This window comes from Elusimicrobiota bacterium, assembly GCA_041658405.1.
Lineage (GTDB): Bacteria > Elusimicrobiota > UBA5214 > JBBAAG01 > JBBAAG01 > JBBAAG01.
The window spans coordinates 1-57,671 of record JBBAAG010000001.1; the positions used below are offsets into that span (position 1 = coordinate 1).

Genomic DNA, 57,671 nt, shown 5'->3' on the forward strand with positions numbered 1-57,671 from the left:
TGGATAAAATCGCCGCAAGAACTCTTGAATTTTATTGTAGTCCTTATTACTGCGCTCGGGATTGATGTTATACTGAATTTTATACGTTATAAACAGATAACCTGCGCAGTATCCGCAGGGGTTACCACCGCAATTCTGCAGGTATTAACCCCTGGGGTGCCGCTGGGATGGCGAATCACCGGGATTACCGCGGCGCTTGTGTTAGGTAAGCACGTGTGGGGTGGTACCGGTAAAAATGCGGTAAACCCTGCACTTGCGGGTTTGGCAATAATAAGTTTTTTTTATAAGCTTAACTTCCCGATGTTTAACTGGTCCTACTGGATCTTAGCTGCAAGCGTGTTATCATTACCGTTTATATTATCACGCCCATACGCTGCGGTTGGGTTGATAAGCGGGATGTCCGCATTTTTGGTGTTTAGCAATAATTTCAGTGTTAACACTTTGATTTCATACGGTATTTTGTTTTTTGGATGCCTTGTGATAACCGACCCCGTGACTGTAACACACAAAAAAACTGTGGGATTACTCACAGGTTTCACAGCTGGAATCGTGCCCTTATTGCTAAGCAACTCATTATTTGTATTTTCAGTTTCTATACTAACCTTCAACGCGTTATCCCGTATACTCGATGATTGTATCCCTGAGAGAAAACCAGGGCGGGGATACAAAAAGTTGAGGATAAAAAGTTTACTGCCATACAATATCAATACAACAAAATTTGCGGACTTAACAAAACCGGATACGCAAAACTACCGTGAGGAAAGTCTCGATAACCTACAGATATGTGATATTCTGCAGCGCATAAAAGAAAATTATGTCTATGGCTGCGGCGGTGCTGCTTTTTCTGTAAGCCAAAAAATTGGTGCGGTTATACATTCAAACGTAAAAACAAAATTTTTTGTTATTAACGCTGCGGAATGCGATCCCGGGTTAGTGCATGACAAATGGTTATTGCATAAGTACTCTGTGGAAATTAATAAAGGCATACAAGCAGTACTCAAATGTGTTCCTTTTACTGAAACAGTTTTAGCGGTAAAAGATAATAGTGACCTTAACTTCCCTGCAGGGGTAAGAATTACGAAGTTGCCGGAGTACTTCCCTGTTGGCGCAGAAAAAAATGTTATCCGCTGCGTCTTTAATACACAACTTAATACTACCGACATTCCTGCGGAGAAAGGGTTTTTGGTTTTGAACTTGCAAACAGTATTCGCGGTTTATGAGGCCGTATACCTCAACAAAACAGCGGGGACTAAGTTTATAACAATCCTTAACCTTAAAACACAGGAAAGTTATGCAGCTAAGGTAACCCTCGGGGAGAAAATCAGGAATATTGTAAACAACCTTTATCCTGGGACAGTAATTTCTTTCACCGGCGGCGGTGCAATGCAGGCACGGCTTGTTGAGGATGGGGATGTTATAGAAAAAACAACGAATTTTATCTCTATCGCATCAATGCCGAGGTATAAAGAATCGCCGTTGTGTTCCCGGTGCAATTCTTGTACACAACACTGTCCCGCAGGGTTGGAAGTACGCAGGATCGCGGAACTTGTTGATAACGGTAAACCTGTATTAACCGCTAAATATAACCCGGAAAACTGTATCTCCTGCGGGATCTGTAGTTACATTTGCCCTGCGGGGAGAAACCTTGAGTTACGCATAAAAAAAGTGTTATCTTAACCCGCGGGTATAATTAAACTCGCTCCCGCCGCTGCCGCTTACCCGCGCGTTTCTTTTGTATACATCAAGTAACTGATGCAAGTATTCTTTAGAAGGAACGGTGTATGAAAGGTCTATTCCATAGTTACTAATACCCAATAACTTAAAACTATCACGTAAATGAAACAGCGATACCGGCACCTGCGGAAGAAGTATTACTGTATCTCCCTCGGTTACAGTACGGAACTTGTCACGGTTAAGTTTATCAGTTACCTTTATGTTTTCAATACCGCCATACTTCATACGTGTCCGCGCAATCACCGGGTATCCGTAAAGATAAACAACTAAATTTCCAGGGGTAACATATTTAGTTAATGCTTGAATATTAGCGTACTCATCCTCCCAGGAAGTTGTATACGCGCTGATACCGGCTGAGTTTAACCACTGCGCAGTGACAGGATTCAGGCAGTACATAAACGGACCGGAAGTCAGGTTTAATTCCGTTATACCCTTAAAAAACCCTAGATGCCCGGGATTGTTTACCACCCATGAACGCATACCCGCGGAGATTAAATCGTGAACAATTATTTGGTACTCACGTATACTGCGCTCGGGTATGTAGGGGGGAAGTTCAAATACAATTTTTTGTATAAACTGCTCGTTTAAGCTTAATACATAATTTTTTAGGGTGTACATATTCTCCTGAGTAAGACTAAGGTTCAGGCGTTCACACACAATATTTTCTGCAATGATAATATCACACCACTCCGGGGAGGATACTTTTAACCATAACCGCAACGTTTTCCCGCCGGGATAAACAACCGCGCTTCTTTGTTTCTGGTAAGTAGCTACGATTTTCCCGACAATCCTCCGTGCGGCAAGTGTCTTCATATTTCTGTCGTCATCCGTTACATTACACGCCGCTGCGTATGTTTTATGCATAACTTTCAGCTGGTGTTCAATACCTTTAGCGTCCCACCCGGCATCACCGACTTTGTAGATCCTCGCTCCCACAGGGTATCTGGTGTTATCAGATAATACTATCTCATATGTCCCGCCTGGCTCAGGGGTTAGTGTTTTTGGTTTGATATTACTGGTAACATCCTCACCCGGGATATTTATGCGTAACCTATCGTTTTTAACAATACTATTCCCGGCAACAGCGGTTATCTTTACTGTCCCCGTACCGGATGCCGTTACGGTACCCACAAACTTGCCTAAGGTCGAAGGGGTTAACGGATCAATCACCGGCACGGCAGGTGTTACAAAATTATATACTGTTTTCTCCCGGGACCAATCCTCTGATAGTAATTTCAACGCCTCAGCTATAATGGTACTGTCAGAAGCATCCCCCGCATCGATTATCATACGGTAGGCTTTTACTACGCGGTAAACGTACTCACTGCTGCGCATACGCCCTTCGATCTTCAATGCCTTAACCCCTGCGTCTTTTAATGCCAAGACGTGTTCCGCTAACTGTAAATCATGCGGTGAGAAATAGTATCCTTCTTCACGGGAGGATGGGTTTAACCATCTTCTGCGGCAGGGTTGCGTACACCGCCCGCGGTTGCCGCTATGCCCGCCGATAATACTTGAAAACATGCATTGTCCTGACATACTAAAACATAACGCGCCATGGCAGAAGATTTCAAGTTCAATCCCCGGTGTCCTTAATCGTTTGAGGTCAGTTAATGCGAGTTCACGGGCAAGGATTACGCGTTTAAATCCTTGTCCCGCGAGGAATTCAACCCCGTACTTATTATGTACCGCCATCTGCGTACTTGCATGTAATGGTATTCCCGGGAAATAGTCCTTCACAATTTTTATTAACCCGTAATCCTGGATGATAAGGCCGTCAGGGCGGTACTCCGCAAGGATAGCAAGGGTTTTTAGTGCAGCAGGGAGTTCCAGTGTTTTGATTAACGTATTAAACGCGAGGTATACTTTACGGTTAAGGCTATGCGCATGGTGGATCATCACAGCAACGTCATCCGCTGAAAACCTCTGAGCGTACTGCCGTGCGTTAAACTTACCAACGCCAATGTATACGGCATCCGCACCGGCGTTTAATGCCGCAATAAACGCTTCCTTACTCCCTGCCGGAGCAAGGAGTTCCAGTACTGCCTGATTATTGACTTTTGTATTCATTTTGAAGTATAGTGTATTACCATTCACTATTATGGCGGGGTAGCTCAGTTGGTCAGAGCAGCAGAATCATAATCTGCATGTCGTGGGTTCGACTCCCTCCCCCGCTATTTTTGTATTTTTTCCCCTAACTTATAGGCAGTTTCGGGCCGCCCATATTTTTTGTAATTTCAAATGTCACGACTTTCTCTACCTGATTCTTAGTTTTTTTTAGTGCCTGTGTAATTGCAGCCTCTAGCTTACCAGCGTCTTTCAGGAGGTCGATATTTTCTATTTTTACGGATAATACATCCAGCTTGCCGTTCATCTCGACCCGCACACCAGAGTCGCTTACGGTGACAATTTTAGAACCAAGCTCTTTCTGCGCTTTCTCTAACTGCGACTTCATTGCCGCAATGTCTTTCATTTGTTTCATAAAATCCATAATATGTATCCTTTCCTATTTACGCCGTACCTTTGGGCTTATCCTTAGTGTACCGCTTCATAATCTCGCGTTCTTCTTTTGTTAAACTACCCGCGCCATGACGTATTATCTTATCAAGTATTGCGTTAATTTGTTGTTCCGAACTTTTATTACTTCTAAACGGATACGCGACCTTCCTGCGGGGTATCACGCGGTCAAGGGTGGTAACCACAGAATAGTATGCACGGGTAATAATAGTTTTTATGGTATTCCATACCGGCACATCGAATACGCGTCCCTCAAACGGGCGGGCATAAACACGGTACCCCGGCCATTGCCCTGTGGATAGTTTGAGGTAGAGGTAACCGGTTAATAAACCGCCGAGGTGCGCGTAATACGCGATACCGTCAGTATTAGGTTTGATACTCGAAAAAAAAGTTAGTGCCCCGATGATCCACACAAAATATTTTGCTTTCACCGGGAAAAAGAAGTAGAAGTATATTAAATTATCCGGGAATAAAAACGCGTATGCCGCGAGGAGGCCGTACACCGCGCCGGATGCGCCGATACTGGGTATCACGGATAATGGCGATGTTATTATGGTAAGCACACCGGCACCAGTTGCGCATAAAAGGTAGTACCCCAGAAATTTGCGGGTGCCCCAATACTGTTCAACTGCTGTGCCGAACATCCATAACGTAAAAAGGTTTATGAGTATATGAAAAATATTTGCGTGTAAAAACGCGTAGGATAATACCTGCCAAACCCATAGTTTGGTTATCACTAACCGCGGGATCAAGCCAAAAAGGGTTATTACAGTATCACCGGCTAATTGTTGAACAACAAATACTGCTATGTTTGCTATGGTTAACCCAAGCACCGCACCGGTTAAACGCGGGAAGTGAATTGATGAGGTGTTGTAGTGTCTCATTCAGCGTTATCACCGTGCACTGGCATCCTCAACCTCTTTTTTTCGCCGTGCCGGCGTTTGGATTCAATAATCCTTTTTTTTACTGCCCCTGGTTTCCGCGTTTTTTTGCGGATACGCGGTACATGCTTAGCTGCGGCAATACGGGAGTTCAAACGTTCCAGTGCTACTACGCGGTTATCCGCTTGTTTCCGTGATTCCGTTGCGATCGCTGTTATCCCCGTTGCAGTATCGACTACCCTTACGGCTGTACGTTTTTTGTTTTTCCGCTGCCCTCCGGGCCCTGAACTTTTGTAGAATTCTACTTTAATTTTATCAGCCATACCTTTATTTCTCTTCTGACTTTTCCTTTTCCCCGTCACCGCTGCGGTACTTTTTTGCGATTTCAATATATTCGTCCAGTTTTTTGTCTACATGCCAGTTGACACTACTTTTTTCGTACCCGCCAGAAGGTAATGCCTTACCTGCGGGAAGGGTTGTGAGTATCGCAATACCTTCATCTATTGTGTTTATTGGATAAATATGAAACTTCCCTTTTGTTACGGATTCAACGATGTCATGGCGTAGCATTAAATGTTTTATATTTGCTTCCGGGATGATAACGCCTTGTGTACCGGTAAGGCCACGGGCGGAACATACATCAAAAAATCCTTCAATCTTCTGGTTCACCCCGCCAATTGCCTGGACTTCACCGTTTTGGTTGACCGAACCCGTAACCGCGATCTCCTGGCGTAACGGGAGTTCGCTTATTGCTGAAAGTAATGCGTATATTTCAGTAGATGACGCGCTATCACCATCAACACCGGAGTATGATTGTTCAAAACATAAGGTTGCATTAATCGCCATAGGTTTTGTTTTTGCATATTTTGCACGCAGGTATCCTGTAAGTATTAGCACGCCTTTATCGTGTATACGCCCGCTGAGGTCGGCTTCACGTTCAATATTCACCACCCCGCCTGTACCAAGGAAAACCCGGGCGGTTATACGTGCAGGCTTGCCGAACATATACTCGCCCATATCGTATACTGCCAAACCGTTAACCTGGCCAACCTTATACCCTGAGGTGTCGATCATTAAAGTGTTTTCAATAATCATTTCTTGCACTTTTTCTTCCGGCAGGCGGTTACGTTCATTGCGTTCCGTTACAGCTTTACGTACATGTGCGGGAGTAACTTTAGTTGTACCATCCTTTTTTGCCCAGTAGTTAGATTCCCTGAGGAGGTCCGCAATGTCGTTGAACCGTGTAGATATTTTTGTATTCTTACCCGCAAGCCTAACCCCGTGCTCAATAACTTCAGAGACTGCGTCATTATCAAACCCCAACATCTTCTCATGTTTCCTGAACTGGTCAATAAACCGCTGGTACCGCAGAAGGTTATGCGAGTCAATGTTCATCTCGGAATCAAATTCTGCGCGGACCTTGAATATCTTGTGGAAGTCCGGGTCATAGTTGTTGAGTAGATTATATATCTCAGAATCACCAACCAGAACAATTTTTACGTCTACTTCTATTGGTTCAGGTTTTAACCCTGAGACTGATACTACGTACAACGGATCATGGCTATGGACTTCAAGCTTACAGTTACGAAGTACACGTTTTAACGCAGGCCATACCCCCGGTTCCGTAAGCATATCCCATGCGTCAACTACCAAAAACCCGCCCTCAGCTTTCAGGATAGCGCCTGATTTTATCTTAGTAAAATCTGTCCTCCAATGCCCGAGAACGTCAAGTACGCGTTCAATCGCGCCAAAGAGGTTGCGGTAGGTCGGTGAATTCTCAAATATTACCGGTGCATGGGTTTGCCCGGAATTGTCTACTACCAGATTCACGCGGTATTCCAATACAGGATCTGCCTGTGACATTAAAAGGTTGGGGAGTGAGAGCTCCTGTTTTTCCTTATCCTGTTTTTCTGTAGCATGCGTACGGAATTTTGGTAGTTCGTCCAAAATATCTTTCTTAACCTTATCAAGGTACTTATGGAGTTTAGGTTCAGGGAAACGTTCTTTCAACATTCTGATGCGGAGTTCTACTTCCGGTAATATTATCCTGTGATCCATATCTTTAAGTTCCGCGCGAAGCGTAGTTTCCATTGCATGCGATTTCTTTATGAGGTCCTCAAGTTTATTGGTAAGGTCAGCGTATTCTGTCTCGTACTTCTCAAATTCTTCTTTCGTAATTTTTTTTTCGTCAATAAGTTTAGATAGTTGTTCAAATGATACGGGTTTATTGTTATGCACAGGTACAAGGTCAGGACGCGTGAACGGGCCCATCTGTACCTGTACAAGCGCGAACTTGCGTTCTGCCGCGTGTTTCTCAAAACTTTTTATTATCTCTTTTTCTTTTGCTTTGTATTGGTCAAGGATTTTTTTTCGTTCATTCTGGTAATTATCCGAATCCAGGAGTTCAGGTATATTTTTTTGCAGGTACTTAATAAACTCATCCATTGCTTCCCGGAACTCTTTACCTTTCCCGGCGGTGAGGCTTATCAATAACGGCGCGTCAGGGTTGTCAAAGTTATTAACAAATATTTTGTCAGTCGGGATGGTTTTGTAACGCTCACTTTCTTCAATCAACCGTTTAACCGTTGTTTTTCTTCCGGTACCCGTTATGCCTGTGACAAAGATGTTATACCCCGCACTATTGAGGTCCATCCCCAGGCGTAAAGCTTTCACTGCGCGGTCCTGCCCGATGATTTCTTCGTGAACATCCTTATTGTTTATTGCGGCTTTGCATTCCATAATACTTTTTTTGCAGTGCCAGCGTAACTGGTCCGGTTTAAGTTCTACCGGTTTCTTGAGTTTTGACATTCAACCAACCTCTCTCTCAACAATTAAGTAATTCGTTTTTCTTGTACTTACACAGCTATTTTACTCTAAAAACCAGGTTTTCACTACTACAAAATGTTGGAGGATATACTTTTTCATAGGAGATAGTAGTAAAATATTGTAAAATATAGCTTCATAAAAATGTATTGTCTTGAGGAAACATGAACACAAAGAATTTTATTACTAACAGCAATACCGATAATTTAGGCAAACGCTTGATTGAGTTAATTCAAAAAAGTGATGAACTAAAATTTTTGGTTGGATTTTTCTATTTCTCCGGGATCCGGGAGTTATACCAAGGGTTAAAAGATAATCAAAACGTAAAAATCAAAGTTCTCGTAGGCCTTAATGTAGACAAGCAAAATTATGGGCTAATAGAATATGGCGACCCGGAAAAACAACTTTCTGATGAAGAACGCTGTTATAACTATTTTGAATCCATAAAAAAATCTATTAACACTGAGAATTTTGATAAAAAAGAGTTTTATGAACAGGTAAAATATTTTATTAAACTTATTCGTGAAGATAAACTTATCATCAGAAAAACATATAATCCCAACCACGCTAAGGTTTATATTTTCAAGCTTCAAGAAGGCCAGGTTGGCAGAAAAAACTTATTTATTACCGGAAGCAGTAATTTGACTAAACCCGGGTTGACAACCCAGGAAGAATTTAATGTAGAGATCAGCGATTATGGGTTTGAAGATACTGAAAACTACTTTGATTCGCTTTGGGAAGAAGCAATTAAAATTACAGAAAGCGCTGTTACAAAAAAGAAGTTGTTAGAGGTCATAGAAAAAGAAACTCTTGTAAAAGAAATATCTCCTTTTGAAGCGTTTGTACTGGTACTTCAGGCTTACCTCGATTCTTTTGAGCAAAAAGAAATTAGGGAATCCCTTATTAAAACGTTAGAGGATAATGGATACACTCCGTACCATTATCAATTAGACGCTGTTAAGCAAGCCCTGGCGATTATAGAAAAGAATAATGGCGTGATTATCGCCGATGTTGTGGGGTTAGGAAAAACAATTATTGCCTGCGCAGTTGCTAAGGAACTAAATAAACGGGGTGTTGTAATTTGCCCGCCGGGGTTGGTCGGTGATAATAACAAAAATTCTGGCTGGAATAAATATACAGAAGAGTTTGGTATGAAAGATTGGGAAGTGCGCTCGCTGGGAGATTTAGAAAATATTGCTGAATTCGTTCAAAAGACAAAAGATATTGAAATCGTTATTATTGACGAAGCGCATAGGTTTAGGAATCAAGACACGAAGGATTATGAATACCTAAAAAACATTTGCCGCAATAAAATCGTGGTCTTACTGACAGCTACCCCGTTCAACAATAGGCCGGGCGACATTCTTTCTTTACTCAAGCTTTTTATCACGCCAAAAAAGTCTGCAATTACTTTGGAAAACAACCTGGTAGTGCGGTTTCAGGCATTTAAAGGTATCTTTGACCGGCTGGGCTACATAAAAAAGTATTGGAATTCTAAAGAAGAAGCTAAAAGAAAAAAAGCCGTAGCGTATTATGAAGGGTTTTTCGAAGAGAAAACAATAAATCTTGATAAGGTTAACCAAAAAGCAAAATATTTGGCGAAACAAATAAAAGATGTGATTGAGCCGGTAACAATACGGCGTAACCGCTTGGACTTGCAGAATAATCCGTATTACAAGGACGAGGTAAAGAACCTGTCAAAAGTCGCTGACCCAAAAGAATGGTTTTTTGAGTTGACCAAAGCGCAATCTGGCTTTTACGACAAAATCATTAGCGCATATTTTGGCGATCCGGAGGAAGGCGGACAGTTTAAAGGCGCAATCTATCGGCCGTTTGAGTATGAAGTAGCGAAAGAAAAAGTTAAGAATGAGAAGCTGTCAGAAAAAGAAAATTTTCAATTAGTGCAACAGCGCAACTTATATGACTTTATGCGCCGTTTAATGGTCAAACGTTTTGAAAGCTCGTTTGGTTCCTTCATGCAAAGTATTAAAAACTTTAAGAAAATTACTGAAACCGCGCGGGAGTTTATCAATAAAACCGGGAAATATATCCTGGACCGGGATTTGATGGAAGATATTTACAATAAAACACCCGAAGAGATTGAAAAACACCTTAATGAATATTCGGAAAAGATTAAAAACGGTGAGTATCCAAAAAACCACAAAATATATACGCTAAACACTTTTAAATACAAGAACGAGTTCACCGCGCATATTGAAGCGGACCTACAGCTTTTTGACAAAATCCTGAAAGAATTAGAAGAATTAGATCTTGTTAAAAATGACCCTAAAACAGATTGTTTGCTTAATAACTTAGAGGCAGTTTTAAAGGAAAAACCTAATAAAGGATGCCCCAAAAGAAAAATAGTTGTTTTTTCTGAATATCTCGACACTGTTAAATACCTGGAGCCAATCCTAAAAGAACATTTTGGTGAGCGCTTACTCGTTATAGCCGGCGATTTGTCTACGAAAAAAATACTTTCTATCAACAAAAACTTTGACGCGTCTTACAAAAGCCAGGAAAATGAGTTTGATGTCCTCTTATCCACCGACAAAATATCTGAAGGGTTTAACCTCAATCGCGCAGGAATGGTGGTCAATTATGATATCCCGTGGAATCCGGTACGGGTTATCCAGCGCGTGGGCCGTATCAACCGTATCAGCAAGAAGGTTTTTGACGAGCTTTATATCGTAAACTTCTTCCCCACCGAAAAAGGCGCGGAGTTGGTTAAATCCCGGGAAATTGCGTCAAACAAAATGTTTCTCATACACAATACTTTAGGCGAAGATGCCAAGATTTTTGATATCGACGAAGAGCCTACGCCCGCCGGGCTGTATGAAAAGGTTCAGCAAAACCCGGATAAGCTGGAAGTAGAAAGTTTTTACACCCAGGCATTGGCTATTTATGTAAAGATTAAAAAAGAGAGCCCGGAACTTATTGAGGCGCTAAAAAAATATCCGCCCCGGATTAAAACCGCAAAAAAGTATGGCGAAAACGAACTCCTGGTTTTCCTTAAAAAAGGCCGGTTGTATGCCTATAGCGTTAGATACGGCGCAGACGGGAAAGATCAAACCGCTTCAACCACATTTGAAGATGTGTTTGCCAACATTATTTGTGGTAAAGAAGAAAAACCATTGATATTTTCCGGCCGCGCGTGGGAGGCATACGAGAATGTTAAGAATTTCAAAGAATATCGCGGAAGCCCAGTTAGCGAGCAGAGCTTGGAACAAAAAGCGGTTATTAACCTAAAATCTTTAATACATACTGTTCAGCGTGAAGAAATAATGCCGTATAAAAACTTCCTACGGACATTGCTTGAAGATATTATCGACTACGGCACGCTTTCGGACTACACCTTACGCCGGATTTCCAATTTGGAAAGCAGTGATGATAAGGGAATCAAAGAAACTGTCAAAGAAATTGGTGCGATTATGAAAGAATTGGGGGGTGAGAGTTACTTACAAAAAGAAAAAGGACGGCAGAAAGAGTTGTCCAAAGAAATTATCATAGCGGTTGAAAATCGTAAAAATATCTATTAGGATTGAGCCAAATTGCTGCCACCTCTCACAGAATGTTTAATAATGAGAAAAGACCTCAATTTAATGCTTGACAAATCTCTTAATAAAACATATAATTGTATAAAATGAGAATATATCTCACAATTAAGGAGTTAACGAGAAATGCTTATTCAGTTTACGGTTGGTAATTTCCGTTCATTTAAAGAAAAGGTTACACTAAGTATGGTGAAATCTGCTTTACATGAGTTGCCAGAGAATGTAATTAAAGTAGATGAAGATATTGAACTGTTAAAAAGCGTAGTGGTTTATGGCGCTAATGCGAGTGGAAAAAGTAATTTGATCAGAGCGTTGAATTTTATAAAATTTTTTGTTATGTACTCCATATCTTTTCGGGTAAATGAAGAAATAGGAATAAATAACTTTATTTTAAACGAGAAAACAATTTCTCATCCGTCTTTTTTCGAAGTTGTCTTTATTATAGATAAAATTATATATAGATATGGTTTTGAAGTCGATGACAAAAAAGTAAATAAAGAATGGCTTTATTATAGGCCAAAAACAAGAGAAGAAAAACTGTTTTCAAGAGATGGATTAACCTTTGATACATCTAATTTCCCCGAAGGAAAAGGCTTGGAGAATAAGACAAGAGAAAATTGTTCCTTTTTGTCTGTAGTTTCTCAATTTAATGGGGAGATATCTTCAAAAATAGTAAAATGGTTTTCAAAGTTGCGCATAAATATTTCTGGTAATTATCAATCATTTCAAAACCGCACTATTGATAGGGTGGAGAAGGAACCGAATCTTAGAGAAGATGTTGTTAAATTTATATCCATTGCCGATAATGGAATTGAGGATTTTAGAGTAAAATTGATCAATACTCCGATAGAACCAACAGAAAAAAACATAGCGGAAAAGGTTGAAAAAGAAGTAAAAACAAAACTGATATATTTTGTTCGTAAGGTATTTAATATAAAAAACGAAGTTGTCGAGAAACTTGAAATGCCATTGAATTACTCTGAATCAGAAGGCACAAAAAAGATGTTTGCTCTTTCTGTACCTATAATTGATGCTATCAGAAACGGCGAGATTATGATTATGGATGAACTTGAGAATTCCTTGCATCCTTTATTGTTTAAGCACATCATTAAACTGTTTAACTCAGCTTCAAATACAAAGGGCGCGCAGCTTATTTTTACGACTCATAATTTGACTTGTATGGATAACGAATGTTTTCGCAGGGATCAAATATGGTTCACTGAAAAAAATAGTTTTGGCGAATCAACCTTGTTTTCTTTGGCAGATTACAAGGTAAATGACAAAAAAATAAGAAATGATGCAACTTATAGTAAAGATTATTTATTAGGGAAATACGGCGCCGTTCCTTTTATTGATGACATAGATTTGTCCTTTGAGGAAAAAAGTGGTGAATAATTCATATAGCAGAGTACTCGCCCAGCGTTCAATAAGAAAAGTATTGATTGTCTGTGAAGGCGCGAAAACAGAAAGGTATTATTTTGAAGCGTTTGGAATAAACAAAGAATTGATTAAAGTTGAAGTTAACGGTGCAGGAAGAAGCAAGGATTCATTGGTGAAATATGCAATTGAATTGAAAAATGCAGCTGAGTCAAGAAATGATAAATACGCAGAGGTTTGGTGTGTTTTTGACAGAGATGCGTATCCGATTGATCCCCAAGACAGACATAAATTTAACAGCGCAATTGTTTTAGCAAGAACAAATCAGATAAAAGCAGCATATTCAAACGACGCATTTGAAATATGGTACATTTTACATTTTGAATATTTTCAAAACGCATGGAGTAGAGATGAATATATGAACAAGTTGACCAAATTGCTTGGTTCAGAATACAAAAAAAATGATAAGACAATGTATAAAATATTAAAAGACAAACAAGAGACGGCAATTAAAAATGCTGAAAGGTTATTTAATAGCTATCAACCTCACAATTCCGAATCAGATAATCCTTGTACAACTGTTCATAGATTGGTTGAGTATTTGAATGATTATCTTGAAGACGAGGAATAGAATAACCGTCAATTTTACAACGTATAATTGTTTAGCGGGGGAGGAAAATTATGGAATCGACAAAAATCGCGTTATTTAGATGACGGAATTGAGTTGTCGACAAATTGTCGACAACTGTCTGACAAGACGAAGTGGCTAACTCAAAGAACATATTAAACACATTTATAAAGAAAGTGAATTTAAAGGGAGCTTAACTATTCGGAAATTCCTAATAGTTCAAAAAGAAGAAAAAATAGGCATGGAAACAAGGGAAATTCTGCAAAATATCATAGATAAGTTTGACCTTCAAAGGTTGAAACGATTGTTTTCTGAGAAAAACAGCAAGTTTCGCCCCAGTGAAGAAAGTTTTGGTCATTATGATACTGGCAATTTTTCTGGTGGTATGAAACTTGGCGAGCTGTCTTTAGATGACGGCGTGCTGCTCGTTTGCGCGTTTGAAGCAAAATTTGAAGCAAAACAGGAGCTTTCCGAACGTTCCGGCAAGAAAGCGCAGTATGAACTGGGAAAGAAAATCCTTAAGGAAACCCAATCGGATGCCGGGATCTTTGTGTTCTACGATATTCAGGGCAGTTTCCGGTTTTCATTGATTTACGCCAACTATCTGGGTACAAAACGAGACTGGAGCGCGTTCCGCCGGTTCACTTATTTTGTTGGGAACGGCCTAACAAATAAAACGTTCAAACAACGGATCGGCGACGGCGATTTTTCCAGCTTGAAAGATATTAAAGATGCGTTCTCGGTTGAAAAAGTTACTGAAGAGTTTTATGAAGATATTGCCAACTGGTATTTTTGGGCGGTGGAACATTGCCAGTTTCCCAAAGATGCGGAAACAGAAGATAACGGGCGGAATATCGCTGTTATCCGTTTGATAACCAGAATAATATTTATTTGGTTCATGCGCGAACGCGGGCTTGTTCCAAAAGTGTTGTTTGATAAGGAAATCGTAGGGCAGCGGTTGAAGAATCTGTCGCCGGATGAGTCCACGTATTACCACGCAATACTGCAGAACCTGTTTTTTGCAACACTGAACACGCCAAAGGATAAACGTAAGTTTACCGATGAAAACAGGGGTAACCAAGGGTATAACAAAGATTTTGGCAACCACAGTTTGTTCCGTTACCAGGAATGTTTTAAAGAACCGGATAAGCTCAAGGATTATTTCGACGAAATCCCGTTTCTAAACGGCGGGCTGTTTGAGTGTTTAGATAATAAAGAAGACAGGATTTATATTGACGGGTTCACCCGTACTAAGCAACATCAACCCACGGTGCCGAACTTTCTGTTTTTCAGCCCGGAAGAAGAAGTTGATCTTACTAACGCATACGGGCCAAAAGGTAAAAACCGCAAAGTCCGGGGGTTGTTAGACACTCTTTCTTCATTCAACTTTACAATAGACGAAAACTCGCCGGATGACGCGGATATCGCGCTGGACCCCGAGCTTTTGGGCAGAGTATTTGAAAACCTATTGGCAAGTTTTAACCCCGAAACTTCTACCACCGCGCGTAAAGCTACCGGTAGTTACTACACCCCGCGGGAAATCGTGGATTATATGGTTGCTGAATCGCTTAAAGCGTATTTCAAAACGCATCTCGTAAGTATTGACGGTTTGGATAACAAAATAAGCCGGTTGTTCTCAATCGATAACGGCGAAAACCCTTTTAACGCTCCGGAGTCAAAAAAACTGGTGGAACTGATTGAAAGTGTTAGAATCGTGGATCCGGCAGTAGGGTCCGGCGCGTTCCCGATGGGCGCTTTGAACAAACTGGTGTTTATCCTTAACAAAGTTGATCCGGGCAACGAGTTGTGGAAACACGCGCAGCTCGCAGCGGCGGACACGATTCCCGATTTGCGTATCAAACAGGATACTAAAAACCGTATTGAAGAATATTTTGAAGGCAAAAACACGGATTACGGGCGTAAACTGTTTTTAATACAAAAATGTATTTACGGCGTGGATATCCAGCAGATTGCAGTAGAAATTGCTAAACTACGGTTCTTTATCGCACTTTTGGTGGATGAACGAATTGAGAGGGCAAAAGATAATTTTGGGATTCAACCCTTGCCCAACCTGGACTTCAAAATTATGCAGGGTAACAGTTTGTTGGAAGAATATGAAGGCATCCAGCTTTTTGATGAACGACTGCTTTCCCGGACGTCAAAACAGGAAATTATCGATAAAATTAGTGCGCTTGACTTGCGCTTGAAAGGAAACTACAGCCAGCGCTTAAAGTATTACGAAAATAATCCGGACTGGATGAAGAAAAAGTGTGTAGATAAACCCGCGGAATTGAAGTTGCTGGAAAAGAATACTGAGGACTTGAATTCGGATAAAGAAAAACTAGTTGTTGAACTGGAAAGTTACGGGCAAGACGAGTTAGCGCTCGATAAGCGAGTAAGCGCAAAACCAATAGGCGATGAGTTGAAACGGTTGCATAAAGAGTTTTTTGAAACCAACGAGAAAGAAATAAAAGATAAGCTTAAGAAACAGATTGAAACAATGGAATGGGAGTTAATTGAGGTAACGCTTAAAGAGCATAACAAAACCGCGGAACTTAAGAAGTTGGAACGGTTCAAAAAGTCTAACACCCGGCCGTATTTTCTTTGGAAACTGCATTTTGCAGATGTTTTTGAAAATGGCGGGTTTGATGTGGTGATTGGGAATCCACCATATGGAGTCGAGTTTAGTGAATATGAGAAGAACGTATTAGATGCCAAATTTAATGAATGGAAATCCTTAACAAAAAATTCTGCGATTTATTTTATTTATTTATCCAATATACTTATTAATAAAAATGGTGTTAATTCTTTTATTGTACCGAAATCGCTATGTTATTCGTTAGGATGGAATCAATGTGCAAAGTTCATCTTATCTGGTTTGCATAAATTTATTGATACTGGAAAAGCGTTTGAACAAGTAAAGCTTGAACAAGTGATATTTATAAGATATAAAAACACTAATAAGCCCACTTATGTCATTGGAGTGTACGATGGGTCTAAAATAGTAGAATATGAAAATATTGAAAAAACTATATTCTGCAAATACAAAGTTCTCTTAACGGGTCAATATCCAAAAGAGTTTGTACTTATAAAAAAAGTATTATCTAAATTCCACAACACATTTGGTGAGTATGTATCTATTGACAGAGGATTAAATTGGCAAAGTAAAGTAGAGAAATATTCCGGTAAAACGCCTGTTTATAGAGGGGCTCAACTCTCTCCCTATTTTTTGGAAAAATCTATAGATTTTATTGATCTCAATAAATTTGATGAAGGTGAATATGCTTACTTACTAAAACCAAAAATACTAAATCAGCTTGCAATAGCTCATGTTAAGAATCCATATCCTCATTTCTATATTCAAGCAACTTTAGATTTGGATAATCGGGTAGTTTTTGAAACTATTTCCTGCACTTTTGTAAAAAATCCCATTATTGATATTAAATTATTGCTCGCGCTTAATAATTCGAAGCTATTTGCATGGTTACTTTATAAATTTGTCTACAGTAATGCAATTCGAAGTACTCGTTACGATGAGCAATATGTCGGTAAAATACCAACACCAAAACTTGAGGAAGCTACTCAAAAGCCCTTTATTGAAATCGTTGATAAAATATTGGCAATTACCAAATCCAGCGATTATTTAGAAAATCTTGCAGAACAGGATCAAGTCAAAGAATACGAGAAACAAATCGACCAAATGGTTTATAAACTCTACGACCTAACCGACGAAGAAATAGATATTATTGAAGGCAATAAAATATAATGAAAAAAATCACGTACCTCTCAGAACTTAAAATATGGTAGACAAATTAAAGGAAATATTTATTAGCTACATAAATGTTGTGCAACTCAGGATTGAAAATAGTCATTCAGAGGAACTTATGTCTTTGATTGATCAGTTGGAAAAGTCAAATGAGTTTTGTCAATTAGTTGAAAAAACTCATTCTGAACTTTCATCAGATGGTTATCATGGGAAAGATAAGTCATCATGGGAATTAGCTGTAAATAATTTCTTTCGAAGATCCATGTGTTATATTGACATTTATAAACAAAATTTTCCTAATAAAGAATTGCTTTTAGCTAAATATATAGAATCTTTTCAGAGACAACAAACAAAAATCAGGTATCTTGCTCCAATAGAATTTGTTAGTTTTAGCAAAGAATGCATTGACTTTGGAGTATTTCAGATACGAAAATATTCGAGAGAAGAACTTGATTTAATATTTCAAAATAAGATCAATAAAATCTTCAATCATTGGGCTACTATTAATGTGGAAGAAATAAAAGACTATTGGTTCATATCTGTAGAAGAATTAGTTCCAACGAAGAAAATCGGTTATATCTATTGGGAGCAAAATCCTTTGAAAATCAAATACACACCCTATCCCAAGGTAGTAGAGTCTGTTCTGAAACAGTTATCTATTTTTAACTGGGAACCGGATTGGTTAAAAGATGGTTATTTAGAGAAATATCCACAAGAAGATTACCCTGTTGGTTTTAGTATTCCATTTGTTCTGCGAATAAACGATAATCTTCTGGAATATCCTGAGAATAATAGGCCAGATTTTTCTAGATTAGCGAAAGAATCACGGATTGATTCTTTGACAGATGAAGAAATCGGATCGTACCCAATGATAACTACGGATTTAGATGAAAAACAAACTACAGATTTTGAATCTTGTATTCATGACATAATAAAAAGTTTGAGCAATATTGAAATAAACCAATCCAATTGGCATTTTATTGACATTGCTTTAGGTTTTTCTACAAAAGCCTTTTTATCTGAAGGCATAGAACGATTATTATGGTATGTTACTACATTAGAATCACTTTTGGGTGAAAAGGGGTCAGGTTTGACCGCGAAATTAGCTAAAAGAGTTGCTACTATTCTAGGGAAGGATGAAAGTGAAAACAAATCCATTCGGAAAGAATTCGAAGAGTTATATGAATTCAGATGTAACCTTGTGCACGGAAGGCCATTCAAAAAGCAAATATTGGCGACTCATATTATTAAAGTTCAAAATATGGTTCGGCAGATAATATTGTTCTTTCTGTATTTTCTTAATACTATCACAGATAGATATTCGAGTGATTTTCCGTGTGATAAAATACCTACTCGTGAAGATATTCTTGCTTTTTTGGATATGGATAAATCACGCAGAACTAGTATAGTTCAACTCGTTAATATATTTTTAAAAGAAACCATACCAATGAAGAAATAAATATTGTTGAAAGCAATAAACAATAATGGAGAAAAATCATGTACCTGTCGGAGCTTAAAATATGGAATTTTCGCAAGTATGGTGATACTGGCTTGAACCTCATGTTTAACAAGGGTTTAAATTTACTTGTTGGCGAAAACGATTCAGGCAAAACGGCAATAATTGATGCAATAAAATACCTACTACAAACGCAAAGTTATGATTACCAAAGGTTTGATGAAGAAGACTTTTATTTACTACCGGGAACAGAACCGACTGACGCCAATAGAGCAAAATCTTTTAAGATCGAATGCATCTTTCGCGGCTTTGATGCTGAAAATAATGAAGCAGCTAATTTTCTTGAATGGCTTGGTATCGAAAAAGATTGTGATGGCAAAGACCGATATTTTCTAAAGGTAACTCTGAATGCTGAACGCAAGGATAGGAAAATTACTTATGACATAAAAGCTGGCCCCGATGCCGAAGGAACTCAACTTGACGGAACCGCAAGGGATTTACTAAAAGTAACTTATCTTAAACCTCTGAGGGATGCGGAAAGCGAACTGATTCCTGGGAAAAGATCCCGATTAGCTCAAATTCTAAAAAGTCATGAAGCTTTTTCTTTAATTTCAGAGGCGGATCATCCAATTACAATAATTGCTGAAAATGCGAATAAGAAAATAGAAGGTTATTTCAAAGGAAAAGATGAAAACAATATTGATATTTCAAACCAATCCGGAAAAATATTGCTATCAGATATAAACCAATATTTAAAAGAGTTCTTTACAGAAAAAGAGATTAACAAAATCGCTAAATTCACAATTTCAGGTCAAAGTTTATCGGGTATTTTAGAAAAGTTAATTCTTGATTTGACTGAAGAAAATTCGGGATTGGGTTCTTATAACCGGTTATACATTGCTACAGAATTACTGCTCTTAAAACGGACTGACTATTATGGCTTAAAACTGTCATTGATAGAAGAAGTCGAAGCTCATTTACATCCACAGGCGCAATTGAGATTAATCGAGTATCTGCAAAATGAAATAGCCGAAAAATCCGGTGTTCAATTAATAATGACAACCCATAGCCCGAATTTAGCTTCAAAAGTTAAACTTGATAATCTTATTATTTGTAAGGGTGACAAAGCTTTTCCGATGGGAAGCAAGTTTACTGAATTGGAAAAAGGGGATTACCTCTTTTTAGAACGTTTTCTAGACGTTACAAAGGCTAATTTGTTTTTTGCGCAGGGGGTAATTTTAGTTGAGGGCTATGCAGAAGAGATTTTGATTCCGGTTATGGCAAATATTTTGGAAAAACCACTAACTAAACAGGGCATATCGATTGTTAATGTTCAAAGCACAGCGTTTTTACGATATTCAAGAATTTTTAAAAGAAAATTGGGCGAAGGAATAGGGGTTAAGGTAGCTGTGGTAACAGACAACGACAATAAACCTGATTCAGGACTTTCTGCGCAAGAGATTACAGTTAAAAGAACAGAGAAAGAAACAAAATACAATGGACAAGAAATAAAGACCTTTATTTCACCAGATTGGACTCTGGAATACGATATTACTTTAAGCGGGCTTAAGAAAGAGTTTTATACTGCTGTATTACGTGCAGAGAAAATCCAAAATAGTGATACTTATGGCCTGACAGATGAAAAAATAATTGAAGTAAACCAAAAGGTCGAGACTGATTTTGCAGCTTGGACTTCAGAAAATAAAACAGATAAAGAAATTGCAAAAGCGATTTATGAAGATTATATGCAAAAAAAAGAGATTTCTAAAGCAATCGTTGCTCAATGCTTTGCGGCGTTACTCAAAGAATGTGAAGGAATAAAAGAACGGATTGAGGTTGACGAGAAATTGAAATATCTCGTGAATGCCATTAAATATGTTACGGAATGACAAATGCGGATAATCATTACCAATGACGATATTTCTTGGGCAGAAAGTATTCTTTTGCCTCCCAGAGAACACTTTGATGAGGAGCGGCAGGCAGTAATAAGATGTTTAGAAACAAAGGATATTCTCGCGTGCCCTGGTAGCGGTAAAACAACAGCTTTGCTTGCCAAGCTTTTAGTTTTATCCCGGAAATTGCCACTTGAAAACAATAGAGGTATTTGCGTATTAACTCACACAAATGTGGCTATAAATGAAATAAAAAGTCGCGCTTATTTTGCCTCTCAAAAGCTCTTCAATTACCCAAATCATTTTGGAACAATTCAAAGTTTTGTAGATAAATATCTTGCAATACCGGCTTATATCAATAAGTTTACCCGAAGACCATTATTTATTAATAACGAAATTTATTTTGATCGGATGGAAAGATCAAGAAAATATTTAGGTAAAAATACAAATGCTTTTTGTTATAAAAGCGGTCAAAATAAATTACCTTATTCACTCAAATTTGAAGATTTTGCCTTGGATAATAATGGTATCTGTCCAAAACTAAAATTAGATACAAATAATACAATTGAAAAAGGACACTATGATAGATTAAAAAGACTAAAAGAACAGATACTTTCAGATGGAATACTAATCTATGATGATGCATATTATTTGGCAGAAGAATATATAAATAAATATCCTAATTTGAAAAATGTATTTTCAAAAAGATTTGCCTATGTTTTCATTGATGAAATGCAAGACTCAAGTACAACCCAATCTGAATTGCTGAATATGATATTCAATGATAATGTTGTTGTCCAAAAAGTCGGCGATTTAAATCAATCAATATTTGACTACAATGCTGACTTGGAATGCGGTTGGAAAGTAAATAACGACAGAACTATGTTCATTACAGGCAGTAAAAGATTTCCAAGTCTTATAGCAAGTAAGGTGGAAAACCTTTGTGTTCGCCGACAACTCATAACGGGAAATAGAAGACAAAATGAAATTACTCCTGTGATTATTGTTTATGATGACAATACTACTCAGCAAGTGTTAGACAAATTCGGTGAACTAATCATTAGAAATAACCTACATCAGCATGAGAAAAAAATATTTAAAGCAGTTGGGTGGGTGGGAAAAACCAATGAAAAGGGAAAAATAACGATACCAAGCTATTGGAACGGTTATTCAAAGGAAGTAAAAGCTAAGAAAACCGAGTTTAATAATTTTAAAAGTTACTTAACTCCTCAATTGGATAGTTTTATATCGTCTGAAGGGGTTAATTTTTACAAGAAAAGAATAACTGGGGCACTTCTCAAATGCTTAAGAATTGCCGGAATAACTGACACTGGAAGGGCATTCACAGAAAAAATATTGTATAAACAAATCTCAGAAAATAACCCAGTTTTTTACAAGGATTTTCGGGTTAGGTTGGCTAAGTGGTGTTTCCAGATACACAAACAAGAAGATGTTTTTGAAGAGATAAAATATTATCTCACCAATGAATTTAGAGAGTTCTTTAAGTACCAGTTGAACGATGAACTTGCAGCTTTTGTTAATTCTTCCGCTATGGAGACAGAAAATGAAGAAGTCTTTCGGGGTAATAACATCTATAAGTATTCTTCTGGAACACCTGAAATCGAAATAGAAGTTTCAACTATTCATGGTGTCAAAGGTGAAACGCATACAGCGACATGCTATCTTGAAACATTCTTTTATGATTATGACATAAAGCGAATAATACAATATATTAAGGGTGAGTATTCCAAACCAAAAGGTAGGGTAACACAAAATCTTAAAATGGCATTTGTAGGAATGTCCCGTCCATCTCATCTTCTTTGCGTTGCGGTTCATCTTACTAATCTTACCGGGCAAGAAGAAGCGCTACGTAGAAGTGGTTGGGATGTTAACAATGAATTGGCGGCATGACCCGCGATGAATTTGATGTTCTTGTTAAGCAAACGATGAATTAGTGGAATACGTTAAAATAGTGGAACAAAACAGAGAATGATATTAAAATAACGACAAGGATTAAGTATGGAAAACGTTAACAAAAAGTATATTGTTTGTTTTATGGACATTCTGGGCTATAAAAGTCTTGTTACTAGAATCCAGAATGACCCTAAACTCATAGACGATATTAAAAATATTTACGACAAACTCTTAAAACTGATTGATGGCATTATTACACGAGAAATAAAGGATAAATATCAACAAGGAAATAAAACAGTAGCTGAGAATATAAAATTTAGAATTATGTCTGATTCGATAATAGTAACAATGTGCTTGGATGATTTGCCAATGCTCACAACAGATATAACAATCGATGAAAACAGGGCATTATATATAGGAGCATATTTTCAGTTGATTTCAATGTTTTATATAACATTTGTAAGTGATATTCGCTACTTTTTTCGGGGAGCAATAACTGTAGGCCAATATTATGAATCAGAACTGAATAAGCCTGAAAACATATTTGTCGTGAGCGAGGCTCTAGTAAGAGCATTTGAATGTGAACAAAAAATGGCAGAAAGTGTACGAGTGATAATAGATGTAAGCGCGCTTGATTATTTCAAGGGTATAAAGAATGATTTTCAGAATTATATTTTTAAAGATATTGATGGGTTGGAGTGTTTAGATATTTATTTAGGTTTACCTGATGATGTACCTGAAATATCCGACAAAGTTACAGAAGTTATAGAAAATATAATAAATGTGCTCAATTTACAAATTCAAGAAAACCATAATGATTCGAAAATATTAAGAAAATATTATCACTTTATCCAATACCACAACTGGAAAATGAAAACTAGGTTTAAGAATGAGAATTTTGTTATTAAAACTCTAGAATACGAGAATCTTAATAAAGGTGTTAAAGAATAGGTGACGGACAGCAGATAAACAATCCGGATTTAAATTCCATTAAATTCGAGGGTATTATAAACTTGCTAATATTCTTGTTAAACAACTAATGAATTAGTAAAATACGGTAAAAGTATAGGACAATACAGGAGGCAAAAATGCACGGAGCGTTGGCGTTAGTAGACTGGCTAATCATTATAGGGTACGTATTACTGATGACCGGTATCGGTATTTACCTACACAAAAAAGTTAAGGGCAATATGGAAAGCTACTTTTTGTCGGACCGCGGGCTTCCCTGGTGGCTGCTGGGAACGTCAATCGTAGCGACGACGTACGCAGCGGATACGCCGCTTGCCGTCAGCGGGTTAGTCTTGACCAAAGGGTTTGCGGGTAACTGGTACTGGTGGTCAAGCGCGTTAGCCGGAATGCTGGGCGTTTTCTTTTATTCCAAACTCTGGCGCCGGTCCGGGATCGTTACGGACACAGAGTTCGCGGAATTACGGTATTCCGGGAAGTCAGCGTCTGTCCTCCGCGGCTTCCGTGCGGTATATTTTTCGTTGATCTACAACTCAATTATTATTGGCTGGGTTAACCTCGCAATGGCAAAAATTATGGGTACCGTTTTTGGTATGGATAAACTCACCGCAACGATTATTTGTTTTGTAGTAACGGTAGTTTATACTTCAGCTTCGGGTTTATGGGGTGTTGTGATTACTGACTTTATCGAGTTCTGTACCGCAATGTTTACGACAATATTATTGTCGATAATCGCAGTCGTCAAACTTGGCGGGATGGGTAATATAATGGCGAAGCTTACCGAAAACTTTGGTGCGCAGCGCGCTATGGAGATGACACAGATGGTTCCCACGCCGGACTCTACGCTTATGCCGTTCACCGCGTTTTTGATATATATCCTGCTTCAATGGTGGACCACAGGTAATACCGACGGCGGGTCGTATTTTGCACAGCGTATGCTCGCTGCAAAAGATGAACGCCATGCGCGGGCTGGGTTTCTCTGGGCAAATATCGCGCATTATTGCTTGCGTTCATGGCCGTGGTTGATCATCGGCCTTGTTGCGGCAGTGATGTTCCCGGAACTCGCAAAAGGCGGGATTGATCCATCAACAGGTAAAGCGTTTGATCCTGAGACCGGCTATATCCGCGTAATGCTCGCATTTTCGCCGGTTGGGTTGCTGGGGTTAATGATTGCAGGCTTCCTCGCAGCGTATATGTCTACGATTAATACACAGATTAACTGGGGTGCGTCGTATATGGTGAATGACCTTTACCGTAGATTCATCGCTAAAAATAAGAGTGATAAGCATTATCTCAACGCATCAATGATCGCAACAGTCCTCGCTGCACTATTCGGTGCGATTGCAACGTTTATGATGAACTCAATAGTCGGTGCGTGGCAGTTGATAACAGCGTTTAGCGCAGGGGTTGGTGTAGTATATCTTTTACGCTGGTACTGGTGGAGAATAAACGCGTGGAGTGAATTATCCGCGATGGTATCATCGATTACTGCCACAGCGTTACTCTACGTATTTATGCCAGCAGTTAAGTTTCCTTATACACTACTCTATATTGTCCCTTTTTCGTTAACAACAATCGTTATAGTAACAATTCTTACTCCCGCATCAAAAGATGAGGCTTTGGTTAAGTTTTACAAAAAGGTTCGGCCTGGCGGGCCTGGGTGGGCGCGTATACGCGCAATGATTCCCGGGACAGAGGGTGATAAGATGGACTTCAGTAATTTTAAGGGCTACCTCGCAGCAGTAGGGGCGGTGTACTGTATGTTAATCGGGTTCGGTAAACTTATTATGGGGCCCGTATGGCAGGGTGTTGTGTTGATAGCAGCTGCAGCCGGGCTTGGAGTGCTTATCTTCCAGGTGTTTACGGATACTGATAAAAACGAAGTGAAACCGCTGGAATAATTTTATGATAAACTCAAAACGTATAGCATTGTTCGTCGGGATAACTTATGTTATATGCTGGCTGTCAGTACTACTGTATTACCTGCAGTTTAAACAGTTACAGCAGGATATTCTGACCATGGTATTTTTGCTGGTATACATGTGGATCCCCGCAATCGTAGCGATGGTACTAAAAAAACTTGTGTGGCATGAAAAACTTTCGGATTACGGGACAAAGGTTAAGTTTGTGTTTAATCCGTGGGTACTTGCCGCGTGGCTCGTCCCGGCAGTGTTAATGTTTATAACAATCCTGGTTTGCGGTATTTTTAACTTCGGCGATATTGATTTCACAGGGAAAGCGTATATCGAACGCATGATCTCAAACGCTGCGGGGAATGAGGAACAGATTGAAAAGTTTATCCAGCAGATTAATTCTTTGCCGGTACCGATAGTACTTATCATTTTTTTACAGGCACTGGTTGTTGGGCCAACAATTAACGCAGTAGCTGCGTTTGGTGAAGAGTTCGGATGGCGAGGGTTGTTGCAGAAAGAGTTAGCACCCGCGGGGTTTTGGCTGTCTTCACTAATCATCGGGATAATCTGGGGTGTATGGCATACGCCGTTGATTCTTATGCGTTACAATTATCCTGAACATCCCGTTGCGGGTGTTGGGATGATGATTCTTATGTGCGTATTCGCTGGGATGGTGATAAGTTACTTCCGTGCGAAGGCTGGGAATGTTTATACCGCTGCGATTTTTCATGGAACCTTTAACGCAGTTGCTGGGCTCGGGGTGGTTACCATCAGCGGGGGTAATGATTTGACGATAGGGTTTACCGGTGTTGCAGGGATTATTGTGCTGGCGGTTACTGCGTTAATATTGTGGCGGTTCGATGCGAATACTCATCCGGTGAACCAGGCAAAAGTTTAGTTTAGGGGACGCTACTTCAAAAGTTTCACTCGCTCAACAACTTGTTCACGCCGTCCTCGATGTTTTTCAACGCTTGGGGGACTGTGAGGTCGCCTCTCCAGCTGAGATCCATGTTTTTTGACCATATTTCTGCCAGCCCGCCGCCTTGCCCGCCGAGTTTTGGCACGCTAGGCAGCCCCCGCGCGTATTTCAACGACTCGACAAACACTTCTTCTTTATACGGCGTGTCAGGACGGATGAAGTCCGGGGAGGCCAGTACGGACCACCGCACGGGTACCCATTTAGCTTTTGCAATAAACTTTGCAGTGTCTTTGCTAGTCAACATTTTAACGAGTTCCCATGATTCGGGTTTATACTTGCTGCCGGACCATATACAAAACGATTCTCCGGTATAACGCGGTACGCGGGTACCGTCCGGCCCTTTCGGCGGTAACGTCACGTCCCAGTTGAGCTGCTGGTTTTTGCAGAACTCGCTGATCGTCGCCCACGGGACGTAGACCATCATTGCCACGCGGTTGGTCATAAACAGTTCCGTACTATTGCCCATCTCGGACATCGCGGTACCGGTTGTCGTAGATTTCGCGTTGATCAGGTCCACCCAGTACTGCATCGCGTACTGCGCTTGTTTCGAGTTTACCACGCACCGGGTTAAGTCTTTGTTAAACATATCCCCGCCTGCCGGCCAAATCCAGGGCAGCGCGCCCGCCCAGTAGGTTATCGGCGCGAGCGTACCTTTTTGGTCGTCAGTACCGTCTTTGTTTGTGTCGACAGTAAGTTTTTTCGCAGCGTCCGCATATTCTTTCCATGTCCAGCTCGGCGTGGGGTACGCAACTTTCGCGGTGTCAAACAACGTTTTGTTGTAGTACAACACTTCGGGCCCGCCGGTAACCGGGATACCATATATTTCACCTGTCGGCACAGCACTTTCGTCAAACGCGGGTTTTACAATATCGTCAATATCGTACTTATCGCGGTAAATATATTCCCGGAGGTCGAGCAGCGCGCCGCGTTTGCCAAAATCGGCTAACGACTTCGACGCGATGTAGATAACGTCTGGCGCGGCGTTCGCCGCCATCTGTGTTTGCAACTGTACCTGGTTTACGATGAGTTCCATCCGCACTTTAATTCCGGGATGCTTTTTTTGGAACTCCGCAACGGTTTGCTGCCACAACGGGTTGAGCTCCGCGCAGCTGTAGTACATTACCCGCAGCACGTTAGTGTCTTTCTTCGCGCAGGACGGTAAAAACAGTGCTGCTACAAAAAGTGTTAAAAAACAGGACAATAATTTTTTCATCTAAGTACCTCGTTAATATTATTTCTATCGTAACTAATTATACAAATATATCAGTAAACAGGATTGTGGTATAATATTGCTTGTTGTCAATGATAGAAACAAAATGTTTTAAACAAGGAGGTTTGGTTGTGATGTTATTTTCAAGATCAAAACTGTTAATGATCACTGCAACAGTAATTGCTATGTTTATATGTATAATCGGTTCATATACTGTAGCATCAGAGCCCGATATTAAACTCAGGTTTAAGCCGGAAAAGACATTTAAAATTGTCCAATTCACTGATACACAAGATGATGACAATATTGACCCCAGGACTGTGAAGCTTATGGACTCGGTACTGAATCAAGAACAACCTGATTTAGTGATATTCACTGGTGACAATATTTCAGGCAGAATCAAGAATGTTGAAGCAGCGAAGAAAGCGATAGACAATGTTGCTCATCCTGTTAATAACAGGCATATTCCATGGTTAATTACGTTTGGTAACCATGACAGGGAAAGTAACCTGCAGACAGGTTTAAATGCAAATACGATGCTGGATATATATATGTCTTATGACTATAACATAAACAAGCAAAGCCCGGAAGGCGTAAATGGAACTGGAAACATTAATGTACTTATTTACGATTCCAAAGGAGAAAAACCAATATTTAATATCTGGGCACTGGATTCGGGCATGAGTCCTCCAAAAACCATTAATGGCAAGCCATCAGGGCTGTCCGGATACGATTGGATCAGGCCCAGCCAAATAAATTGGTATTATAATACTTCAATGAAACTGGAAGAAGAGAATAAGAAAAAAATCCCGGCACTGATGTTTTTCCATATACCATTAATTGAGTTTGCCCAAATGTGGAATTCGAAGGAACGATATAACGTTACTGGTGAAAGAAATGAGCCCGAATGTCCAGGTGCCATAAATAGCGGTTTGTTTTCAACTTTATGGGAACGTGGAGATGTTAAAGGTGTCTTTGTTGGGCATGATCATTCTAATAACTACGTAGGTAATTTCTGTGGTATTATGCTTGGATATTCTGCTAATACAGGTTTCGGTATATATGGAGCAAGCGGTGTTCAACCCAATAGATTAAGAGGAGCACGCGTGTTTAACCTGGATGAAGACAATTTAAACACCGTTGAAACACATATGGTTTATGCCAGGGATTTCGGAATTCAATGATTTAATATGTTGGTGTAAATACCTTCTATTATATAATATTGCCTTCAATTACAAAGGAGATACCGATGCAGATTCTGCAGAAAGTGTTGATTGATGCGCTGAAATTAACGGCAATTGTATTTGTTACAATGTTGTTAGTAGACTACCTCAGCGTAATGACCCGCGGGAAAATCAGTGAGTTTGTCAAAAAAAATCCGTGGATGCAATACTTCGTAACGTCATCACTCGCTGTAATTCCGGGTTGTGTAGGATCGTTTATCAATGTATCGTTATACATCCGCGGGATAATAACTTTTGGAGCGTTAACAGGAAGTATGCTCGCTGCATCAGGGGATGAAGCGTTTATAATGCTTGCGATGTTTCCCGGTAAGGCAGTATTATTGTTCGCAATACTTTTTGTGTTAGGGATAATATTTTCGTTTATAATCGATAAACTTGTGCCTTTATTTAAAATCAGGCCCTGTGATACATGTGAACTCGCGGAACATGTGCATGAAGACGCTGCTATGCCGTTAACTCCTTCAGAGATCGTGGCGGAACTCCGGCATCCGTCGCTTATCCGTATAACCATACTGCTGGTATTGAGTTTTATGCTCTACAATATCAGCCGTGAACTTTTCATTGCGTATGTGATTGATTGGGAACAAGCTGCGCTGCTTGTACTAATCTTATTTGCGTTGTATGTTTCATTAACTATGCCGGTGCATTATCTTACGGAGCATATAGGAAAACATTTGGTTAAACGCCATTTATGGCGCATATTCGTATGGACCTTCGGCGCGTTGGTGGTGGTAGAGTTTGCAATGCTGTATTTTGACTTCACTGATATCACAAAGAATAATATGGTGTTCATTCTCCTAGCCGCTGTCCTGATCGGCATAATCCCGGAATCCGGGCCGCATATTCTGTTTGTAACTCTCTACGCAAAAGGTGTGATACCGTTCTCTGTCCTGCTTGCAAGTTCAATTGTGCAGGACGGGCATGGTATGCTGCCGTTACTTTCGCATTCGGTACGCGATGCTGCAATGGTTAAGGGGTTTAATGTCGTCATCGGGCTTACTATCGGATTAATACTGTTATTGCTGGGGATGTGAGTCCTGCCTGTACCGTTTTGACTCTAGTAGTAACATCGCGGATAAATATATATAATGTTCTTACATTCATTTATATAGATTACGGAGTTATTGTATGAAAACAAAATGCGCGGTGTTTATTATGTTCACGGTGTTGTTATTATCATTTTTTGTGATACCCATATACGCAGGAATACCTGCGGGGGGTGAAAACGTTATCACAATCCCGAAGGCCGCAGCAGCACCGATTATCGACGGGATATTTGATCCCGTGGAATGGCGGGTAGCCGCAAAAATCACGGGGTTTGTATTTCCAACGATAAATGATTGGGTAACACAGCAAACTATAGTAAATATAATGTATTCAGATACTGCTCTTCATGTATTCTATACGTGCTACGAAGACTTACCCGGGGAAATCGTTAAGGGCAGTACCCGCAGGGATTCAAAAGTCTGGCGTGATGATTCTATTGAAATCTTTATCTCCACCACAACAAAACCGGCGGAGTATATACATATAATAGTCAATCCCATAGGCACGGTTTATGATACACGCAGCGGTGGAGGTGAGACCGGGTATAAGTGGAACTCAACCGCGGTTATCTCCACAAAAATCAATCCGTCCTCATGGACTGTTGAGATGTCCATACCGTATGAAACAATAGGCGCGTCATCCGCACCAAAACCTGGTACGCAGTGGAAACTAAACTTTTGCCGGAATGAACGTCCTCAGCAGGAAACCAGTACATGGGCACGTACTGGGCCGACTTTTCATAACCAGGCAATGTTCGGGCTCGCACGGTTTGCTGCATTAGATGAATTCCCGCAGGGGTATGGCGTAACAAAAATTAACGATCCTTTCTACGGGAATAATACTCTTACTGCTCAGCTTAACCCCGGGATGTGTTGCCTGGTAACACAGTATAATAACGATAATAAACTTGTCTCAACAAAGAAGTGTGTGGATAAACAAGACTCAGCCGTGGTGGGATACAAAATTGATGATTTTGCGGTTACTGATATTTATCTTGAACTTCAAACCTCGGACGGGGATACGGTTTACCGCACAAAATACGGGATTACTCAACTGCTTAGTAAATACAGTTTCGCAGTTGAGAAAGCTAAGAAAATAGAATCTGTTTATAGCGATACTGCAGATATGTACAAACCTGTTGCTTCACTGATTTCCGGGATAAAGGCTGAACTGCAATCCGCGGAGAAAGTTTTAGCGCAAAGCCAGGAGCCGGGGGTTGATAAAAGTAAGAAACTGTTAGCCTTCATTAACCGCATAAATTTGCTGGAACAACAAATTATGGTCAGTATTGATACTTTAAAAGCTCATCCTGACGCAGTGTTTGGCCTGGCTACTGCGTCGAGTATGGACAAAATCTTTATCGTTGATAAACCATCACCGTTGAAATACAAAAATATTGTGGAGTTAAGCCTTGCAAAAAATGAAACTGAAGCTGTGCAGGTGGCAGTCATGACGTTTGAGAAACCGTTGAGGAATGTTACCGTAAAACCGTCACTCCCAACCTTGCCGGGAGAAAGTGTATCCGTTGCGTTGATGGGGTACGTTAAGACACAGGATCCTGAGATATACCGCGTCGACTACATCGGCTGGTGGCCTGATCCTATAATTGACTTCCAAACCAGCGCGGATGCGCAGCCAGGTGAGACACTGGCATTTTGGGTGGAAGTAAAAACTTCTACCTCCACACCGGTAGGGGAACACCGCGGGGTGGTGACAGTTACAGCAGATGGATGCCCGAAGATTGAGTTACCTTTTGTGGTTACTGTCTGGGATTTTGCGTTACCGCAATACGCGACGTTACCCACAGCGTTTACGTTCAGTGAGAACGTTTTACGCAATCTATACGGTACACAGTTTAACCGCGAACTTGAGTATAAGTACCGCGAGTTTATGCTTAGCCACAGAGTTAACCCTGACCAGTTATACCGCAGAGGATTACCCCCGAGGGAAACTATTCTGCATGACGTTAAGTATGGGTTGAATAAGTTTAACCTCTTCCATATGGCACCGTTTACAAAACAGCAGTTAGTGGAGAATCCGGAATTAAAATTATCACCCGAACAAAAGGAACGGTATAAGGTTATGATTGACAGTTATATGCCATTCCTACGGGAAAATAAGTTGTTGGATAAAGCGTATATCTACGGATTTGATGAGTATGAGTATGAAGCGTTTCCCGCAATCGCTGATGCGTTTGGTTATATAAAATCTATCGCTCCGGAGATACAGACAATGACTACCGCAAGGGATAATAGTTTTGGTACGGAAACTGAGCTTGGCAGTTGTATCGACATCTGGTGCCCGCTTACCCCGAGGTATGATATGGCAGTAGCGGAAAAAATAAGGCCTAAGGGTAAACAGGTGTGGTGGTATAACTGTATCACCCCGAGGTATCCGTATGCCAACTGGTTAATTGAAAACACTGCGATTGAAGCGCGGTTATTGCTCGGCGTTAAGACAGTAAAGTATAAAGCTGATGGTTATCTTTATTATTCCACCATAAAATGGGCAGCTAATAAGAAACCGATTGCCTTCGGGCCGTATACTGACTGGGACCCGAGGTCGTGGAATACTACAAACGGTGACGGAAGTATTATTTATGCTGGCCCCAACGGGCCGATGACAACTATTAGGTTTGAGAATATTAAAGACGGGCTTGAGGATTACGAGTACTGGTACTTACTCCGTAAGTTGTATGACAAAAACAAAGTGAAGCTATCAACAGAAGAACAGGCGGAAGTTGAAGCTTTACTCGCTGTACCGGATGAACTTGTGGAGTCAACAATAAAGTATACGTTTGACTCTGCGGTGTTGTACTCCGTCCGCGCTAAAGTTGCAGAGGCAATTCTTAAACTAAAACAAAAATAGTTTTTATTGGCTAAACGTAAATGTATTTTGAAAGACAAATTCATAACTTAATAAAGTTTATTACAAACGTATTTGTAATAACGCTCTTTTTTGGCTCACCCTCCTTTGCGGAAAATGTTAAAGGCCGGGTGGGTATTGGTATTGGTTATCCGTACTGCTCGGTAAAATATGGTATGGCATCGCATTGGGCAGGGGAACTGCGCAGTGCGTTTGAGTCCAACATATTCTCTCTCGGCGGGCGCGTGTATTATAACTTCACCCCGGGGATGAACCTTGTATTATATTCCGGCCTCGGTGCGGACGGGTTGTTATTCAATACTGAAAACACTTCCGGTGATGGTACAGCAGTCTCCTGTTTTGCGGGATTCGAATATTTTCTTAATAGAAACCTTACCTTGATATTCGACATCGGGCCGAGTTATATCAATGTGCGGGATAGTGTTCATCCACAAAATATTGCGTACAACACTGAGTGGATAATAAACCTTGGGTTAGGGTGGTATTATTAATATGAAAAGGTTGAATCAAATATTTAGAAATAGTATTTTTTCTGTTTTAATAGTATCAACAGTATTCTCATATGTCTATCCCTCGGGATTACATATCGGCTTGCCGTCGGCTGCTCGGGAAAATGTAAATACCTTATCCGACCAACAACAGTTTTATCGTACATTATCGTCACCCACAAATCTTCAGGTAATAGTGTTGTCGGCGTCTCAAATACGGTTAATGTGGAAAGATAATTCCAATAACGAATACGGATTTATCATTGAACGTAAGGAAGGTGTTAACGGTACTTATGCTCAGGTAGGAACCGTCGGGGCGAATGTTGCTAAATACGACGACACTGGATTGACGGAAGGTACTCAATACTATTACCGTGTGCGTTCGTACAACGGAGATCATGATTCTATACCTACCTCCGAAGAAAGTGTGACACCCGCGACTATACCGGACGGAATGGTGATGGTACCTGCGGGAAATTTTAACGTCAGAATAAACATTGGCGAGATAATAGTTGATAGCATTGACGCGGCATGTGTAAATAATGGATTTGAGGATGAACGCACTTTCTATCCATCAGGAAGTTATTATGGTAGGGGGTATCACCGAGCTTCTGGCATTTCTGGTGGGACACTGAATGTTGTTTGGAACATCGTTGTCCCGGTTACCGGTAATTATAATGTTTATGGTTGGTGGGCTGCCGGGACAAACCGTGCGTCTAATGCGCCGTATATTATTACCCATGCATCGGGGACGTTTACTTACCTTGCTAATCAACAGGCAAATAATGGTTCTTGGATGAAATTTGGCACATATCAGTTCAACAAAGGGACAACGACAATCGTTCAGACTAATAATGCAAATGGATACGTCCTGGCAGACGCTGTGAGGTTGCTTAACGCTGACCCGAACAGTATTTATTCAATTCAACCAGTATATCTTTCCTCGTTTTTCATAGATAAATACGAAGTAACAAATGAGCAATATAAGCAATTCATAGATACCGGTGGGTATAGTAATTCAACATACTGGTCAACTGACGGATGGGCATGGAAGAATAACCTAACACAACCAAGTTATTGGACGGATACAACCTATGGTTATACCGCAGTGAATGGACCGAGGTTGCCGGTGGTAGGCGTGAGTTGGTATGAAGCCGATGCGTATGCAAGATGGGCGGGGAAACGGTTGCCAACAGAAGCAGAATGGGAGAAAGCCGCACGTGGAACGGATTTACGCGCCTATCCTTGGGGTGATACGTGGTATGTTAATTACTGCAATTGGTACGACAATAGTGGGAAGCAGGACGGATATAGTAAAACTGCGCCGGTGGGAATTTACGAGTCAGGGCAAAGTTTGTACGGATGTTATGACTTAGCGGGAAATGTTTCAGAATGGTGCAGTGATTGGTTTGGGGCATCATATCCCTGGGTGTATATCAATCCCACAGGTCCTGCGTCCGGTACCAATAAAATTCTCCGCGGCGGTTCGTATGCGTCAACTTCTGCTGCATGCAAGGCAGATGTTCGGAGTTGTGCGGATTATAAAATTAGAGAAACAACGATAGGCTTCCGTTGCGTGAAATAACCTTTTTGTTCTGTTACACCCGGCGCATTTTTTATGCCGGATAACAAATGTACAAATACTATCTTCTATTTGATAAAATGTATTTATGATGAAAAACAAACAACAGTTCAAATATTTATACGGTCCGGTCTCCTCGTGGCGGCTGGGAAGGTCGGTAGGGATTGATCTTATCTCACGGAAAACAAAACAGTGCAGTTTTGACTGTACCTACTGTCAGTTAGGGAGAAACGAGAATGTAACGCTTACCCGTCAAGTATTTGTCCCGACTACAGCGGTGATTGCGGAACTCAAAAGTTTCCCTGCGAAAGATTTTGAGTACTATACATTCTCGGGTACCGGCGAACCTACCCTCGCGAAGAATATCGGGCCTCTAATTAAATGGTTAAAACATAATACTGATAAACAAGTTGCGGTATTGACTAACTCAACAACCATTATGCGCGCGGATGTGCGGAAAGCGTTACTCCCGGCAGACGTTGTGGTGCTTAAGTTTGACGCGGGAACGGAGACTGTATTTAAACACATTAACCACCCGGCAAAAGGTGTTACGTTCACCGGTATTATCCGTGGTATACAAATATTCAGGAAAATATACCGCGGTAAACTCGCGGTACAGCTTATGTTTGTCCCCGAAAATGTTGGGGAAGCAAAAATAATGGTAAACCTCGTAAAAACGTTTCACGCGGATGAAGTACAGGTTAATACGCCGTTGCGCCCCAGCGGAGCAATGCCGTTACCTAAAAAGGTTTTATTAAACCTAAAAAAAATGTTTGGCACCCGTGCAATTTCTGCGTATGATAAGATCAAACCCAGGGTTAAGCCTGTGGATACAAAATCCGCATTGTTCCGCAGGGGTAAACGATTGAAGTAATATTGTTTTTTTATATACGAATCGTGTGGAGTTTGTTATCATCTAATTATGAAAGTATAGGGTTAAAAGGAGAATTACGTAATATGCCGATTTATGAGTACAAATGCGCGGACTGCGGGTGTGAAGCAGAATATCTTGTTGGTATGGGCGATGCAACTGATACGCTTGAATGTAAAAAGTGTAAAAGTACGAAACTTAATAAACTTATGTCCGTATCATCCGTAAAAAGTTCGGGGAGCAGCGGGCACGTACATTCCGGCGGGTGTTGCGGTACCGGCGGGGGTGATATCCCTTCCTGCGCGATGACCGGGCAGTGCCCGATGAAACGGTAAAGTATAGACAAAAAAAATAAATATTTTTTTATTGACAAATCTTTTAGCGGGTTGTATCATCTAAATAATTAGAAGTATTGTATTGTTTAAACAAAAACTTACCATGTCAGGTAAGACAGTATAGACACATTGTTGTATCTCCCATAATGACAGAATTCTTGCGGTGCCGCAAACAAAATCATGATGATAACGTATTAATGTTTCGTTTATTGGTATTTGTGGAAAGTAGCAGTAAAAGAAAGGTTGTGTGGCACAAAATGAAGAAAATAAAAAAAGAGATCAATGGGAAAAAGGCTGAAGCCGTTGTAAAAGCGTGTTATGACAACGATATTAAGTTTATAAAACTTTGGTTTACCGATATTCTCGGGTTCCTGAAGAGTTTTTCTATAACAAAAGAGGAACTTGAGAAAGCGTTTACCGAAGGTATGGGGTTTGACGGGTCGTCTATTCAAGGGTTTACCCGTATCGACGAAAGTGATATGATTGCGATCCCTGACCCGGATACGTTATCGACAATACCTTGGCGGCCGACGGAGAACGGCGTGGTGCGTATGTTCGCGGATATCTATAACCCTGACCGTACACCGTTTGAAGGCGATCCGCGGTACATACTTAAACGCAACCTCGAGTATGCAAAAGAAAAGTTTGGGTATGACCATTTCTATGTCGGGCCGGAACTTGAATATTTTTATTTCAAAAATTCAAGCGGAACCGAACTTCTGGATAAAGGCGGATATTTTGACCTTACCCCGCGGGATGAGGCGATAGATTTACGCCGTGATACAGTTCTTGCGCTTGAACAAATGGGGATTAAGGTTGAGTATTGCCATCACGAAGTCGCACCGAGCCAGCACGAAATTGACCTTAGGTATACCGATGCGCTGCGGATGGCAGATAATGTTATGACCTACCGGCTGGTAGTAAAGGAAATAGCGTATCAACATGATGTTTACGCAACATTTATGCCCAAACCTTTGATTGGACAGAACGGGTCCGGGATGCACACGCATATGTCGTGCTTCAAGGGTAGTAAAAACGCGTTTTTTGATCCTAAAGGACAGTATTTCTTGTCAAAAGATGCACAGCAGTTTGTTGCTGGGTTGCTTAAATACGTACCAGAATCAACAACGATTCTTAACCAATGGGTAAACTCGTATAAACGATTAGTAACGGGATACGAAGCGCCAGTATATCTTTCATGGGCGCAACGGAACCGGTCCGACCTTATCCGCGTGCCAATGTATAAACCCGGAAAAGAGCATGCGACACGTATTGAGTTACGTTCACCTGATCCTTCATGCAATCCATACCTCACGTTTGCCGTGTTATTACGCGCGGGGCTTAAGGGAATGGAGGAAAAACTTGTTGTTCCTGAACCTGTAGAAGAAAATGTGTATCATATGCCCGAAGCGGAACGTAAACGCCGGAAGATCGGGATGTTGCCCGGGAGTTTATACGAAGCACTGCAGTTAACTGAAAAAAGCCAGTTGGTGAAAGAAACGTTGGGTGATCACGTGTTCACTGAATTCGTGGAAAACAAAAAGGTTGAGTGGGACAATTACCGTAAGTTCGTTACAAATTACGAACTTGAGAAGTACTTGCCAATACTGTAGGTTCGTTTGGGAGAATAATATAATGAAATTAAATGAGAAAACAGAGCAACAAAAAAAACGGAAACGCATAGTAGTGAAAGAAGAGGTATGTATCGGTTGTAAACTATGCGAAGTGTGGTGTACCGTAGAACATTCGCCGGTAAAAGATATTCTTAAGGCGTATAAACGTCAAAAACACGAACGGCCGTTGCCAAAGCTTAAAGTACAGGTACAGAAACCGTTGACGTTTGCGGTTCAGTGCCGTCATTGCGATGAGCCTGACTGCCAGTATTCGTGTATCACCGGCGCGTTGTATATCGATGAGAAAGATGGAACGATCCGGCATGATCCCGATAAATGTATCGGGTGTTGGACCTGTATTTTAGCGTGTACCCGCGGAGCAATACAGCGGGATGAACGTACTAAACGTATCGCGTCAAAATGCGATTTTTGTCCAGGCCGCGAGACACCGGTCTGCGTAGAAAAATGTCCGAATGAAGCGATGGTTATAGTAGAAGAATAATAAAGGGTTGTTTAATTATGGAAAAGTATAAGTATGTAATTATTGGTAACTCCGCTGCGGCAGTTGGTGCGATTGAAGGTATCCGCGTAAATGACCGTGACGGCAGTATTCTTTCAATTTCAGAAGAACCGCGTTGGGCGTACTCACGGCCGTTAATTTCCTACTACCTTAATGATGAAGCGGTAGAAAAACGTATGGGCTTCCGCGGGGAAGCGTTTTATCACGGGAAAAAAGTTGATTGCCTGCTTGGAATAAAAGTTATTACCGCAGATTTATCCGCACGTACACTAAAATTGTCAAACAAGGAAAGTGTTGGGTACGAAAAACTTTTGATCGCTGTCGGGGGAAAGCCTATAGTTCCCGAGATTAAAGGTTCAAATAAAGCCGGGGTGATGACGTTTACAACATATGCTGATGCGCAAAAGTTGAGAAAAGGCATTACCAGCAGAAAAAACAGGAGAGTTGTGATACTTGGCGGCGGGCTTATCGGCCTGAAAGCTGCAGAAGGATTGATTGAGGCCGGGGTGAAGGTAACTATCGTAGAACTTGCAAAACATTGTTTAGCACCGGTTTTGGACGAAACGTCAGCAAGGATGGTAGAAAAAGTTTTTGTGGATAAAGGATGTAATCTCTATCTAGGCCGCACGATAAAAGAGATTAAAGGTAAGAATAAAGTTATAGGTGTTGCACTTGATGACGGAACAAATCTTTCTGCTGATTTTGTAATCCTGGCAATAGGCGTACGTCCGAGGTTGGAACTCTTTGAAAAGAGTAAAGAGTTGAAAACTAACCGCGGCGTTGTTGTGGATAAACATTTAAAAACCTCGGTGGAGAATGTGTATGCTGCAGGTGATGTAGCAGAAGTGTATGACTTTGTTATTGACGGTTACCGCCCGGTACTTATCTGGCCGAATGCGTATTACGGCGGGAAGGTTGCCGGTATCAATATGTCCGGCGGGGATAAAGAGTATACCTGGGCGACAGGTATGAACGCCGCAGACTTTTTTGGCCTTGCAACAGTATCTGCAGGGATGATAAGGGTACCGGAAAACAATCCGCAGGAGTATGAAGTCATTACCCATCATGTTCCGGAAAAACAGGTATACAAAAAGTTTATCCTAAAAAACGGGATTGTTACCGGTATGATTATAATAAACGAAATCGAGCCATCCGGCGTGATCCTCGGACTTATGCGTGACAAAATGGACCTTTCTGCGGTAAAGGATAAACTCGTACTTTCGGATTTCGGGCTAGCATATTTACCGGAAGAGGTGAGGAAAGCGAAGGTGAATAAACAATGAAACAAGAACAGTTGCAATTATTAACAAATCCATATAATGAAGGTAAAGTAGTGAACGCCTGCGGCCTGTTCGGCGCGATGAACCGGAAAGGTAAAATGTTTTCCGGTACCGGTGTGATAGCTGCAATCGCCAATATGCACGACAGAGGTAATGGCCTCGGGGGCGGGTTCGCGGTATATGGGTTATATCCTGAACAAGCTGACTGTTACGCGCTGCATGTGATGTACGAAAATATAAGGAATACATTCCCCGGGCGTGAAGTTGCGGAACAGTTTATAAACTCAACCTTTGACGTTGTGAAAGCAGAAGAAATTCCAGTCCAAAAAACACCGGGGATTGTTAAAGAACCTCTTTTCCGGAGGTACTTTGTAAAACCCGGGACGAAGAAGCCGCCTCACCAGTCCGATGATGATTATGTAATTGAAAAAGTTATGGCTATCAACCTTGAGATCGCAGATACGTTTGTGGTCTCCAGCGGAAAAAATATGGGTGTATTCAAAGGTGTAGGATATCCGGAACAACTTGCAGAGTTTTTTTTGTTAAAAGAATACAGCGGGTACTTATGGACTGCGCATGCAAGGTTTCCAACCAACACACAGGCGTGGTGGGGCGGGGCGCATCCTTTTAACGTACTGGACTGGACAGTTGTGCATAACGGTGAAATATCTTCTTACGGTATTAACCGCAGGTATCTTGAGATGTACGGTTATCACTGCACAATGTTTACTGATACAGAAGTTATCGCATATGCGACTGACCTTCTTGCCAGAAAACATGGTTTACCCGTAGAAACTGTGATGGACGTATTTTCTCCGCCGGTATGGGAACATATTGAACGTTTGGAGGAAAAGGAAAAAAAGTACTGGACGGCTTTACGTCAAACCTATGGTAGTTTGTTACTTAACGGTCCGTTTGCAATTATTGTAGCGCATCAGGGTGAGATGATTGCAACGAATGACCGTATACGGTTACGCCCGATGTATGCCGCTACACACGGGGATATGGTCTACATATCATCGGAAGAAGCGTCGATACGGTTAATTGAACAGGAACTTGATAAAGTATGGATTCCCGTAGGGGGAAGCCCTATAATCAGCAGGTTGGATAAGTAATTTTGTATAAGCGAGGTGATTAGATTTATGAAGAGTAATATAATCTCAGATTTCACGGTAAAACGTGACGAAAATAAATGTATTAAATGCGAGGTTTGTGTCCGCCAGTGCGGGTTTGAGTGCCATCAGTACGACAAAGAACATGATGTCGTGCTTACTGACGAAACAAAATGTGCTGGGTGTCAAAGATGCGTTACGTATTGCCCGACAAATGCATTGGAGATAAAACCGCGGGATTTAGGTTATCGCACAAATTATAACTGGTCTAAAGAACGGATCACCGATATTATCAAACAGGCGGAAACAGGCGGAATGATTCTTACTGGAATGGGAAGCGATAAGCCGCATCCGGTTTACTGGGATAAACTGTTACTGAACGCCAGCCAGGTTACCAACCCGTCCATAGACCCTTTACGCGAACCAATGGAGTTACGTACTTATATCGGGAGGAAGCCGGATCAACTGGAAATAAAGGATCGGGAAGTAATAACTCAACTTGCACCAAATTTTAGAATAGAAATGCCTGTAATGTTTTCCGCAATGTCCTACGGTGCGGTAAGCCTTAACACTATGGAATCCTTAGCCCGTGCAGCAACGGAGTTTGGAACGACGTTTAATACCGGTGAAGGCGGGTTACCTACTGAATTACGGAAATACGGAAAAAATGCGGTTGTCCAATGCGCATCAGGACGGTTCGGGCTTGACGTAGAATATCTTAATACCGGAATAATGGTAGAAATAAAAATCGGGCAGGGAGCAAAACCCGGGATCGGCGGGCATTTACCCGGGGAAAAAGTAACACAAAAAGTTGCAGAAACACGGATGATTCCACAGGGATCGGATGCGATTTCACCTGCGCCGCAGCATGATATTTATTCGATTGAAGACCTTTCAATGCTTATCTGCGCGTTAAAAGAAGCGACGAATTATACAAAACCAATTTCTGTAAAAATCGCAGCCGTGCACAACGCTGCTGCGATTGCCAGCGGGATTGTACGTGCCGGTGCTGATGTTGTGGTAATTGACGGTATCCGCGGTTCTACAGGCGCCGCACCGAAAGTTATCCGTGATAACGTCGGGATTCCGGTTGAGCTCGCATTAGCGGCGGTGGATACACGGTTGAGGAAAGAAGGTATACGTAATCACGCGTCAATCATTATCGCAGGGGGGATACGGAGCAGCAGCGATGTAGTTAAAGCAATTGCATTAGGCGCGGATGCTGTGTATATAGGCACAGCAGCGCTGATCGCAATGGGATGCGCATTATGCCAAAAATGTTATACCGGTACCTGCAACTGGGGTATCTGCACACAAGATCCGTATCTCACAAAACGGTTAAACCCGGATATCGCGTCACGCAGGCTAGTTAACCTTCTCCGCGCATGGGAGCATGAGATTAAAGAAATGCTGGGAGGTATGGGTATAAATTCTATTGAAAGTTTGCGGGGTAATCGCCTGCACCTACGCGGGGTGGACCTACATAAATGGGAGCTCGATATACTCGAAGTGGAAGGAGCTGGAAATTAAATATGAATACCTTAACAATTGATAGGCAAATAAATACAGGTGTTGAATGTGTAAAACTTGATGCTAAGGGGAAACACTATACTGTATTGAACCAGGAACTTCGGAAAGCAGTTGCCAATGGCGCGAAGAATATTGAAATATATAATGTTCATGGTCAGCGGTATATAGGAACCAACCTTTATCCTTACGATGTAGCGAACCTTCACATAAAAGTTTTTGGCACTCCGGGGAATGACCTCGGGGTGTTCCTCAATGGCCCAAAAATTGAAGTGTTCGGCAACACACAGGATGCTGTAGGTAATACCATGAACGCCGGAGAGATTGTGGTACACGGCAATACCGGTGATATCCTTGGTTATGGTATGCGCGGAGGTGAAATTTATGTCAAGGGCAACGTCGGGTATCGCGTGGCAATTCATATGAAACAATTCCGTGATAAAGTACCGGCAGTAGTTATCGGCGGTGCGATGCAGGACTTTTTTGGTGAGTACATGGCAGGAGGAATAGTTGTTTTACTAGCGCTTGAGATGCCGGAAGACCATCGGCATAGTTCGTTTGTCGGGACCGGTATGCATGGCGGGAAAATATTTATCCGCGGAAATATGGAGAGTGAACAAATAGGGAAAGAAGTAGGGGTAACTGAGCCTACGGAAGACGAATATCGCGTGATTAACAAATATGTTAGTAAATACTGCGCATATTTTGGTAACTATCAACCGGAAGATATTATGAAAGATAAGTTTATTAAGTTGTATCCCAAAATATTACGGCCGTACGGGAATATTTACGCATATTAATATTATAGAAGGTAGAGCTATGACTAAAAAGAAACAAAATAGTACAGAAATTGAAGAAATACAACTGCTCCTGAAAGAAAAGGAACATGAGATAGAAGTTCTTAGAAACAAGAATACAAAAGAAATAGAAATGCTTTCTCAAATAAGCAAAACAGTTGTTTCCGGACGGTACCTAAGCGAAATCCTGAAATTAATTGTTACCGTCACAGCAGAAATGATGGGTTCTAAGATATGTTCAATTATGCTTCTTGATGAAAAGAGGCAGGAATTGGCAATTGAAGCTACACAAAGCCTCAGCGAAGAATATTGCACTAAATCCAATCTTAAGGTAGGGGAAAGTATTTCCGGAAAAGCTGTACAGGAGGAAACACCAATTGCTGTTCTGGATGTAACAAAAGAGAAAGATTATATGTATCCTGAGATAGCAAAAAAAGAAGGCTTGCGGTCAATGCTTGCTGTGCCTATGATGATAAAGAACAGAAAAATCGGTGTTATAAATACCTATACCAGCTATGAACATGTATTCACCATAGAAGAAATCAAGATTCTCCAGTCAGTGGCTAACCAGGCGGCAGTGGCTATTGAAAATACTAAATTAATGGAAGAAAATATTGCTGCCCGGGAAGCTTTAGAAACACGTAAATTGGTTGAACGCGCTAAAGGAATATTGATGAAAGAACTTAATATGGATGAAAATGAAGCACATAAGACAATCCATAAAAAGAGTATGGATTCCCGAAAAACAATGAAGGATGTTGCTGAGGCAATTATATTGAGTAATGAAATAAAAAGGAATATATAAGGTTTATACTCCTTAACTTTGACAAATGTAAGTTAAGGTAAATATATAAACCGGACTTTGACGTCCTCTGTGTTCCAACTTTGAGGTTGGGGTATAGAGGGCTTATCATTTGAGGACATTGATGTTCTCCGTCACAACGATGTAATTATGATAGGAGGTGATGGGGGATGGAGTTCGAATTTTTTATAGGAAGGGTATATCCTAAATTAGTAGGGATTGCCAAAAAAGTTAATACCAGTTTAATATCTGTCGATGAAGAGGATTTATTACAGGAAATGCGCCTTCATCTATGGAGGATCTGGCAAAAAGGTGAATTTGAAGATAAAACGGAAAGCTATTTACTTCAAGGTTGCTGGTTTTATATAAAAAACTATTTGCGGGTTGTAGGTGACAAAACAGGTGTCGTCAGCATAGACGAGTTAGTCAGTAATGAACGCCTTTCTCCAGAGAATATATTCTATGATAATTTTCCGTCAATCCACGAATTTGTTATTGGAAAAATAATGATTGAAAATGTTGTTGGTGGTAGCCTGACAAAAAGGGAACAAGAAGTTTTAGGTTTAGCTTCAGACGGATACAACCTCAGGGAAATTGGGACAAGATTAGGTATTTCATTTGTTCGGGTATCAACAATTAAGAAGCATATCTATAAGAAATTTGAAAGTTGAGGGAGCAAAGATGGTGCGGATAGGTTGTGCTCAAATTAACTGTACTGTTGGAGACCTGGAAGGGAATACTAAAAAAATACTTGAATTCATAGAGTTATCCCGAGAGAAGGACATAGACATTCTTATTTTCCCGGAACTTGCTATTACCGGCTATCCTCCTGAAGACCTGTTGTTTAATCCTGGGTTTATAAAAGAAAATATAGCTAAGTTGAAAGAAATTACAAATAATGTCGGGGACTGCGCGGTTTTAGTTGGGTTTGTTGATTCTCAGGGTAAAAAAATATATAACGCGGTGTCTCTCATACATAAATATGAGATAAAAGGTGTTTATCAAAAGATGCTGCTTCCAAATTACGGTATATTTGATGAAAAACGGTATTTTCAAGCCGGTAACAACCCGTTGTTGTTTGAAATGCATGGGAATATATTTGGAGTAAATATCTGCGAAGATATCTGGCATGAAGACGGCCCGACTAAAACACAGGTATTGAACGGTGCACGGTGTATTCTCAGCCTGAACGCTTCTCCTTATAATATGGGCAAGCTAAAATCAAGGGAGGATATTCTCTGCAGCCAAGCACAAAAGAATGGGGTGTATATCGCATACGTTAATCTTGTTGGCGGCCAGGATGAAATTGTATTCGACGGACAGAGTATGGTAATAAACCCATACGGAAAAATTATGTGTAAAGCAGAAGCGTTTAAGGAAGACCTTATGATAACCGACCTGGAAACAGGTATTGAGAAGATGCCTTTTGTGACTACGAAGAATACGGGATTACCTGTAATCCCGATTAAAAAAGAAGTTGTTACTAATAAACCAGTTATTCCGGAGAGGAAAACTAAGAAGTTGGAAATACTGGAAGAAGTATACAGTGCGCTTGTGCTTGGATTAAAAGATTATGTTACAAAAAACGGTTTTAAGAAAACAGTGCTGGGCTTAAGCGGAGGTATTGATTCATCAATTGTCGCTGCTTTAGCCGTTGATGCGTTAGGTAAGGATAATGTCACGGGAATATTTATGCCAACGAGATATTCATCGGTTGAATCAAAGACCGATGTCTGCAGCCTCACAGAGAAGCTTGGGATAAAACTGTTAAATTTTTCAATTGAACCAATTTATCATCTGTACCTTATGCTGCTTGAACCGTATTTTGGAGGAAATAAAAGAAATGTTGCGGAAGAAAATCTGCAGGCGCGTATAAGGGCAAATGTATTGATGGCGTTTTCCAATAAATTTGGATGGCTGGTTCTCAGCACTGGCAATAAATCTGAAGTAAGTACCGGTTATGCAACACTATACGGCGATATGGCAGGTGGGCTTGCGGTTATCAAGGATGTCCCAAAGACGCTTGTTTATAAACTGGCAGAATACAGGAATACTATCGGCAGTGTAATCCCTGAAAATGTTTTTGTTAAAGAACCAACTGCGGAATTAAGGTTTAACCAGAAAGATAGTGATGTGCTTCCTCCATATGAAGTCCTTGATGATATTTTAGAAGGATATGTTGAGCATAATAGAAGTTTAGAAGAAATATTGTTGAAGGGTTACCCCGCAGATGTAGTTGCCCGTGTAATTAGTATGGTTAACAAAAGTGAGTACAAGAGAAAACAGGCGGCTCCTGGTATTAAAGTTACCACAAAAGCATTCGGGAAAGAGAGAAGAATGCCGATCACAAATAAGTTTAGGGGTTAACAAAACAGCCGGGTTTTTACTTGTATAAGTATGTAGCTAATAAAAGGGGGAGCGTTATGAATCTAAGGAAACCGAATGGTAATGAAGCAACAAAAACATTTAACCGTTCAAAAAGTATTGTACCGATGTCAGGTTTGTGTAATACCTGCCTTGATGGTTGCAAAGGCGGGTGTGAAGTCTGGCTTTCATCTTTCAGAGGCAGAGAAGTTCTTTATCCGGGACCGTTTGGTGAGGTAACCAGTGGCGCTGATAAAGATTATCCTGTTGATTATTCACACCTTAATATTCAGGGTTATGCAAGAGGAGCAAAAGGATTGCCGGAAGGTGTTGCCGCTAACCCTGATACCACAAAGTTCCATGATGTAAATACGGAGACAGAATACGGGTGGGGTAAGAAAGTTAAGATGCGTATCCCTGTTTTTACAGGAGCATTGGGTTCAACGGAAATAGCACGCAAAAACTGGGAACATTTTGCTGTAGGTGCTGCGATATCCGGTATTACCCTTGTCTGCGGGGAAAATGTCTGCGGGATCGATCCGGAACTAGAACTTGATAGTTTTGGGAAAATAACAAAATGTCCGGATATGGACAGAAGAATAGGTGTGTATAGAAGATATAACGAAGGATACGGCGAAATTCTTGTGCAGATGAATGTTGAAGATACAAGGTTCGGCGTAGCGGAATATATCCTGAATAAACATAAACTTGAAACTATTGAGTTAAAATGGGGGCAAGGCGCAAAATGTATCGGCGGAGAGATAAAGGTTAAATCCCTGGAAAGAGCTATTGAACTAAAAAAAAGAGGGTATATTGTCACCCCTGACCCGGAACTTCCTGAAATCCAGGCAGCATTTGATGATGGTGCAATTACGGAATTTGAAAGACATTCAAGGTTAGGTTTTATTGATAAAGAATCGTTTATGAAGGAAATCGATCGTCTGAGAAAACTGGGGTTTAAGAGGATCACATTAAAGACCGGTGCGTACTCAATGGTAGAACTCGCAATGGCGCTACGCTGGGGTTCTGAAGCTGAACTAGACTTGCTTACAATAGACGGCGCTCCCGGGGGTACCGGAATGAGTCCGTGGTCTATGATGAATGAATGGGGAATACCGACATTTTACCTTGAAGCTCTTACTTACGAATTTGCTGATAAGTTAACAAAAAAAGGGTTGAGAGTCCCCGATATCGCTATTGCCGGAGGATTTTCAAATGAGGAAGGTGTATTTAAAGCACTTGCTATGGGCAGTCCGTACATAAAAGCAGTATGCATGGGAAGGGCAATTATGATTCCCGGGATGGTAGGGAAAAATATTGAAAATTGGATAAAAGAAAATAATTTGCCGAAAACAGTCTCAAAATACGGTAGTACACCCGAAGAATTGTTTGTATGTTACGAAGAAGTAAAGAAGAAGTATGGAGATGAAATTAAAAACATGCCTTTGGGTGCAGTCGGGATGTTTACGTTTGCACAGAAATTAAAAGTAGGGCTTCAGCAGTTAATGGCGGGAAGCCGAAATTTTAGGATTTCTACTATTTCCCGGAATGATCTTATGTCACTAACAGAGGAGGCAACAAAGATTTCTGGTATTCCGTATGTGATGCAGGCATACAGGGAAGAAGCTGAGAAATATTTGAATTCATGAAAGGAGAATGTGTTATGGAGAAAAAAGGATTGTGCTGTACATGTATCAACGATAAAGAGTGTATGTTCACAAAAAAAGTTGCTGTACTGCAATGCGAAGAATTTTCTGATTATGAAGAGAAGTCTAAAGGAAAAAGAAAATCTGTGAAGAAAGGAAAGGTAAAATAAGTTTTATTATTTATGAATAAATCTAAATACATTTTTGTTACCGGCGGAGTTGTTTCTTCGCTAGGAAAGGGTATCACGGCTGCTTCCATAGGAAACCTTCTGCAAAGTTGCGGGCTTAAGGTTAATATAATCAAGATCGATCCGTATTTAAATATAGATCCCGGTACTATGAGCCCTTTCCAGCACGGGGAAGTGTTTGTAACGGATGACGGTGCGGAAACGGATCTTGACCTGGGGCATTATGAGAGGTTCATGGGTATTAATGTAACGAAGGAAAGTAATTTTACCAGCGGGATAATTTATGACAGTATTATTACAAAAGAGAGAAAAGGCGAGTTTCTCGGAGGTACCGTACAGGTAATTCCTCATGTTACAGATGAAATAAAAGCACGGATAAAAAAATCGGGTGAAAACAACGATGTTGTTATAGTTGAAATAGGAGGTACCACCGGTGATATAGAAGGACTGCCGTTTTTGGAAGCAATCAGGCAGATGAAGATGGACCTCGGTCAGGATAATGTGTGTTATGTCCATGTAACCCTTATACCATACTTGCGCGCATCGGAAGAACTTAAAACAAAACCTACACAGCAAAGTGTTGCTAAGTTAAGAGAAATTGGTATAGATCCGCAGATAATAGTATGCCGGACTGAAAAAACTATCTCATCTGAGATGAAAAAGAAAATCGCGCTTTTCTGTAATGTCCAGGAAAAAGCTGTAATTGAAGAAAAAGATGTTGCATACAGTATTTACGAAGTACCGCTTATGCTTTATCACCAGGGCGTAGATAAACTGATACTCGATATGCTTCACTTAAAGGGCAGGGTATGTAACTTAACAGAATGGGAAAACCTATTGGATAAAATACAAAGCTGTAAAAATACAGTTAATATTGCTATTGCCGGTAAATATACGCACTTAAAAGATGCATATAAGAGTATATGGGAAGCACTTACACACGGAGCTATAGCTAATGGAGTTAAGATCAATATAAAGTATGTGGATGTAGAAAAGGATAACCTCGCAGAGGTATTAAAGAATGTTAGCGGTATACTTGTTCCCGGTGGGTTTGGAGACAGAGGGATTGAGGGTAAACTTGAAGTAGTCCGGTATGCCCGGGAAAATAAGGTGCCGTATTTTGGCCTTTGCCTGGGAATGCAGTGTGCAGTTATAGAATTCGCAAGGAATGTCTGTAAATTAAAAAATGCTAATAGTACCGAGTTTAATATAAATACACCGTATCCTGTGATTGACATGATGGAAGAACAAAAAAAATTGTTTAATAAAGGCGGGACTATGCGGTTGGGGCAGTACCGATGTAAAATCCAGAAAGGCTCTCTAGCATTTAAGGCATACAAAAATGAATTGGTATATGAACGCCACAGGCATAGGTATGAATTCAATAATACATTTAAAAAACAGTTGATGGATAACGGATTGAATATTACGGGTGAGTATGAAGAAAAACATTTGGCTGAAATTATTGAGTTAAAAGATCATCCGTGGTTTGTGGGAGTACAGTTCCATCCGGAGTTCAAATCAAGGCCTACTAAACCTCAGCCGTTATTCAGGGATTTTATTAAAGCGTCAGTTTCTTTCGCTGGTAAATAATAATATGACTTACTTTTTTATTCCCAGTAATGCCTGCGCGTTTTTGTAGTAAATATTTTCGAGCTGGTCTGCTGATAACCCTAATCCGTCAAAGATGGATTTCATATGTTCCGCAGTTTCCCACGGGGAGTCTGTACCAAAAAGTATTTTATCCGCGCCGTGGTTGAGGATAATACGTTTCATCTGCACGCGGTCCATTTCCTGGACATACGCGGTATCAAAATACGCGGAGGTGCCAATTAAATGTTTTTCTACATCGTCCCACATACGCCACCCGCCGAGATGCGCGAGGATAAGTTTTAATCCCTTTATCTCAGTAATAGGTTTTAACCGTTCCGGTGTTCCGTGGACATCAGCATACGCGATGTCTCTTCCTGCGTGAATAAGGATTATGAGGTTATATTTTACACACGCGTCGTATATTTTGTATAACCGCATATCGTCATCCGGATAAAAGTCCTGGTATTCCGGATGAAGTTTAATACCTCTAACCCCGTTTTTTGCAATAAATTCAAGTTCCGCTGCAGGGTTCGGGTAGTCGGGATGCATTGCTCCAAAACAGGTGACATTGCTGTGATGGTGGTTGGTAGTGATCATCTTACGGTTAATCGCTTCAACCTGTTCCGGTGCAGTTGCTACGGGCTGGTTGACTGATAATGTTACACCGTGTGCCTGCATTAACTTTTGTAATCCCGTAAGTGTACCGTCGCTGTAATACTTTTCGCCGCCGGTTGCCTGCGAGAGTTTTTCAACTGCCTGTTTTGCTATTTTATCCGGGAATATATGCGCGTGGATATCTATCAGCATATTACAGGTTTTTTATGATATCTTCCGTAACAATAGAAATACCGTTTTTCTTTAACGTTTCCAGTGCGGATTTCGGGTTATCAAACCGGAACACCACAATCGCTCTATCACTTTTTTTCTCAACCGTAGCGTACATATACTCAACATTGATCCCCTGTTTATCAAAAAGGGACAGCATTTTCGCAAGACCGCCGGGTTGGTCGTCAACTTCAACAGCGGTTACTTCGGTTACTTGCGCAACAAAATTGTTTTTCTTCAGCGTAGCAACGCATTTTTCCGTATCATTTACAATCAACCGCAGGACACCGAAATCAGCGGTATCCGCCAAAGCTAGTGCGCGGATGTTGATACCATTATCCGCTAAGACTTTTGTTACTTCCGCGAGCCTGCCTTTTTGGTTCTCAATAAACACCGATACTTGTTTTATGTTCATTTAATCCGTTCTCCTTTTTGTTTTATTGTTCAATTATTTATATCGTACGTTTATCTACTATACGCTTTGCTTTGCCTTCACTGCGGGGAATAGATTTTGGTTCCGCAAGTTTTACTTTTGTGTGAATATTCAATGTTTTGTATAGTTCGGACTCAATTTTTTTCTCTATACCTGCAAGATTTTTTATTTCATCTGAGAAAAGTTTGTCGTTCATCTCGACCTGTACTTCAAGTACGTCAAGATGCTCCCTGCGGTCAACGATAAGCTGGTAATGCGGTTCAATGCCTTCAAGTTTAAGTAATACTTCCTCGATCTGCGATGGGAAAACGTTTACTCCGCGGATAATCAGCATATCGTCCGTACGGCCAAGGATACGGTTCATCCGTACAGATGTACGCCCGCATTTACACTTTTCGTGGTTCAAAAACGTGATATCTCTTGTGCGGTAGCGTATCACCGGGGTACCTTCTTTGGTTAACGTTGTGAACACAAGTTCGCCTTTTTCGCCGTCAGGTAATACTTTACCGGTTTCCGGGTTAATTATTTCTGGATAAAAAACGTCTTCAAACAAATGGATGCCGCATTGGTGTATGCACTCATTACCCACACCGGGGCCAATGATTTCGGTCAGGCCAAAGATGTCCAAGGCTTTTATATGAAGATTTGCTTCTATCTCTTTTCTCATATTTTCGCTCCACGGTTCCGCACCGAAGAATCCTACCCGCAATGAAGTTTTTTTAAAGTCCATACCTTCTTCACGTCCGGCTTCCGCTAAGTACAGCGCATAGGATGGTGTGCATGTGAGAACGGTTGGTTTAAAATCGCGAAGTACCTGTAACTGGCGCTTGGTATTACCTCCGGAAATAGGGATCACAGTTGCGCCTAGGTTTAACCCGCCATGGTGGATCCCAAGCCCGCCGGTGAATAATCCATACCCGTACGCGTTTTGGATAATATCGTTTTTTGTTACTTCACCAAGGACAAGAGTACGTGTCATAACCTCTGCCCATAACGCTATGTCGTTACGCGTATAAGCATCCACTACTGGCGTTCCCGTTGTCCCTGAAGATGTGTGGATCTCGATAATCTCGGATTTATCCACTGCGAGTAAGCCCCAGGGGTATACTTCGCGCATATCGGTTTTTGTGGTGAACGGCAATTTTTGGATATCGTCTAATGACTTTATTTGTTCGGGTTTAACTCCGGCAGTATCAAATTTTTTGTGGTAAAACTCTACTTTGTTATACACGGTGTTGACAATACTTGCCAACCGTTTGCCTTGCAGTTCGGACATCTCCGCCCTTGGCATAGTTTCATGTTTTTCATCCCAAATGGTAGTCATAATGTTACAACGCTCCTTTTATACATTGAAAAATATATACGTTCAAGTTTGTCGCGCTATTAAAAAGCATTTTAGTAAATATTTGCGTAAATGTTAATACCTATAATGTGCCGCGCTTGCCTTTTTCAAATACTGCAATAACTTTTTGTAGTTCATCAGGTATTTGTATATGCTGCGGGCATTTTGGCACGCATTTGTTGCAACGGGTACACAACGACGCGCGGCCGTTAGTATCAAATTTCCCGTCTTTTCCCGGCCGTCCGCGTTTTTTTGAGAGTCCGCGGTACTTGCTGTAGATAAGCCATTGTGTTATACGGTTGCCGACAGTACCCCGGTGGTCAACTCCGCGGTTGTTGAGCAACGCAAAGTTTTGCGGAATGTTCACTCCTGACGGGCAGGGCATGCAGTACTGGCATGCGGTACAAGGTACTACGATTTGTTTACGATAAATCGCAGCAAGCTCGGTGATCACCGCGTTTTCTTCTGCTGACAAACTCCCGATACCCGACGTGTCAGCACATTCACAGTTTTCGTCTACCATTTTTTTGTTACCCATACCACTGAGGACACACGCAACTTCCGGGCGGTTCCACAAAAATTGTAGTGCCCAGTCTACCGGCGAACGTTTAATTGTTGAACGGGACATTACATCAACGGCTTCCTTCGGCGGGTTCACCAGCTGTCCGCCTTTGAGAGGTTCCATCACAACAACAGCAATCCCTTTTTTGTACGCGTACTCCAACCCTTCAGTAGTCGCCTGGATTCCGGTGTCCATATAGTTATACTGTATCTGCGTCATATCCCAAGCGTAATGGTCAATAATTTTTTTGAATACCGGTAACGTGTCGTGTATGGAGAACCCTATATGCTTGATTTTGCCCTGTTTCTTCGCTGCTTCCATTTTATCGAGCAGGTTGAGTTTCTTCATTTTTTCAAACGCGCCGTTGTCCAGCATGTGGAATAAGTAAAGGTCAATACAATCCGTCTGCAACCGTTTAAGCTGGCTGTTGAGAAACTTGTCGAAATCAGCAGCGGTGTTTGTCATGAACACCGGTAGTTTGGTTGCAATTTTAACTTTTGCGCGGTAACCGTCGCGTAACGCTTTCCCCAACACCTGCTCGCTTTGCCCAAAATGGTACAACCACGCGGAATCCACATAGTTTATCCCGAGGTCAATCCCGTGACGGATAATTTCAATTGCATACTTTTCGTCTACCCGTTTGAGAAACCCGGAGGTCGGTAAACGCATACATCCGAACCCTAACGCCGATACTTCCCACGGTAAACTTCCAAGCTTGCGGTATTTCATATAGACCTGCCTTTACAAAATGTTTTTCTAATACTACGAATATGCGTTGTTTAGACTTTTGTTAATCATTGTTCAATATCTTATCATACTTCCTGCGGAGTTTTTCCAATATATCGCGGATCGCATAAGTGATAGCTCCTGGGTTTTGCCGCGGAATGTCGTGCCTACCGGAAAGCCATATCTGCTTGCTGGTTGGATATAGGCGCGAGAAATCTTTACGTTTATTATTTGTGAACCGAGCGAGCTCGGTGTTCCCCTTGTCTTCAACGCTAAGAATTATAATGGGTATGTTGTTTGGTGTTGGTAAACTCAAGACTTCCGTTCCGGTATTTTTGAGTTCTGCAAACTCCGCTTTTGCCGCAGGAGAAAGCCAAAGGTTGAACAATAACTGTACGAGTTTCGGTTGGTTTTCTATCGCACCAACGTTTTCAAACTGTGTGGGATGAGTCGGGTCAATGAGAATAAGCCCCGCGATTTCATCGGGATACTTCCTTGCGAAAAGCTGCATGTACAACCCGCCTACTGAATGGCCAGCCAAAATGTAAGGCGGGTACAATTCTTTATTCTGCAGAAACGCGCGGAGCTCGTCTACGATTGTTGCTCCGGTACGGGAGGTAGAATGTTTCGCACTTTTCCCGTACCCGGGACGGTTGTACGCGAATACTGTGTTGGTTTTCCCAATTTCGTTGACGGTTTTATTAAAACTTTCCATTGTCGCACCCAGGCCGGTTTCAAACACTACGGTGGGAGTGGACCGGTGAATAAGCTTAAATTCTATTCTGGTAGTAGATATACCGCCGTTTTGTTTGACAGTTTCAGAAGAAGCGTTGTTTATAAAAACAATAAAGATGTTCAATACTGAAAATAATATAATATTTTTTATTTTATACAACATGTTCGTTCATCCCATTGTATATATTATCATATTCCACGTGTTGCATTGACTTTTGGCAACTTGTTGGTTATACTACTTATATCGACAAATGGCCGGGTTGAGGAAATTTTGGGGAAGGGACGATTACGATGGCGATTGTTAACACTTTGAAAATGTATGAAATGTTGAGCGAAAAAGTTGATGAAAAAACTGCGCGGGCAGTGTCGGAAGCAATAGAATACGCGTTGGAAGAAAACGAAATGCACCAATTGAATGTATTAGCGACAAAACAAGATCTTAGAGGCCTCGAAGTTCGGTTTACTACCGAGATGGCTGAGCTGCGGGTTGAACTTAACGACAAAATCAGCGCATCAAAAACCGAGATGATACGCTGGATGTTCCTGTTTTGGATTGGTCAGGTCGCTGTGATGGCTGCGTTATTCGCGTATTTTAAGTAAATAAGTTACTTAAACTGTTTGTCTACAACATTCCTAACTTCAATCAACCACTTTTTACGTTGTTCCAATGTACTATCAACAATCGGGCTGAAGGTTGTACGGTAAAACGTTTTTGCACCGCACAAATCGGTAATACAGTTTTTCCAGGTTAACTGCAGCGGGTCGCAAAACACAGTGTGTTCCCTCTCGCCCGGCGTGTTTGAGGTGTTGAATATAACCGCAGCGCGGAGTTTGAGTAGTCCTTTTGGCAAGCCCGCGCCGTTATCTCCTTCAACAAACTCGTACGCTACTCCTGCACGGAGCACGCGGTCAATCCAGCCTTTAACAATTGCCGGGGGTTGGCCCCACCAGTTGGGGTGTACAACTACGAGGCCGTCTGCGTCAACGATTTCGGTGCAGTACTGTTGAATTTTTGGGTCAACTTTCCCGTGTTTTGGAATTTCGTCTAACGGGAGTATGGGGTCGAACTTTTCCGTATATAGGTCGTGGAAAGTGACGGAGTGCCCGGCGGTGATTAATTGTTCTACCGCAGCAGTAGCAATCGCGTGGTTAAAACTTTCTTTCCCGGGATGGCCAAGGATAACGGTTATTTTCATTACTATATTTGTTTTCCAATTTCAAACGCAGCGAGGTTGGCGGCATCAGTACTTTTTGGAACCAACGCGGTGATCGCTGACTTCCACGCATCGGAGGTAATACCTTCGAGCATTTCGGCGATTACGCCCAGGATCGCGACGTTAAGATATTTTTGGTTACCAATTTTTTGTGTCAACTCTTTTGGATCAACTGCCACGACTTTGGCGAACCGTGCGCGTAGTTCCGCGTCAATACCTTCAGGATACTTCTCAATGTTTGCCGGTAAGACACGGTATTTGACATACACCACCGCAGTTTTTGGTGAAACATACTCAAGCCACCGGAGCGATTCCATTTCTTCCAACGCGACGAGGATATCCGCCTGTCCTTCGGGGATCACGGGAGAATATACTTTGTTACCGTACCGTACATGTGAGAATACCGACCCGCCGCGTTGCGACATCCCGTGGATTTCGCTTTTCTTTGCGTCAAACCCGGAGTACATCGCGGCTAACGATATAATATCGCTTCCAAGGATAATCCCTTGCCCGCCAACTCCGGAGAACAGGATATTCGTTACCTTAATATTTGTGGTTGTCATATAGTTTTTCCCGCATCTTTAATGTCTTTATGTTTTGCATGTTTGCGTTTGAGTATCATACACGGATCTTTGACGACAAGTAACGCCAGTTTTTTCGTTGCGAGCAATGACTGTATTACAGATTTCAGGGTTTTCATGTCATACGCACCAACAATTTTGACGTTACCTTCCCCGATCCCAACCGCTTTTCCTAACGCGTGATAGTCAATGGCAACAGTTTCTGTTCCGTCGATCCGCGTCCCTGATAACGGGTTAGGTTGCAGCCCGGTCATCGCAGTAGTACCGTTGTCCAACACGATGATCAGCAAATGGCGTTTATTATACGCTGCATTCACAAGACCTGTAATTCCGCTATGCGCAAATGTTGAGTCACCCAGGACTGCAACAACGCCGGATTCTTTATCCCGCGATTCTACGATTTCAATTCCTTGCGCCACTCCGATACTCGCGCCCATCTCAATGCAAGTGTCCATCGCGTTGAACGGGGGAAGCACGCCGAGGGTGTAACACCCAATATCGCCTGACACTGTTAACCCCAGTTCGTGTAATACCGTGAACACGCTGCGATGCGGGCATCCCGGGCATAACTGCGGCGGCCGCGGGGGGATGTTGATTGACACTTGCAGTTTCGCCGGCATTTTCTCGCCGGTAACGCATTGTTTTACCAACGCCGGGCTGTACTCGCCAAGTATGGGGAACATGTCTTTTCCAACAACGTTTGTGATACCCCACGCCCGGATTTGCTGTTCAACCACCGGGTCGAGTTCTTCGACGATAAAGACTTTTTCCATCTTCGTGCAGAACGCGGTGATAAGTTTTCTTGGTAACGGGTTTACCATCCCGAGTTTGAGGATGGAAACTGTTGGTGGTAAAGAGTCTTTGACGTATTGGTAACAAATCCCGGAAGTTATGATCCCGATTTTGTTATTGTTAATTTCCTCATGATTAAGTTTACACGTTTCAGCATATTCTGCCAGTGCGGTTAACCGTTTTTCTACAAGTACATGCCGTGCCCGCGCATATACAGGAATCATCACGTACTTCTTCGGGTTTTTCACAAACCCTGATGGTTTAACCGGTGTCAACGGGTTGGACAGTGTCGCGACACTTCGCCCGTGTGACAACCGCGTGATACCACGGACTAGTACCGGCGTGTCAAACATTTCGCTTAACTCAAACGCTTTAAGGATAAATTCTTTCGCTTCCTGTGAATCAGAAGGTTCAAGCATCGGCACTTTCGCAGCAACCGCGTAATGCCGGCTATCCTGCTCGTTTTGCGACGAGTGCATGTCAGGATCGTCCGCAACAATGATAACAAGCCCGGCGTTGACGCCGATATAAGCTGAAGTAAACAACGGGTCCGCTGCGACATTAAGCCCGACATGCTTCATCGTAACGATGGTCCGTGCGCCGGCTAATGCTGCTCCAATACCTACTTCCATCGCTGTTTTCTCGTTTATAGACCATTCGGTATAAACCCCGGGGTAGGATTTGAAGTTTTCTAGGATTTCCGTTGATGGTGTACCGGGATAACCAACACCTACTGTCGCACCGGCTTCATACGCGCCCCGCGCAAACGCTTCATTACCTGACAACAACACTTTTTCCATATGTATTAAAAACTTTCCAGTTCGTTTTCCGGCAACAGTTTTATCCCGGCGGCTGCTAATACAGTCTCGGCTTCGGGATACTTCTCAACTTCCATAATAATTGCCGCCTGTTTCTTGTCTTCCAACACAAACCCGTAACAATCCTCGAGGTTAATA

At 41.3% G+C, this 57,671-nt stretch carries 46 protein-coding genes and 1 tRNA gene (1 of these 47 running past the window's edge); 32 read left to right on the top strand and 15 right to left on the bottom strand.

What is annotated here, in order from left to right; translation table 11 throughout:
* Positions 1 to 1,677 (top strand): RnfABCDGE type electron transport complex subunit D (locus WC955_00005; GenBank protein ID MFA5857427.1); only part of this gene is annotated, 1,677 nt, incomplete at its 5' end.
* Here the strand turns inward: WC955_00005 and WC955_00010 are convergent.
* Positions 1,669 to 3,804 (bottom strand): peptidase U32 family protein, encoded by a 2,136-nt coding sequence (locus tag WC955_00010; protein ID MFA5857428.1) that lies wholly within the window; start codon positions 3,802 to 3,804, stop codon positions 1,669 to 1,671. The two genes, WC955_00005 and WC955_00010, sit on opposite strands and share 9 nt — an antisense overlap.
* A gap of 33 nt (positions 3,805 to 3,837) precedes the next feature.
* Here WC955_00010 and WC955_00015 point away from each other — a divergent pair.
* A tRNA-Met gene (locus WC955_00015) sits at positions 3,838 to 3,911 on the top strand.
* Positions 3,912 to 3,928: 17 nt separating this feature from the next.
* Here WC955_00015 and WC955_00020 read toward each other — a convergent pair.
* Genes WC955_00020 through WC955_00035 form a run of 4 tightly spaced genes read right to left on the bottom strand, consistent with a single transcriptional unit; the run spans position 3,929 to position 7,940 of the window.
* Positions 3,929 to 4,225: a YbaB/EbfC family nucleoid-associated protein gene (locus WC955_00020; GenBank protein MFA5857429.1), complete on the bottom strand. Its 297-nt coding sequence runs from the start codon at positions 4,223 to 4,225 to the stop codon at positions 3,929 to 3,931.
* Between the two features lie 19 nt (positions 4,226 to 4,244).
* A complete protein-coding gene (locus tag WC955_00025) occupies positions 4,245 to 5,135 on the bottom strand; it encodes a rhomboid family intramembrane serine protease (protein ID MFA5857430.1) in 891 nt (296 codons plus the stop codon).
* On the bottom strand, positions 5,132 to 5,455 hold the full coding sequence (locus WC955_00030) for a peptide chain release factor-like protein (GenBank protein ID MFA5857431.1): 324 nt from the start codon (positions 5,453 to 5,455) through the stop codon (positions 5,132 to 5,134). Before WC955_00030 ends, WC955_00025 begins: the two co-directional genes overlap by 4 nt.
* Before the next feature lie 4 nt (positions 5,456 to 5,459).
* A complete protein-coding gene (locus WC955_00035) occupies positions 5,460 to 7,940 on the bottom strand; it encodes an ATP-binding protein (GenBank protein ID MFA5857432.1) in 2,481 nt (826 codons plus the stop codon).
* A 179-nt stretch (positions 7,941 to 8,119) separates the two neighbouring features.
* On the opposite strand from WC955_00035, the gene WC955_00040 reads away from it, so the two are divergent.
* The 10 genes from WC955_00040 to WC955_00085 all read left to right on the top strand — a co-directional run bounded on the left by WC955_00040 (position 8,120) and on the right by WC955_00085 (position 26,319).
* A complete protein-coding gene (locus tag WC955_00040; protein ID MFA5857433.1) occupies positions 8,120 to 11,494 on the top strand; it encodes a helicase-related protein in 3,375 nt (1,124 codons plus the stop codon).
* A 141-nt stretch (positions 11,495 to 11,635) separates the two neighbouring features.
* A complete protein-coding gene (locus WC955_00045; GenBank protein MFA5857434.1) occupies positions 11,636 to 12,904 on the top strand; it encodes an ATP-binding protein in 1,269 nt (422 codons plus the stop codon).
* Positions 12,897 to 13,517, top strand: a complete 621-nt coding sequence (locus tag WC955_00050; GenBank protein MFA5857435.1) for an RloB family protein — start codon at positions 12,897 to 12,899, stop codon at positions 13,515 to 13,517. The genes WC955_00045 and WC955_00050 overlap by 8 nt, the downstream gene beginning before the upstream one ends.
* A gap of 238 nt (positions 13,518 to 13,755) precedes the next feature.
* Complete coding sequence (locus WC955_00055; GenBank protein MFA5857436.1) at positions 13,756 to 17,280, top strand: hypothetical protein; 3,525 nt, start codon at positions 13,756 to 13,758, stop codon at positions 17,278 to 17,280.
* A gap of 34 nt (positions 17,281 to 17,314) precedes the next feature.
* Positions 17,315 to 18,739 carry a hypothetical protein gene (locus WC955_00060; protein MFA5857437.1) on the top strand — a complete coding sequence of 475 codons (1,425 nt, stop codon included), beginning with the start codon at positions 17,315 to 17,317 and terminating at the stop codon, positions 18,737 to 18,739.
* Between the two features lie 38 nt (positions 18,740 to 18,777).
* Positions 18,778 to 20,625: an AAA family ATPase gene (locus WC955_00065; GenBank protein MFA5857438.1), complete on the top strand. Its 1,848-nt coding sequence runs from the start codon at positions 18,778 to 18,780 to the stop codon at positions 20,623 to 20,625.
* Positions 20,626 to 20,628: 3 nt separating this feature from the next.
* Positions 20,629 to 22,539 carry a UvrD-helicase domain-containing protein gene (locus WC955_00070; protein ID MFA5857439.1) on the top strand — a complete coding sequence of 637 codons (1,911 nt, stop codon included), beginning with the start codon at positions 20,629 to 20,631 and terminating at the stop codon, positions 22,537 to 22,539.
* Between the two features lie 108 nt (positions 22,540 to 22,647).
* A complete protein-coding gene (locus WC955_00075) occupies positions 22,648 to 23,493 on the top strand; it encodes a hypothetical protein (GenBank protein ID MFA5857440.1) in 846 nt (281 codons plus the stop codon).
* A 137-nt stretch (positions 23,494 to 23,630) separates the two neighbouring features.
* A complete protein-coding gene (locus WC955_00080; GenBank protein ID MFA5857441.1) occupies positions 23,631 to 25,409 on the top strand; it encodes a sodium:solute symporter family protein in 1,779 nt (592 codons plus the stop codon).
* Positions 25,410 to 25,413: 4 nt separating this feature from the next.
* Positions 25,414 to 26,319 carry a CPBP family intramembrane glutamic endopeptidase gene (locus WC955_00085; GenBank protein ID MFA5857442.1) on the top strand — a complete coding sequence of 302 codons (906 nt, stop codon included), beginning with the start codon at positions 25,414 to 25,416 and terminating at the stop codon, positions 26,317 to 26,319.
* Between the two features lie 25 nt (positions 26,320 to 26,344).
* On the opposite strand, the gene WC955_00090 is transcribed toward WC955_00085, so the two are convergent.
* Positions 26,345 to 27,613 carry a sugar ABC transporter substrate-binding protein gene (locus WC955_00090; protein MFA5857443.1) on the bottom strand — a complete coding sequence of 423 codons (1,269 nt, stop codon included), beginning with the start codon at positions 27,611 to 27,613 and terminating at the stop codon, positions 26,345 to 26,347.
* A 131-nt stretch (positions 27,614 to 27,744) separates the two neighbouring features.
* Here WC955_00090 and WC955_00095 point away from each other — a divergent pair, with 131 nt between their 5' ends.
* The 19 genes from WC955_00095 to WC955_00185 all read left to right on the top strand — a co-directional run bounded on the left by WC955_00095 (position 27,745) and on the right by WC955_00185 (position 49,505).
* Positions 27,745 to 28,794: a metallophosphoesterase family protein gene (locus tag WC955_00095; GenBank protein MFA5857444.1), complete on the top strand. Its 1,050-nt coding sequence runs from the start codon at positions 27,745 to 27,747 to the stop codon at positions 28,792 to 28,794.
* A gap of 65 nt (positions 28,795 to 28,859) precedes the next feature.
* Positions 28,860 to 29,888, top strand: a complete 1,029-nt coding sequence (locus tag WC955_00100) for a putative manganese transporter (GenBank protein ID MFA5857445.1) — start codon at positions 28,860 to 28,862, stop codon at positions 29,886 to 29,888.
* 94 nt (positions 29,889 to 29,982) lie between these two features.
* Positions 29,983 to 32,769: a glycoside hydrolase domain-containing protein gene (locus WC955_00105; GenBank protein MFA5857446.1), complete on the top strand. Its 2,787-nt coding sequence runs from the start codon at positions 29,983 to 29,985 to the stop codon at positions 32,767 to 32,769.
* A 128-nt stretch (positions 32,770 to 32,897) separates the two neighbouring features.
* Positions 32,898 to 33,278: a hypothetical protein gene (locus WC955_00110; protein ID MFA5857447.1), complete on the top strand. Its 381-nt coding sequence runs from the start codon at positions 32,898 to 32,900 to the stop codon at positions 33,276 to 33,278.
* Position 33,279: 1 nt separating this feature from the next.
* Positions 33,280 to 34,860, top strand: a complete 1,581-nt coding sequence (locus WC955_00115; protein ID MFA5857448.1) for an SUMF1/EgtB/PvdO family nonheme iron enzyme — start codon at positions 33,280 to 33,282, stop codon at positions 34,858 to 34,860.
* Positions 34,861 to 34,945: 85 nt separating this feature from the next.
* Positions 34,946 to 35,731 (top strand): radical SAM protein, encoded by a 786-nt coding sequence (locus WC955_00120; GenBank protein ID MFA5857449.1) that lies wholly within the window; start codon positions 34,946 to 34,948, stop codon positions 35,729 to 35,731.
* 83 nt (positions 35,732 to 35,814) lie between these two features.
* Positions 35,815 to 36,063, top strand: coding sequence for a zinc ribbon domain-containing protein (locus tag WC955_00125; protein ID MFA5857450.1), 249 nt, complete (start codon positions 35,815 to 35,817; stop codon positions 36,061 to 36,063).
* Positions 36,064 to 36,320: 257 nt separating this feature from the next.
* Positions 36,321 to 37,676: a glutamine synthetase family protein gene (locus WC955_00130; protein MFA5857451.1), complete on the top strand. Its 1,356-nt coding sequence runs from the start codon at positions 36,321 to 36,323 to the stop codon at positions 37,674 to 37,676.
* 22 nt (positions 37,677 to 37,698) lie between these two features.
* Entirely contained in the window at positions 37,699 to 38,178 is a 480-nt protein-coding gene (locus WC955_00135; protein MFA5857452.1) for a 4Fe-4S dicluster domain-containing protein, read from the top strand.
* Positions 38,179 to 38,195: 17 nt separating this feature from the next.
* Positions 38,196 to 39,479, top strand: a complete 1,284-nt coding sequence (locus WC955_00140) for an FAD-dependent oxidoreductase (protein ID MFA5857453.1) — start codon at positions 38,196 to 38,198, stop codon at positions 39,477 to 39,479.
* Positions 39,476 to 40,591, top strand: coding sequence for a glutamine amidotransferase family protein (locus tag WC955_00145; protein ID MFA5857454.1), 1,116 nt, complete (start codon positions 39,476 to 39,478; stop codon positions 40,589 to 40,591). Before WC955_00140 ends, WC955_00145 begins: the two co-directional genes overlap by 4 nt.
* Positions 40,592 to 40,618: 27 nt before the next feature.
* Positions 40,619 to 42,118 carry a glutamate synthase-related protein gene (locus WC955_00150; GenBank protein MFA5857455.1) on the top strand — a complete coding sequence of 500 codons (1,500 nt, stop codon included), beginning with the start codon at positions 40,619 to 40,621 and terminating at the stop codon, positions 42,116 to 42,118.
* 2 nt (positions 42,119 to 42,120) lie between these two features.
* Positions 42,121 to 42,915 (top strand): hypothetical protein, encoded by a 795-nt coding sequence (locus WC955_00155; GenBank protein ID MFA5857456.1) that lies wholly within the window; start codon positions 42,121 to 42,123, stop codon positions 42,913 to 42,915.
* A 19-nt stretch (positions 42,916 to 42,934) separates the two neighbouring features.
* Complete coding sequence (locus tag WC955_00160) at positions 42,935 to 43,717, top strand: GAF and ANTAR domain-containing protein (GenBank protein MFA5857457.1); 783 nt, start codon at positions 42,935 to 42,937, stop codon at positions 43,715 to 43,717.
* Between the two features lie 167 nt (positions 43,718 to 43,884).
* Positions 43,885 to 44,385 (top strand): sigma-70 family RNA polymerase sigma factor, encoded by a 501-nt coding sequence (locus WC955_00165; protein ID MFA5857458.1) that lies wholly within the window; start codon positions 43,885 to 43,887, stop codon positions 44,383 to 44,385.
* Entirely contained in the window at positions 44,375 to 46,081 is a 1,707-nt protein-coding gene (locus tag WC955_00170) for an NAD+ synthase (protein MFA5857459.1), read from the top strand. The genes WC955_00165 and WC955_00170 overlap by 11 nt, the downstream gene beginning before the upstream one ends.
* A 56-nt stretch (positions 46,082 to 46,137) precedes the next feature.
* Entirely contained in the window at positions 46,138 to 47,727 is a 1,590-nt protein-coding gene (locus WC955_00175; protein ID MFA5857460.1) for an FMN-binding glutamate synthase family protein, read from the top strand.
* Between the two features lie 14 nt (positions 47,728 to 47,741).
* The gene (locus WC955_00180; protein ID MFA5857461.1) at positions 47,742 to 47,894 is read left to right on the top strand and encodes a hypothetical protein; all 153 of its coding nucleotides are present in this window, start codon (positions 47,742 to 47,744) and stop codon (positions 47,892 to 47,894) included.
* A gap of 12 nt (positions 47,895 to 47,906) precedes the next feature.
* The gene (locus WC955_00185; protein MFA5857462.1) at positions 47,907 to 49,505 is read left to right on the top strand and encodes a CTP synthase; all 1,599 of its coding nucleotides are present in this window, start codon (positions 47,907 to 47,909) and stop codon (positions 49,503 to 49,505) included.
* A 9-nt stretch (positions 49,506 to 49,514) separates the two neighbouring features.
* Here WC955_00185 and WC955_00190 read toward each other — a convergent pair whose 3' ends face one another.
* The 5 genes from WC955_00190 to WC955_00210 all read right to left on the bottom strand — a co-directional run bounded on the left by WC955_00190 (position 49,515) and on the right by WC955_00210 (position 54,291).
* A complete protein-coding gene (locus WC955_00190) occupies positions 49,515 to 50,312 on the bottom strand; it encodes an amidohydrolase family protein (GenBank protein ID MFA5857463.1) in 798 nt (265 codons plus the stop codon).
* 1 nt (position 50,313) lies between these two features.
* The gene (locus WC955_00195) at positions 50,314 to 50,745 is read right to left on the bottom strand and encodes an ACT domain-containing protein (protein MFA5857464.1); all 432 of its coding nucleotides are present in this window, start codon (positions 50,743 to 50,745) and stop codon (positions 50,314 to 50,316) included.
* A 37-nt stretch (positions 50,746 to 50,782) separates the two neighbouring features.
* A complete protein-coding gene (locus WC955_00200) occupies positions 50,783 to 52,087 on the bottom strand; it encodes a phenylacetate--CoA ligase (protein ID MFA5857465.1) in 1,305 nt (434 codons plus the stop codon).
* A 100-nt stretch (positions 52,088 to 52,187) separates the two neighbouring features.
* A complete protein-coding gene (locus WC955_00205; protein MFA5857466.1) occupies positions 52,188 to 53,396 on the bottom strand; it encodes an aldo/keto reductase in 1,209 nt (402 codons plus the stop codon).
* Positions 53,397 to 53,457: 61 nt separating this feature from the next.
* Complete coding sequence (locus WC955_00210; GenBank protein ID MFA5857467.1) at positions 53,458 to 54,291, bottom strand: alpha/beta hydrolase; 834 nt, start codon at positions 54,289 to 54,291, stop codon at positions 53,458 to 53,460.
* Positions 54,292 to 54,419: 128 nt separating this feature from the next.
* Here WC955_00210 and WC955_00215 point away from each other — a divergent pair, with 128 nt between their 5' ends.
* Positions 54,420 to 54,728, top strand: a complete 309-nt coding sequence (locus tag WC955_00215) for a hypothetical protein (GenBank protein MFA5857468.1) — start codon at positions 54,420 to 54,422, stop codon at positions 54,726 to 54,728.
* 5 nt (positions 54,729 to 54,733) lie between these two features.
* On the opposite strand, the gene WC955_00220 is transcribed toward WC955_00215, so the two are convergent.
* The 4 genes in view from WC955_00220 to WC955_00235 are tightly spaced (at most 5 nt apart) and all read right to left on the bottom strand, a layout consistent with a single transcriptional unit that may run on beyond the window.
* The gene (locus tag WC955_00220; protein MFA5857469.1) at positions 54,734 to 55,324 is read right to left on the bottom strand and encodes an NAD(P)H-dependent oxidoreductase; all 591 of its coding nucleotides are present in this window, start codon (positions 55,322 to 55,324) and stop codon (positions 54,734 to 54,736) included.
* A 2-nt stretch (positions 55,325 to 55,326) separates the two neighbouring features.
* The gene (locus WC955_00225; protein ID MFA5857470.1) at positions 55,327 to 55,905 is read right to left on the bottom strand and encodes an indolepyruvate oxidoreductase subunit beta; all 579 of its coding nucleotides are present in this window, start codon (positions 55,903 to 55,905) and stop codon (positions 55,327 to 55,329) included.
* On the bottom strand, positions 55,902 to 57,515 hold the full coding sequence (locus WC955_00230) for a thiamine pyrophosphate-dependent enzyme (protein ID MFA5857471.1): 1,614 nt from the start codon (positions 57,513 to 57,515) through the stop codon (positions 55,902 to 55,904). The genes WC955_00225 and WC955_00230 overlap by 4 nt, the downstream gene beginning before the upstream one ends.
* A gap of 5 nt (positions 57,516 to 57,520) precedes the next feature.
* Positions 57,521 to 57,671 carry the 3' end of an ACT domain-containing protein gene (locus WC955_00235; GenBank protein MFA5857472.1) on the bottom strand. It continues 278 nt past the right edge of the window, so the window shows 151 of its 429 coding nt (coding positions 279-429); its start codon lies off the right edge, out of view; it ends in the stop codon at positions 57,521 to 57,523.

Coding starts and splice junctions, on each gene's coding strand:
- WC955_00085 (MFA5857442.1), top strand. CDS start 25,414: ATGATAAACTCAAAACGTATAGCATTGTTCGTCGGGATAACTTATGTT.
- WC955_00090 (MFA5857443.1), bottom strand. CDS start 27,613: ATGAAAAAATTATTGTCCTGTTTTTTAACACTTTTTGTAGCAGCACTG.
- WC955_00035 (MFA5857432.1), bottom strand. CDS start 7,940: ATGTCAAAACTCAAGAAACCGGTAGAACTTAAACCGGACCAGTTACGC.
- WC955_00060 (MFA5857437.1), top strand. CDS start 17,315: ATGGTAGACAAATTAAAGGAAATATTTATTAGCTACATAAATGTTGTG.
- WC955_00120 (MFA5857449.1), top strand. CDS start 34,946: ATGATGAAAAACAAACAACAGTTCAAATATTTATACGGTCCGGTCTCC.
- WC955_00190 (MFA5857463.1), bottom strand. CDS start 50,312: ATGCTGATAGATATCCACGCGCATATATTCCCGGATAAAATAGCAAAA.
- WC955_00020 (MFA5857429.1), bottom strand. CDS start 4,225: ATGGATTTTATGAAACAAATGAAAGACATTGCGGCAATGAAGTCGCAG.
- WC955_00150 (MFA5857455.1), top strand. CDS start 40,619: ATGAAGAGTAATATAATCTCAGATTTCACGGTAAAACGTGACGAAAAT.
- WC955_00115 (MFA5857448.1), top strand. CDS start 33,280: ATGAAAAGGTTGAATCAAATATTTAGAAATAGTATTTTTTCTGTTTTA.
- WC955_00200 (MFA5857465.1), bottom strand. CDS start 52,087: ATGACTACCATTTGGGATGAAAAACATGAAACTATGCCAAGGGCGGAG.
- WC955_00045 (MFA5857434.1), top strand. CDS start 11,636: ATGCTTATTCAGTTTACGGTTGGTAATTTCCGTTCATTTAAAGAAAAG.
- WC955_00175 (MFA5857460.1), top strand. CDS start 46,138: ATGAATCTAAGGAAACCGAATGGTAATGAAGCAACAAAAACATTTAAC.
- WC955_00165 (MFA5857458.1), top strand. CDS start 43,885: ATGGAGTTCGAATTTTTTATAGGAAGGGTATATCCTAAATTAGTAGGG.
- WC955_00070 (MFA5857439.1), top strand. CDS start 20,629: ATGCGGATAATCATTACCAATGACGATATTTCTTGGGCAGAAAGTATT.
- WC955_00040 (MFA5857433.1), top strand. CDS start 8,120: ATGAACACAAAGAATTTTATTACTAACAGCAATACCGATAATTTAGGC.
- WC955_00210 (MFA5857467.1), bottom strand. CDS start 54,291: ATGTTGTATAAAATAAAAAATATTATATTATTTTCAGTATTGAACATC.
- WC955_00030 (MFA5857431.1), bottom strand. CDS start 5,455: ATGGCTGATAAAATTAAAGTAGAATTCTACAAAAGTTCAGGGCCCGGA.
- WC955_00025 (MFA5857430.1), bottom strand. CDS start 5,135: ATGAGACACTACAACACCTCATCAATTCACTTCCCGCGTTTAACCGGT.
- WC955_00195 (MFA5857464.1), bottom strand. CDS start 50,745: ATGAACATAAAACAAGTATCGGTGTTTATTGAGAACCAAAAAGGCAGG.
- WC955_00065 (MFA5857438.1), top strand. CDS start 18,778: ATGTACCTGTCGGAGCTTAAAATATGGAATTTTCGCAAGTATGGTGAT.
- WC955_00180 (MFA5857461.1), top strand. CDS start 47,742: ATGGAGAAAAAAGGATTGTGCTGTACATGTATCAACGATAAAGAGTGT.
- WC955_00225 (MFA5857470.1), bottom strand. CDS start 55,905: ATGACAACCACAAATATTAAGGTAACGAATATCCTGTTCTCCGGAGTT.
- WC955_00080 (MFA5857441.1), top strand. CDS start 23,631: ATGCACGGAGCGTTGGCGTTAGTAGACTGGCTAATCATTATAGGGTAC.
- WC955_00095 (MFA5857444.1), top strand. CDS start 27,745: ATGTTATTTTCAAGATCAAAACTGTTAATGATCACTGCAACAGTAATT.
- WC955_00105 (MFA5857446.1), top strand. CDS start 29,983: ATGAAAACAAAATGCGCGGTGTTTATTATGTTCACGGTGTTGTTATTA.
- WC955_00230 (MFA5857471.1), bottom strand. CDS start 57,515: ATGGAAAAAGTGTTGTTGTCAGGTAATGAAGCGTTTGCGCGGGGCGCG.
- WC955_00135 (MFA5857452.1), top strand. CDS start 37,699: ATGAAATTAAATGAGAAAACAGAGCAACAAAAAAAACGGAAACGCATA.
- WC955_00205 (MFA5857466.1), bottom strand. CDS start 53,396: ATGAAATACCGCAAGCTTGGAAGTTTACCGTGGGAAGTATCGGCGTTA.
- WC955_00155 (MFA5857456.1), top strand. CDS start 42,121: ATGAATACCTTAACAATTGATAGGCAAATAAATACAGGTGTTGAATGT.
- WC955_00130 (MFA5857451.1), top strand. CDS start 36,321: ATGAAGAAAATAAAAAAAGAGATCAATGGGAAAAAGGCTGAAGCCGTT.
- WC955_00215 (MFA5857468.1), top strand. CDS start 54,420: ATGGCGATTGTTAACACTTTGAAAATGTATGAAATGTTGAGCGAAAAA.
- WC955_00145 (MFA5857454.1), top strand. CDS start 39,476: ATGAAACAAGAACAGTTGCAATTATTAACAAATCCATATAATGAAGGT.
- WC955_00100 (MFA5857445.1), top strand. CDS start 28,860: ATGCAGATTCTGCAGAAAGTGTTGATTGATGCGCTGAAATTAACGGCA.
- WC955_00220 (MFA5857469.1), bottom strand. CDS start 55,324: ATGAAAATAACCGTTATCCTTGGCCATCCCGGGAAAGAAAGTTTTAAC.
- WC955_00160 (MFA5857457.1), top strand. CDS start 42,935: ATGACTAAAAAGAAACAAAATAGTACAGAAATTGAAGAAATACAACTG.
- WC955_00075 (MFA5857440.1), top strand. CDS start 22,648: ATGGAAAACGTTAACAAAAAGTATATTGTTTGTTTTATGGACATTCTG.
- WC955_00010 (MFA5857428.1), bottom strand. CDS start 3,804: ATGAATACAAAAGTCAATAATCAGGCAGTACTGGAACTCCTTGCTCCG.
- WC955_00185 (MFA5857462.1), top strand. CDS start 47,907: ATGAATAAATCTAAATACATTTTTGTTACCGGCGGAGTTGTTTCTTCG.
- WC955_00140 (MFA5857453.1), top strand. CDS start 38,196: ATGGAAAAGTATAAGTATGTAATTATTGGTAACTCCGCTGCGGCAGTT.
- WC955_00125 (MFA5857450.1), top strand. CDS start 35,815: ATGCCGATTTATGAGTACAAATGCGCGGACTGCGGGTGTGAAGCAGAA.
- WC955_00055 (MFA5857436.1), top strand. CDS start 13,756: ATGGAAACAAGGGAAATTCTGCAAAATATCATAGATAAGTTTGACCTT.